We start from the raw sequence: 57,671 nt of genomic DNA, 5'->3' as shown, positions 1-57,671 counted from the left end.
GAGGAGAGCCGCCTGTGTAGAGAGTATCCTGACTTGACAGGAACTGACAGTTGAGGAACTCCGCATAGCCTGTATCAACTGAGAGAGCAGCCGCACGCTCGGTATAAGCCTTTGACTTTACGTCAACGCCGTTGTAGCGCTGTACCTTTAATGTCTCGTTTGTACACTCAACGCCGTCTGCAAGCTCCTCCTGTGTGAGGTAGCGGTTGAATGAGTTCTCGAAAACGATGTTCTTAGCCTTGAAGTTTGTAGCCTTTGGCCATAGCTGAACTGTAGCGCCCCAGCGATAGTTTGAAACGTTCTTGCCGCTTTTGGAGTTAGCAAGATTAGCGTCGTAATAGCCCTTGGAGTTTGCGCTGTAGTACTTATAGCCGATTCCGTAGTACCATGTGAGAATTGCGCTGCCCTTCTGGGGCTCGTCGTTTATGAATGTGATGTAAGGCGTCTGGACGATGACCTGCTGACGGTATGTACCGGGAGCTATGTGTATCGTCACGCGGTTTGCCTCTGATGAGGGATTGAGGCTTGCAGCCTTGTCAACAGCCGCCTGCACTGTTGAGAAGTTGTTGTTTCTGCCTGAGTAGCCCACGTACAGGTCAGTGCCTGCCGCATGAACGCTGACAGGCGGAACTGCCGCGAACGCTGCCAGCAACATGACAATGGATACTGCAAAGGCAAAAAGCTGCAAAGCCAGCTTTCTTGATTTTGTAGCCATAGTTTTTACTCCTTTTCTAACGATGACCTCCGCTGCCTAAAGCGGAAATGTCACAAATGCGGTGATATCGGGAGCTGAGCACAGGGAAAGCAGAGCTTCGGAATATACACCTATATATCATAATTATAACACAAGCAGTAAGAGTTGTAAATAAAATCATAAAAAGTTAAATCAGCTTTGTCTATTTATACAATATCTTCTTCCGCTATTTGGCAGTTTTAACGTATAAACGGCTGTAATTCGGGAGATATAAGAAAAAAGGACTCTATCGAGTCCTTTTTTGATTCATAATTAATATTTCCGCTAACGCAGACGTATTTTGTAGGGGCGGCGTTCCGCCGCCCCTACAATCTTAGTTCTTAGTTCTTAGCTCTTAGTTCTCAATCGAAAGGCTTATCTACGATAAGAATCTCCTCTTTTTCAACAAGCTTCATGCCATCAAAGCCAAGCCTGATTATATATGGCATATAGTTGATGATACGCAGAAAGCCCTCAACGCCGAAGGTGCTGTCATAGTAATTGAGTATGGTACTCAGGGCTGTTCCGTGAGTTCCCACCATGATATTCTCCCCCTCATGAGCACGGAGCATATCGTGGACAGCCGCCATATTGCGCTCGGTCACCGAGCCAAGGCTCTCGCCGCCCTCCTCGCAGAAGCTGAAATCGCTCCAGCGCCTTTGGAACATCTCGCGGTTGTTGCCGTTTTCGCCGCTGATACGCTCGTGGAGGCGGTCGTCAAGCTCTATTTTCAGCCCATGGTCGTCAGCCGCCGCCTTTATGGTGTCATAGCTGCGCTTATAGGGACTGGATACTGCATAGTCAAGGTGTATATCCTTCATTGCGCGGACTACCTCGGCGGTATCCCTCATGCCCTCATCAGTGAGCGGTCTCAGCGCCGCGTCCCTGCATGAATAATCGGGCAGTGCATGGCGCACAAAGTAAATATTCGTCATCACAGTCTCTCCTTGAAGTCGTCGTAGCCGAAGCTGCGCAGAGTCTCGAAGCTGCCGTCCTTTTTCAGAAGCAGGATATGCGGCAGGGGCATACCGTTGAAGGTATTGTTCTTGACCATTGAGTATATTGCCATATCGCCGAATACAAGCCTGTCGCCTATCTTCAGCGGCTCGTCGAAGGAGTACTCCCCGATGACGTCACCTGCAAGGCAGGTCTGAGAGCCAAGGCGATAGCTGTACTTTTTCTCGCCCTTTTCTCCCGAACCCACAAGAGGCGGACGGTAGGGCATTTCCAGTACATCGGGCATATGGCAGGCAGCCGAGGTGTCAAGGATAGCGATTGGCATATCGTTCTCCGTAAGGTCGAGGACCTCCGTCACCAGCCAGCCTGCATTGAGAGCGATAGCTTCACCTGGTTCGAGAAAGACCTCAAGTCCGTACTTCTCCTGCATACGGCGTATGCAGCGCTCCAGACGCGGTATGTCGTAGTCCTCACGGGTGATGTGGTGACCGCCGCCGAAGTTTATCCACTCCATTTTGTGCAGTATGTCCCCGAACTTTTCCTCAATTGCGTCTAAAGTAGTCTCAAGATCGTCGGAATTCTGCTCGCAGAGAGTATGGAAGTGCAGTCCCGTTACGCCGCGGAGGTCATCATCACGGAAGTTCCTGCGTGTAATGCCGAGCCTTGACTTAGGCGAGCAGGGATCGTATATCTCGTGTCCCTCCTGTGTGGAATGCTCGGGATTTATGCGCAGTCCTATCTTCTTGCCTGCCGCAAGAACGCGGTCACGGTATCTGTCGAGCTGCGTGAACGAATTGAATATGATATGTCCGCAGTATGAGATTATCTCGTCTATCTCGCTTTCGCGGTAGGCTGCGGAAAAAACGTGATTTTCCTTACCCATTTCCTCATAGCCCAGCTTTGCCTCGAAAAGTCCGCTGCAAGCCGTGCCTGCAAGGTACTCCCCTATCATTGGATAGAGATGGTAACAGGAAAATGCCTTCTGTGCAAGGAGTATCTTCGCGCCTGTTCTCTCGGAAACACCGCGGAGTATCTCCAGATTACGGATAAGCGCCGACTCGTCTGCTATATAGCAGGGAGTCGGCACTTTATTTACATCGAAATTATACTTCATCATTTCTGGATAAAGTCGTTCATGGTTATCATTACTCTCGGAGCGCCGTTCTCATCGGGAGCTATCATCTCTACCTTCTCCATTTTTATAGGAGTTTTCGGTGAAGCCATTTCGCCCATAGAGTTAAGATCGCGCTCAACCTTCATGAAGTCGTCAACGACCTCCATGCCCTCGGTAACGTTTGCGAAAGCAGCGTACTGACCGTCCAGAGACGAAGCATAATTGCCTGTATAGCAGATGAAGAACTGGCTTGAAGCGCTGTCGTAATCCATGCTGCGAGCCATTGAAACGACTCCGCGCTGATGTGAAAGCGGATTATTAACGCCGTTTGCAGCAAATTCGCCCTTGATAGTATCAGAGCTGCCGCCTGTGCCGTCGCCCTTGGGATCGCCGCCCTGAGCCATGAACTCGTCAACTACACGGTGGAAGGTAAGTCCGTTGTAGAAGCCCTCGTTTACCAGCTTTTCAAAGTTTTCGCAGGTAATAGGCGCTGCGTCGGGGTGAAGTGTAAGAACGATAATGTTTCCCGACTGATTTGAATTAGTTGTGGGAGGCGTATCGTTTACGTCAGAGGTGGAAATGCTCTTTCCGCAGCCTGTGAGCATGAGCATAGTTGTTGCTGCGGCAACAGCCATTATCTTCTTGAAATTTCTGAAATGTGACATTTCTATTCTCCTTTTTTTAAGCTGACGTCGATAAACATCAGTCTTTTCACTATATTGAGCCTTGTAAAGCCAAAGCCCATGACTGCGCCTGTGAGATTCAGTATAAAGTCGTCGATATCGCAGGCGCCGCACATTGCAATGAACTGTATTGTCTCCACGCCGATTATCACCGCCGAAGCCGTCAGCAGAAAGCTAACGAAGCGGCGCTGTTTTTTCCATATTGCAGGGAAGAAAAAGCCTATAGGCATAAGCGCAATGACATTACCTAAGATATTCTCAAAAGAGATATCCCCGTACACCGTGTCGTCATCGCGGATATAGCCTGCAAACTCAATGACCGTGCGGAACGGTACGAAGTTTGTGTTCTCTCGGAAGTATTCCCCATAGGAGCACCTCCCCAGCAGGCTTTCCCTCATAAAGAACAGCATATATACTGCACATATGATATATACTGCAAAAAGCGTAAAGACGATGATCCTTTTTATTCTCAAATCAGTCAACAAGAGTAGGATTGAAGTCCTCTTCCCATGGGAGTCCCCACTTGTTGAGAGCCTCCATGAACGGATCGGGATCAAATTCCTCGATGTTGTAAACGCCAGCCTTCTTCCATGTGCCTGTCATTATCATCATAGCACCTATCATAGCAGGAACGCCTGTTGTATAGGAAATAGCCTGTGAGCCCACTTCCTTGTAGCACTCCTGATGATCGCAGATATTGTAGAGGTAGTAATTCTTGTCCTTGCCGTCCTTTTTGCCGCGGAAGATACAGCCGATATTAGTCTTGCCCACTGTTCTCGGACCGAGTGACGCAGGATCGGGCAGTACAGCCTTGAGGAACTGGAGAGGTACTATCTCCTTGCCCTCGTACATGATAGGCTCGATAGATGTCATACCTACGTTTTCGAGACACTTGAGGTGTGTGAGGTAGCTCTGACCGAATGTCATGAAGAAGCGGATACGCTTGATGCCCTTGATATTGAGAGCAAGTGACTCAAGCTCCTCGTGGTGGAGAAGATACATATCCTTTTCGCCCACGCCCTTGAAGTTGTAAACTCTCTTTATCTCCATAGGCTCTGTCTCTACCCACTTGCCGTCCTCGATGTAGCTTCCCTTAGCGGAAACCTCGCGGATATTTATCTCGGGGTTGAAGTTTGTAGCGAAGGGATAGCCGTGGTCGCCGCCGTTGCAGTCGAGAATGTCGATGTAGTTTATCTCGTCAAACTCATGCTTCATAGCGTAAGCGGAGAATACTCCTGTAACGCCGGGATCGAAGCCGCTTCCGAGGAGGGCTGTGATACCGGCCTTTTCAAATCTCTCGCGGTAAGCCCACTGCCACTTGTACTCAAATTTAGCAGTATCAAGAGGCTCATAGTTTGCAGTATCAACGTAATGAGTCTTTGTAGCGAGACAAGCGTCCATGATAGTGAGATCCTGATAAGGGAGAGCAAGGTTAAGCACTACGTCAGGCTTGTAGCTGTTGATAAGAGCAACAAGCTCGTCAACGTTATCAGCGTTTACCTGTGCGGTCTCGATAACAGTCTTTGTTGTAGGCTGGAGCTTTTCCTTCAGCGCGTCGCACTTTGACTTGGTACGGCTTGCTATCATAATGCCCTCAAAAACCTCGCTGTTCTGGCAGCACTTGTGGATAGCTACGGACGCAACACCGCCGCAGCCGATTATCATACATTTTCCCATTTTTAATACTCCTTTGCGTTTATTATCTTATTTTCAGCTTCATATTTGTAAAGCCTGTGTTTTCTACCTCAAAGCCCATTTGCTTGTAAAGCTTGAAGCCGTCCTCAGAAGCTTTAAGCTCGATATAGTCAAGCTCCATTACCTTTGCGTCTGATATGAGGAGCTCCATGAGAGCCGTAGCTATACCCTGTCGCCTGTGGCTCGCCTCGGTAAATACGTTCAGCACCGTTCCCACACGTCCGTTGGGGAAATTTGGATTGGGCGGAAGCTCCCTTACCGTAAGGAAAGCCGAACCCACTATCTTTCCGCCCTCCTCTGCAAGATATGCAAAGAGGTCGCAGTTGAGGTGGTCTGAGTAATACCGCGGCAGCTTAGCCTTTATCTGGGCCGCCTGCGCAGTGGTCATATCAGGGAAATCCTCGCGGAGATACTTCATGCGTATCTCGGCAAGTCCCGAAACATTCTTTGCTCTGAAAATGTTCATGTCATATCCTGCCTTTCTTATTGCGTTTATCCTCTGTAGTCGTCATTGGGATCATAATCGTTTTCTTCGTCATTATTTGCCTTGTTCTTCTTTGAAGCACGGAGAATTATTATGATAACAAAAGCCGTCAGCACCGCCAGTATTATTATCGGTACAACAAGTATAAGAATAAACGTACCCGATATCTTGTGCCCGAAGTCGTCTATTATCTTGGTGGGATTATACTCGGGATCGTACATTTTACCCGGGTTAGCGTCCGAGATAAGAACGTCCACCTTTTGTCCCACCTCGTATTTCTTCTCACTTGAAGCTACACTGCCTGCCACGCTGTAGGTCTTGCCCCTGTACTCGTACTCATAAACGGGAGTATAGACCTTGCCCGTTTTGGTGTCGGCAATGCTGTTGCCGCCGTCCGCTTCTCTGACGCGGTTTTCGGTGATCACCGCGGTAATAGGGACATTATACTGAGTAGTGTCCTTTCTTATTGCGTCGCCTACAAGATTTTTTGCCATTATGAACGGTATTATACCGCCTACAGCCACAAGAAAAATCACAACTGCGGCAGCAATTATTATGATCCCAGCAGGATTTTTGCTGCTTTTTTGTTCGTTATAAGAATTATTATCCATATTTTCCTCGATATCATTCATCTTACGGCTTACAGCGCCTTGCTTTTTTCGTTCTCCCAGTATCTTTCGACGCTTCTGTAATCATTGATAGAGTACACAACAGGTCCTACTGACAGAATCAGTCCGATAATGATAAAAACGATAGGGGCACTTTTCTTTGCCTTGTAAGCAGGCACATAAACATGATCGGGCTTGTCGGGATCGACGTAAACGTCTACCTCCTGTCCCACATAAAGCCTGCCCTTGTCGGAGTAGGTATCACCCTCATAGAAAAGCTCCTCGCCGTTGTACTCATAGCTGAACACAGGCGCATAGGACGGCGACGAATCCTCGTCAGACATAGAAGTGCTGACATCGAATGAGTACACCCTGCCCTTTACAAGAACTGTGCATTCGTGCTTAGACTTGATAAGCAGACCTACCTGAACCATTCCCAGTATGAAGAACGCCAGACCGCCAAGTATAAAAAGAAAACAAATACGTATGCGGAGCTTCATAAAAGCTTTATTTGCTTTAAGGCTTTCCTGTGCTCTGGTTTCCAGATCATTCTTTTCGCGGAACTTATCCACCATGGCTTCACGTTTTAGTGTGAAGTCGTCCCTGTTATCATTATTAAAATTATAGTCCATATCATTCCCCCATACAGACTTTTTATGAAAGAGCCAGAAGCATTTCCCTGATTATCTTGCAGGCAACTGCTGTGGAAACGCCGCTCTGATCGTAAACGGGACTGAGCTCGTTTACGTCGCAGCCTACGATGTTGAGCCTGCTGCAAACCAGCGTCACAGCCTTTCTAAGTTCCTCGAAGGTCACGCCCCCTGCCTCGGGAGTACCCGTGCCCGGGAATATGGACGGATCAAGCACGTCAAGGTCAAGGGTGAAGTAAACGTTCTTTCCCTTGAGCTTCTCAACGACCTCTTCAAGCCCGTCGAAATTGAATTTATGCATTTCCGTATGCTCGTCCGCAAAGTAAAACTCCTCGCGGTCGCCGCTGCGGATACCGAACTGGAAGATATGACCGTCACCAACAAGCTCGTGGCAGCGTCTCAGCACACAGGCATGGGACATCTGCTGGCCGAGATAGTCGTCGCGGAGGTCGGCGTGTGCGTCAAAGTGAACGATATAAAGGTCGTCGTACTTGTCATTGACCGCCTTGACCGAGCCGAGAGTAACAAGGTGCTCGCCGCCTATCATAAATGGCAGCTTGCCGTCGGAAAGTATCTCCTCTGAGCGTGCTGTGATATCGGCAACCGCCTGCTTTGTACTGCCGAATGGGAGCTCTAAGTCTCCGCTGTCGAAGTAGCTGTAGTCGGTCATGTCCTTATTCTGGTAAGGACTGTAGGTCTCGATACCGAAGCTCTCATTGCGGATAGCCGAGGGGGCGAACCTCGTACCGGGACGAAAGCTTGTAGTACCGTCGAAGCCTGCTCCGAAGAGGACTATCTTAGCGTCCTCATATTCGCTGTCGCAGGCGATAAAGGTCTGTATATTCTTATTCAACATCTCTGAGAAGCTCCTCTACATAGCATGGGAGAGCAAAAGCTCCCGTATGAAGTCTTGGATTGTAATAACGCGTCTTTATGCCGAGCATACTCCATTTTGTGCCGTTATAGTCGTTAGTGGGGTGATATTTCTTTGAAGCAAATCCGAAAAGCCAGTGTCCCGAGGGATAGGTCGGGATATGAGCCTGATATACCTTGCTTATGGGGAAACTCTCCACTATGCGCTTGTGCGAGCGCTGCATAGCGGCTGCGTCCTCGTCGTAAAACGGGCTCTCATGCTGATTTACCATGATACCGTCATCGCGGAGCGCCTTGAAGCAGCTTCCGTAGAACTCCTTGGTGAAGAGTCCCTCGCCAGGACCGAAAGGATCGGTGGAATCCACGATTATAACGTCATACTGGTCTGTACAGCGGCGGATAAACTTCACGCCGTCCTCGTAGTATACGTGAACTCTCGGATCGTCGAAACGGCAGGCTGTAGTGGGCAGGTACTTCTTGCACACCTCCACAACAAGCTCGTCTATCTCCACAAGGTCTATGCTCTCAACAGAGGCATAGCGTGTAAGCTCGCGGACAACGCCGCCGTCGCCTGCGCCGATGACAAGTATATTCTTGGGATTCGGGTGTACAGCCATAGGCACATGAGTTATCATCTCATGGTAGATGAACTCGTCCTTCTCCGTCAGCATCATGTAGCCGTCAAGAGTGAGGAACCGCCCGAACTCCTTAGAGTCGAAAACGTCGATACGCTGGAACTCGCTGTTGCCGCTGTAGAGCTGATGATCGACCTTTATTGAAAATTTAACGTTAGGAGTATGTCTCTCCGTGAACCATAATTCCATACAATACCTCCGTTCGGTGATAATCATTTTGCTTTGCAAAATGGGTATCACTCCCAAATGTAGGGGGCGATGCCCACATCGCCCCGCTTAATTGCGGAATATAGTCGGGCTGATGTGGGCATCAGCCCCTACAAGCTAACATCAAAAAAACAGTTAGCTCCGCAAATTATTTTTTATCAGCAGGCGGACCTCCTGCGGGATTAACGCCTGCAAGCTTCAATGAAAGCTTCAGGAATATCGGTGTTACGATAAGAATGATGATATACGCAACTGCCAGACTGAGTATAAAAGACTTTATGAACATTGTCGCAAAGGATGGGAGCACTGCGTGTCCGTGGCTCATCTTCATGACCATTTTGCGTACTATGATTATCATTGATAATGTGAGTATAGGAGTGTAGATGATATCCGAGATAAATGCAGACACAAGCTTTGCAGGAACACTGTTCTCTCTCAGCTTCATGGCTTTGCAGGCTCCGTCCTCAACTTTTTTCATAGGCACTATCAAGCCTATTATCAGGCTGAGCACCGCACTTGCACCGAAGCTTATGAGGAACTGCGTCATATCGAATTTGTCCGCTGACACAATAGAGTTCGTAAGCGAAAGGCAGAAGCTCATGGTAACTCCCATAAGCACACTCATGATGATACCTACTTTTTTCATATACATTTCCCCCTAAAAAAAAATAACAAAAATGTCGCCTTTATTATGCCGACTTATATATCAAGGACGTTAAGTCTCTCGATATTTATATCCTCTGTGCCTGTCATCTGACAGCCCTTTTCCTTGGCGTACCTGATATACTCGATTATCTCGGGAGTTATAAGCTCTCCCGGAGCAAGTATTGGTATGCCCGGCGGATAGCACATTACGAACTCGCTGCAAATGTGACCTGCCGCTTCTTCAAGAGGCAGTGAACGCTTGGGCGCATAGAACGCCTTTCGCGGAGTTTCCGTAACTACAGGACTTATATACTCCTGAGTGAGCATATGTGCGCTGCTCTTTCCGAAGCGGCGCTTTATCTCGGCAAGAGCACTGATAAGGCGCTCGATATCACGCTTTCTGTCGCCTACCGAAATGTAAGCGAGAACATTGCCGATATCGCCGAATTCTATCTGTATGTCGTACTCGTCGCGGAGAAGGTCATAGACCTCGATACCTGCAAGACCTATGGGCAGAGTATAGATACTCAGCTTTGACACGTCAAAGTCATAGATACTGTCGCCGTTGATGAGCTCTCTTGAATAGGCGTAATATCCGCCTATCTCGTTTATCTCCGAGCGGGCGTATTCTGCCATTTCAACAGTCTGTGCAAAAATCTCACGCCCCCCGAGAGCAAGTCTCTTTCGTGAGATATCCAGACTTGACAGAAGCAGATACGAAGCGCTGGTAGTCTGAGTTAAATTTATCACCTGACGCATATAGTCGGCGTTGATGTTCTTTCCCATGAGCAGGAATGAGCTCTGGGTAAGACTTCCGCCCGACTTGTGCATACTTACGGAAGCACAGTCTGCCCCTGCCGCCATAGCGGTTATGGGGAAGTTCTCTCCGAAGTAGAAATGAGTGCCGTGAGCCTCGTCAACAAGCACCAGCATACCGTGCTCATGGGCAAGGTCGGTTATTCTCTGCAAATCGGAGCAAATACCGTAGTATGTGGGATTGTTTATCATTATAGCCTTGGCGTCAGGATTGTCGCGGATAGCCTGCTCCACCTGTGAAACAGACATACCCAGCGCGATGCCAAGCTGATGATTGACGTCGGGATTTACGTAAACAGGCACAGCGCCTGTGAGTATCATCGCATTTATAGCGCTTCTGTGGACATTTCGGGGCATGATTATCTTGTCGCCCTCCTTGCAGGCGTACATTATCATGCTCTGGACCGCAGAAGTAGTTCCGCCCACCATGAAAAAGGCGTTAGCCGCGCCGAAAGCCTCAGCCGCCAGCATTTCCGCGTCCTTGATGACGGATACGGGGTGACAGAGGTTATCAAGGGGCTTCATGGAGTTGACGTCAACGTTCATGCAGTCCTCGCCGAGGAACTCGGTAAGCTCCATATTTCCTCTGCCGCGCTTATGTCCGGGGACATCAAAGGGCACTACTCTCATGCGGCGGAATTTTCTCAGCGCCTCATATATCGGCGCATTTGTCTGGGAAAGCTCAGCCATTTCCGAACACGTTCCTTCCGCTGAAAATTTCTATCATCTCCCGCTTCAGCGCGTCTGTTATCTCAAGTCTGCGCCTTGGCGGAAGCTCGTTCACATCTGTATTGAACAGGTAATTCTGCAAATCAAGCTCCTTTATGAGCATTTTTGTGTGGAACATATTCGCCTGATATACGTTTATGTCCACAGCGTCGTATTTATCGAGTATCTTTGAGTCAATATAGTCCTGTATGGAAGTGATATTGTGGTCGATAAAAAGCTTTTCGCCGTCCAGATTACGGGTAAAGCCTCTTACCCTGTAGTCCATGGTGATGATATCCGAATCGAAGCTTCCGATAAGGTAATCGAGAGCTGTCAGCGGAGTTATCTTGCCGCAGGTAGCAACGTCGATATCCACGCGGAAAGTAGCGATAGAGGTATCGGGGTGGAACTCGGGGTAGGTATGAACGGTAACATGGCTCTTGTCGAGGTGAGCTACAGTTTCAGTGCCCCCTGCGGGTATCATAGTATCGTCGGCGATAAGGAAGGTAGCAGAAGCGCCCTGAGGATCGTAGTCCTGACGGGAAACGCTGAGCACCTGCGCTCCTATCATCTCGGTAAGATGAGTCATGATATCTGTTATACGCTCGGAGTTGTACTGCTCGTCAACATAGGCGATGTACTCCTGCTGAGAGCGTGCCGTCTTGGCATAACAGACGTCATATATATTGAAGCTCAAAGACTTCGTAAGGTTATTGAATCCGTAAAGTTTCAGTTTATTCTCCATAATACCACACCTTTAAACAAAAAATGCACACAAAAGACCTTATCAGCCATTGTGTGCATGAAATATTATGCGGAAAACGCAGAAACTTCATATACGGTTTCAGAGTCTATACAAGCAAGTACTACCTTTTACTACTCTTATTGACCTTTCACAAGCTGATGAGAACTTATAAAAACTTTATCGACGCACAGTCGAATCAATAAGGCAACAGAAAGTTGCCAGCCGATAATTCGGCATTCGGCATTTGACCCGGCTGTCCGTATGGCCTCGACTCCGAAAGGAGTGGTCAATAGTCTTGCGCTGAAACCGAAGCTTCTTTTGCAATTCAGTTTATTTTATCATATTTCAGCCTTTTTGTCAATAGCAATACATATTTTATATCAAGGCAAAACGCACAAAAAAAGCTGCCGTGTTCCCACAGCAGCCTCAGTCCTCTCGGAGCTTTTTGCGCTTTACCTTATTTTCATACATTCGGGTATCTGCTATCTTGATATACTTGTCAAGGGGCTCGTTCTCGTCGGGCACCTCGCAGAAGCAGCCGAGACTAACTCCAACGGTATAGCCTTTTTTCGCAGAAGCGTTGTACCTTGTAAGATAGTCGTAGATATACCTGTAATGCTCCTGTATCTTATCGGGGCTGTAGTTTCCGCAGCCTATGATAGCGAACTCGTCGCCGCCTGTACGGGCGCAGACCTCGTTCAGCTCACAGGAGGTATTAAGTGCATTCGCCACAGCCGTGATAGCTGTGTCTCCTTCTATATGACCGTAATTGTCGTTTATCATCTTGAGCCTGTCAAGATCGGCGATGATAATGAAGAGCTGTTTTTTCTCCTGACAAGCCTTGCGGAATATTCCCTCCGCCATACGGTTAAAGCCGTGGCGGTTGTAGATACCCGTAAGGGTATCACGGATAGAGCTCATGAAAATACGCTGATTTATGCTGAGCAGCTTTGTGCGGACGCGGAGGAACTCCAGCGCAACGCTGATATTTCTGTTCCACATGGCAAAGACATTGCTTGCCGCACAGCGTATATCGCTGAACCTGAATACCGAGTATCCGAAGCACCTGTCCATGAAGTGAACGGGCAGCAGGAAATAGGTAGACGGCTCGCTGCAATACTCGTCGATAAAATGGGGCAGGATATCGTTTGAACGGAAGCTCCTGCTGGTAAATTCAGTCTTTTTTCTGGTATAGACCATTCTTGCTTCCATTAAGGCAGCATAGCCCTCGCGGACGTAGTCACCCTCGTCGCCCTCAATGTTGTCCCAGTTTTTATTGAGGCAGAGCATATAGGTATCCAAACCGTTTATAGCGTAAACAAAGCCGTTTAGCTTATGCAGGAGCCCGTCAAGGTTCTCCTCCTCCATAAGACTTTCCAGCATACCGCTCTTCTTGAAGTAATTCTCGTATCTTACAACACGGTTATGGTACTCCTCACGGGTAGAAACGCTGTGATATGTAGCGCTGCCGCAGCCGCAGGAACGTGCAAACAGCAGTCTTCCGTGAGCAAGAGTCTCCACAGGCTCAACATTCATGCCGCTTATCTTCTTGTGGAGTATGCATACCGCTCTTGCGCCCATGCGCTCGTTTTCGGGGAGCACCGTTGAAATGGACGGGATATTCAGTATAGCGTCATTGCTGCCGTCATAGCCTGATATCCTTATATCCTCGGGGATATTTTTGCCGCCCTTGACCAGTGCGCTGGCAAGATACCTTGCCATAGTATCATTGGCGCATATAACAGCTTCGGGCATCTCTCTTTTGCCCTCTATGAACTCCTTGGCAAGTCTCTGTGAGACTATCTTCCAGAAATCGCCGTAGATTATGTCTCCCTCGCCGATCTCCAGACCGTGCTTTTCCATAGAGTTTTTATAGCCTGCAAGTCTTGTCTCCGCAGGCTTGCTGCCCTCGGGACCTGTAAGACACATTATCCTGCTGCAGCCGTGTACCTCGATGAAATGGTCGGTCATCTGCTCGAAAAGCTTTGTATCGTCGGCGTAAATGCTGTCGCAGAAATCGAAGTCGTGGTCAAGAGCCACAACAGGTATGCCCCAGTGAGAGAACACCTTCACGAACTTGTCGATAAGGTTCTGGCTGGCGAGATTACCTGCCATGAGCACAACGCCGTCTATGATATTCTTTTTAACAAGAGTGAAGATATTCTCCTCGCCCTGCTGAATGAGATTGCCGCTGTCAAGATTGAAAGCCATGAGGAAGGTCAGAACATCGTAGCCCAGCTCTTTGCACTGCTCAGAAATACCCACAAAAATGCGGTTCATGTAGTCGTTGAATACATCAGCAGCAATAACAGCTATAGTTTTTCTTTTTTTCACAGTGCACACCTCCCCCTAAAAGCATATAATCAGACATAATAATTATACATCAAAAAGTATAATAATGCAACAGCTTTTTTATTATTTGCGCTAAAGGATATAAAAAAATATACCATGTAAGCAAAAAAGGCCGTTTCAGAGAAGCGACCTGTAGAAATCCAGCGTCCCGAAGCTGCGCTCCAGATGAGTCAGCGCATAGGACTCCGCCAGCGCTGAAAGTCTCTGCTGAGTGCCCTCAGACACGCGAAAATTGAAAAGCCTGCCCATATCTGCAAGGACTATATGCCGCACAGCACTGAGTACAGGCAGTTTTATCTTCATGAAATCGTCGGAAGTCTCGTTCTCGAAGCAGTCTGCGCAGAAAAATCCCCCGTCGCGGATACAAAAAAAGAGCTCCTCGGGCTCAAAAACGCCGCAGCCCCTGCAAGCCACGATATCGGGCATATAGCCTGTCTCGGACATCAGTCGGAGCTCGAACACGGCTTTGAGGAAGGCTTCGTCACGCTCGCCGTTTTCAAGGTAGTGGAGACAGTTCAGCATGAGCCGCAGTATATCCCCGTTCTGAGTCTCAGGTCTTATGCAGAAGCGAAGCACCTCCGCAAAATAAGAGGCAAGGGATATCTTGGTAAGAGACTCGCGAAGCCCGTAAAAAATATGTATCGGCTCTGCACTGTTGAGGTACAGATAGCTGCCCCTCTTGTCTATGCAGAACCGTGAATACGCCAGAAGCTGAGTAGAGCTGCCCGATTTTCCGTTTATCTTTCTTGCGCCTTTCACGGAAACCTCGATAACTCCGCTCTCATTGGTGAGTATATCGATAAATTTGTCCTGTTCTCCCACAGAACGCTCTTTAAGGACGATGCCTTCAACAGTAGTCATGTTTATCTTCCCTGCAAGCCGAATACCGCAGATAGTCCTCTATCCTGCCTGTTTCGGCAAACTTATCCCATAATATATCTTCATTCATAAAAAGCCTCCGCAGATAAGATACGAGCCATAGCTCTGAAAATATCATCTGCGGAAAGCCTGTTATTATTTGCGGTAATTATTTCTCGGAAAGTCCGAAGCTCCTGATGAGATTCTCCCTGTTGCGCCAATCCTCCTTGACCTTTACCCAGCACTTGAGGTTGACCTTTATCTGGAAGAAGTCCTCCAGCTCTATCCTTGCGGCTGTGGAAGCCTTTTTCAGCATAGCTCCGCCCTTGCCGATGATGATGCCCTTGTGGGACTCCTTCTCGCAGTAGATAACAGCGGATATATCGAGGATATCCTTGTCCTCGCGCTCAGTCATCTGCTCAACGCCTACAGCTATGCCGTGAGGCACCTCGTCGCTGAGAAGCATAAGGAGCTTTTCGCGTATCATCTCTGCTGCCAGCACCTTTTCGGGCTGGTCTGTTATCATATCCTCGGGGAAGAAGTGTACGGACTCCTCCGAAAGAGCGATTATCTCGTCGATAACTATGTCAACGCCGCTGTTCTCCGTAACGCTTACGGGGACTACCGCCTGAAACTTTATCTTCGAGGTCAGGTCAGCGATAACGGGAGCAAGCTCGTCCTTGTTTTTAAGGAGGTCGATCTTGTTCAGCACAAGGATTACGGGCATTTTCGAGTCGTTCATAGACCTGAGGAGGTTCAGTTCCTGCTCGTTTATCTTCTTGGTGCAGTCCATGACGAACACTACCGCGTCGATGTCGCTGACGGACTCCTTGACGGTATTGAGCATATGCTCGCTGAGCTTGTTCACGGGCTTATGTAATCCGGGGGTATCGAAGAATACCAGCTGAACGTCGTCTATATTGCGTATGCCCGTGATACGGGTACGTGTAGTCTGTGGCTTATTGCTGACAGAAGCTATCTTCTCGCCCACGATAGCGTTAAGGAGCGAGGATTTTCCTGCATTTGTACGTCCTGCGATAGTAACGAAAGCCGTTCTTGACATCAGTTGTTTTCTCCGTTCATAATGAATGTTGCGTCTCTTGAGATACCAAGCTTTTCAAGGACAGACTCTTCCTTTTCGCGCATGATACGCTGGTCGAGCTGACTTGTCTCGTGGTCGTAGCCCAGCAGGTGGAGCATTGAATGAACAGTAAGGAAGCCCACCTCTCTCTCCAGTGAGTGACCGAAGTTCTGAGCCTGCTTTACTGCTGTCTCCAGTGAGATAACAACGTCGCCAAGCTGAACTGCACCTGTCTCGGGATTTATCTCAACAGTGCCGTCCTCGCTTGTGAGCGGGAACGAAAGAACGTCTGTTACAGCGTCCTTGTTTCTGTATATCTTATTGAGATTCTTTATCTCATTGTTGCTTACGAATGAAACGCTTACCTCTGCGTCCTTTCCGAAATTCTCCGTAGTGAGTACTGCCTGACAGCATCTTCTGATAAGGAGTCTGATACCTACAGGTACCTTCACCTCTGTCTGATTGTTCTTTACATAAACTTTTAACTTAGCCATGATAATTCTTTCTCCCTTCATTGTATTTTTCATAAGCCTTGATGATATCCTGTACTAATCTGTGTCGTACAACGTCTTTCTCGGTAAAGCGGTGTATCTCGATATCATCTATACCCTTGAGCACCTTAATGGCTTCCACAAGTCCCGATTTCTTGGTATCGGGCAGGTCTATCTGCGTGATATCGCCTGTGATGACCATTCTGCTCTCGTTTCCCAGTCTTGTGAGAAACATCTTGATCTGCTCGGAGGTGGTATTCTGAGCCTCGTCGAGTATAATAAAAGCTTCGTCGAGAGTACGTCCGCGCATATAAGCCAGCGGAGCCACCTCGATTATCCCCTTTTCCATGTAACGGGCAAAGCTCTCTGCTCCGAACATATCGAAAAGCGCGTCGTAGAGCGGACGGAGATAAGGATCCACCTTATCCTGCAAGTCGCCCGGGAGGAATCCCAGCTTCTCTCCTGCTTCAACGGCAGGACGGGTAAGGATTATCTTTTTTATCTTGTGCTCGCGGAACGCCTTTACAGCCATAGCAACTGCAAGATAGGTCTTGCCAGTACCCGCAGGACCTATTCCCAGAACTATGGTATTATTTTTTATAGCGTCGGTATAGCGTTTCTGACCGACGGTTCGCGGACGGAGTATCTTTCCCGAGGCGGTCATGCATATGCCGTCGCCTCCGAGCTCCTGAAGCTCCTGCTCGACTCCGTCAGCCACCATAGATGTGACGTAGCGGACGGTCTGCTCGTTGACAGAATTGCCGCTGCTCGCCATTTTCATAAGAGCCTTCAGAGCCTTTTCAGCGCCCTCGGTATCGCCGTCGCCGATTATTTTAATGCCCCCGTCCCTGCTTACGACGGTGACATTGAAATCCTTCTGGATACCGCTGATATTGCCGTCAAGCTGTCCGAATAATGCAGAGAGCTGCTCGGGGCTGTCAGCGGGTACAAATTTTTCCGACATTGAATCTATTCTCCAATCTGCTGTTCGGGAAAAGCTCCTGCTGCTGCAAGAGCCGCATTGGAGTAGCGCGGATCATCGGATACTTCCTTTATCACTCTGACCTTGTCGGGGAAATCGATAGCCTGCTCGGGAGAGCTGAGCTCCAGCTCCATGATAGCCAGCTTATCCGAAAAGGGATATTTATCCATTTCAAAGAGCTGCCCCTCATAGTCGAAGCAGTAGCGCACCTTTTCCACAGGCGGACAGTCGCCGCGGCGCTCAGCAAGGAGCTGATGATACATTTCGCCGCTTATCTCGGATTCGTTTTCCTCTCTTGTCACATGAGTAAGAAATATCTTTTCCGTGTAGGTATATTTAACACTGCCGTTCTCGTCCACGGACCTTACTCTGCGCTGTGAGCCGTTGCTGCCGCTTTTGAGATAGGTCTGGACTATAGCTATCCTTCGCTTTATATCCAGCAGTGAAACATCAGGGAATTCAACGAGGAACTTCCTCTCAATCTCATAATTCTTTCCCATAAAAGCACTCCAAAACGATGAATTTTTCGCTGAGATCTTTCAACATTTTTATTATACAACTTTTTTTGAATAATGTCAACAAAATTTTCAGATTATTCTGTCAATATTGCTTAGTTTTACGAAATTGTCACAATCCTGTCACACTGAGCTTCACATATTGCCGAGCATAACGCCGAAGGGATCGAAGCTGTCCCTCTCGGGCTCTGCCGATGCCGCCTCTGCCACAGCCATGCTATTGCCGTCACTAAGCGGAATTTCCACTGTCAGCACATTGTCCGAGAGCTCTGCGCAGGCGCCTATGCGCTCAGCAAAGCCCATGCATACTTCACGATAACGGGAATCAAAAATGTCGGTCTGTCCCACATGGGCTTCGTCCACAAATGTCCCCAAAGCCCTGACAGAAATGTTTAAAGTTTTCAACTTCTCCCCGCAGGACACCTCAAAGGCGTTTTTTCCGCCCTCGCCGCCTGCGGTGAGCCTTCTCACAAAGCTCAGCAGCAGGAACCGAAGAACCTCCCTGTCAGTCCTGATATAAGATAGCGAGGTCTCACCCACTGTTACAGTGCATCTGCCCCTTGAAGCCTCCTCGCAGCCTGCCGCGAAGTCCCTGAGAAAGGCGTCCGCCCTGACCGTACACATATCATCGTCGGTCAGCCTTTCAGCCGTAAGCGCCTTGCTGAGCTGAGCACTGCGCATAAGGTCGCAGCACATCTCCATAATACCGTTGATAAGCTGTATATCCTGCTTTGAGCGCTTTTTGCCTGCCGACTCGCGCAGGCTCTCGCAGGAAGCCGCTATCCCCGAAACAGAGCGTCTTATCACATTTTCCGTGCTGCTTATGAGCTCCGCAGCAAAGGGACTGCCGAAAAATTCACCGAAGTCATTGTTTTTATCCATAATATCTCCAGTCTCTCCGCAAAAGTGCAGAGACATATTATATGTATATATTATACACCATTTGAGTAAAAAAAGAAATAGTTACAGAGTCGTTTTGACACAGTAAAATGCTGACAAAATTTTTCGTTTCAACAGCGCTCGTTTTATACAATCTGTGCTTTTATAGAAAATTCTGTTATTTTTTTATCGAACCACTTGAAAAAATTTCCGAGTTGGGGTATAATTAATTCATACAAATTTTTAGGAGGTATATCCAATGTCAGTTAAAGTTGCTATTAATGGTTTCGGCCGTATCGGTCGTCTTGCATTCAGACAGATGTTTGATGCTCCAGGTTATGAGGTAGTTGCAATCAACGACCTTACAAAGCCTTCAATGCTCGCTCAGCTTCTCAAGTATGATACAGCTCAGGGCGGTTACTGCGGAAAGATCGGTGAGAATCTTCACACTGTTTCAGCAGACGATGAGAAGGGCACAATCACTGTAGACGGCAAGACTCTTACAATCTACGCTAAGGCTAACGCTGCAGAGCTCCCATGGGGCGAGATCGGCGTTGACGTTGTTCTCGAGTGCACAGGTTTCTACTGCTCAAAGGACAAGTCACAGGCTCATATCGACGCTGGCGCTAAGAAGGTTGTTATCTCAGCTCCTGCTGGTAACGATCTTCCTACAATCGTTTACAGCGTAAACGAGAAGACTCTTACAAAGGATGACAAGATCATCTCAGCTGCTTCATGCACAACAAACTGCCTCGCTCCTATGGCTAAGGCTCTTAACGATTATGCTCCTATCCAGAGCGGTATCATGAGCACAATCCACGCTTACACAGGCGATCAGATGATCCTCGACGGTCCTCACAGAAAGGGCGACTTCAGAAGAGCAAGAGCTGGTGCTGCAAACATCGTTCCTAACAGCACAGGTGCTGCTAAGGCAATCGGTCTTGTAATCCCAGAGCTCAACGGCAAGCTCATCGGCTCTGCACAGAGAGTTCCTGTTCCAACAGGTTCTACAACAATCCTCACAGCTGTTGTTAAGGGCAGCAACGTAACTAAGGAAGGCATCAACGCTGCTATGAAGGCTGCTGCTTCCGAGTCATTCGGTTACAACGAGGATCAGATCGTTTCTTCTGACGTTATCGGCATGAGATTCGGTTCACTCTTCGATGCTACACAGACAATGGTTGCTGAGATCGGTGACGGCCTCTACGAGGTACAGGTTGTTTCATGGTACGACAACGAGAATTCTTACACATCACAGATGGTAAGAACAATCAAGTACTTTGCAGAGCTCGGCTAATAGCTGAAACTAATGCAATATCAAAGGGCGTTCATCACGAACGCCCTTTTTAATTTGTAATTCATAATTCATAATGCATAATTATTGCATGAACGCGAACACAATGTAGGGGGCGATGCCTACATCGCCCCGTAAGTATTGTATAGATAAAACGGGCTGATGTGGGCATCAGCCCCTACAGACACAATTTTGTTTGCAACGTAATTAACGGGCGCCGAAACGGCGCCCCTACTTAGTTCTTAGCTCTTAGCTCTTAGTTCTTAGCTCTTAGCTCTACAAAATAGTAAACATCTGCTCCATATCACGGGGATCAAAGGGCACAAGCCCGTTTTTTCTGCGAGAGAGCACAAGTCCGTTGGTATTTCCCACAGGTGCGAGAGTAAAACGCCCCTCAAAACGGTGAGCGGCGCGGAAAGCGCTGCCGAAACGGGTATTGACGGGAACGCCCTCAAATTCAAAAGTGATACCATGCTCGGTAAGCCTTATTTCAAGGGTTGGGAAGTCCGCAAAGGGACGGCAGGTCATACCGTCGGCGACATAGTGACCGTGGATAGCGTCTACACTTGTATCGCGGTAGAATCGGTACAGAAGTGCCGCAACTGCTGCCTCCGTATCGTAAAGGCGGTGCTTTATCTCTGCCTCTGGAGCTGTAAATATCTCAGGTATCTCGCCGCATATGGCAGCTGTATTTTTGTTCAGAGCCGCGGTGAAGCTGCTTCTCTTGGCAAAGCGGCGGAGCTGTTCGTATTTGATGTGCTGCTCGGGAATAAACTCGGGATACATGGCACGGGCGAGGTTCTCATAGCTCATGTGGATACTGCGCTTGCTGGAAAAATAGGTCATTTTCGCCGCATGGGGCAGACAGCACATATCAGCCAGCATATGGACGGCACGGGCAAGATAGACTGCGCCATGCTTCACGAAGCCGCCGCAGTGCATTGTCAGCGCCATGGTGTAGTCCTCCTCGAACATGGTTCGGGCGCTCTTTGCGAAAAGGTCTTTTCCGTTTTTATAATAGCCGCGAACAGTCTTCTGCGGTTTGCCGTTGGTAGCGCAGCCGCAGTAATAATGCCTGCCTGCGCCGTTTTCACGGTCGCCCTTAACATCGGCAATTATGGTATAGGGCAGCATTATCCTTAAATTCGGGCGTATCAGCGCTTCTGCCTGTGGGGAGACCTCCCCGAGAAGCTTCAATGCGCGAATTAGTATCTCCTGATGTATTTCACTTGGCGGCAGAATTTTTTCTGCCGAGTAGCTGTCGGCGAGCCGTTGAAGCTCCGCGGCGGCTTGTTTCCATTTATTCTGCATATATCGCTCCTTTCAGTCTCTTAGCTGACAGCTCATAACTCCTCCATACTGACCGAGGAGTTACTCTGCCTTTCCTCCATTTTACGGGCGTAAGGATCCTTTATGTCTCGCTGTACTCTGTCCATGTCGTACTCTTTCAGCTTAGGCTCAAACTGCGGAAAACCGTCCTGCTGTTCGAGCCACCTGTATTTCTTTATATTCATGAAGTTTCTGGCAGCGAACCACCCGAATACGCCTATCTCCAAAATTCCCAAGAGCGAAATACCATCAGAAAAGAACAGAGCTGATATCTCCGCAAAGAGAAGCACTCCTGCCGCTATAGCAAGACCTGAGTCCTTCCTGTATGCGCTGAGAAAACCAACTGCCGAAGCAGCCAGCCCAAGAACTGCGGTCAGGAGCGCCGCCTTGTTAAACGTTAGTACAAATGCCACCAGCATCCACAGCGACATAGCTACATTCGCCGCAAATACTATAAGTATCATGGTGTCTTCTTTTTTTATTTTTTTCATCTGCGTCCTGTTCTGTTTGTATTCTTCTTCAAAATCCATGATATGTGCCTCCAATTATGCTTTATCAAGAAAATTCTATCATTTTTCCGCAGATATGTCAATACACATTAAAAATCACAACGCCAGCAAACAACAGGACGCCGAGTACGGCGTCCCCTGCAGCTTAGTTCTTGTTTTTCAGTTCTAAGTTCTGCAACGGAATTTCACGAAAACTCTTGACTATTTCAGCGTTTTAGTTTATTATAATAGAGTATGACTTTTTTGCTCCGTTCCCTTTCGGGAGCGCCGCTATGGAAGGTGTTGCCCGTATATGAAGACCTTAAAACGTAATATCCTTTGTACCCTGCTGGGCTCAGTTTTTATGACAGCCGCAGCGGCAGGCGCTATGCTGTTTTCCACAGCTAAGGTAAACAAGGCTAAATATCCCGTTTTCGGCGTTGACGTATCAAACTATCAGGGCAATATCAACTGGCAGGAGCTCGAATCACAGAACGTTTCCTTCGCCTTTATAAAGGCTACCGAGGGCAGCGGTCACACTGACGAGTCCGTAAGGCGCAACCTCGACCGTGCCGCAGGCACAGGCATAAAGGTTTCGGCGTATCACTTTTTCAGCTTTGACAGCGCAGGCGATACTCAGGCTGACAACTTCATCTCCGCTGTCGGCAGAGATGAGATAGATATGCCCCCCGTTGTGGATATCGAATACTACGGCGACAAGCGCAAAAACAAGCCCTCACAGGCAGAAGCAGAAAGCATACTGAAGCCTCTTCTCAGCAGGCTTGAAGCCTATTACGGCGTAAAGCCCATAATATACACTACTCTCCCCGTTTATTTCCGATACGTAAGGGAAAACTTCTCCGACTATCCCATGTGGATAAGAAGCGTGGGCTTCGAGCCCGACCTTATGGACTGGAAATTCTGGCAGTACAGCGACAAGGGCACTCTCACAGGCTATAACGGCGACGAGGAGCATATCGATTTCAATGTGTACAACGGCTCTGAGGAGGACTTCAAGAGAGAATTTGCAAAAACCACTAAAAAAGCGGATAATCCCGCGGTTTCCACAAGAAAGGCAGCAACGTGAGACCATTTTTTCTGAAAGCACCTATCAAGGATTATATATGGGGCGGTACAAAGCTCCGCACTGTTTTCGGCAAGGAAAGCGATACTGAACGCCTCGCCGAGAGCTGGGAGCTCAGCTGTCACCCCGACGGCGAGTGCACCATAAGCGGCGGCGACTTCGACGGCATGAAGCTCAGCAGCTTCATAAGCGAACACCCCGAGGCTGTAGGCAGCAGCTTTAAAAGCGGCGACAGCTTTCCCGTGCTGGTAAAGCTCATCGACGCAGAAAAAGACCTGTCCGTTCAGGTACACCCCGACAACGACTACGCACGCAAGCACGAAAACGACAGCGGCAAGACCGAGATGTGGTACGTTATCTCCGCTGACATCGGTTCGGAGCTGATATACGGCTTCAAGGAGGAGCTCACCAAAGAGGAGTTCCGACAGGCTATCGAGGACAACACCCTCATGGACAAGGTGAACCGCGTTCCTGTCCGTCAGGGCGACGTTTTCTTCATAAAGCCGGGGACGCTCCATGCTATCGGCAAGGGCATTCTCATTGCCGAGATACAGCAGAGTTCCAACGTCACCTACCGAGTTTACGACTACGGCAGGCTGGGCGCTGACGGCAAGCCCCGCAAGCTCCACATCGAAAAGGCACTGGACGTTACCAATACAGTCCCTGCCGAGCCGAAAAGCCCTGTTTACGGCATGGAGCTTGACGGCGTTGTCACTCAGCTTCTCGCAGACTGCGAGTACTTCAATGTAAACCGCCACAGGATAATCAAGGAGCTGGAGCTCTATGCAGATAAAAACTCCTTTGCTCACGTTCTGATGATAGGCGGCAGCGGCGGCGAGCTAATCGCTGATAATTACACATTACCGCTTACTATGGGCTCAAGCGTTTTTGTTCCCGCAGGAACAGGCGCATTTGCTATAAAAGGAAATTGTGATATAATAGTCACAACTATCCAATAAGGAGGATATAAACATGAAATATTACGTAGGTATCGACCTCGGCGGCACAAACATCGTTGCAGGTGTAGTTGACGAGGAATACAACATCATCGCAAAGGCAAGCACCAAGACAAACTGCCCTCGTCCCGAAAAGGAGATCGCAGACGATATGGCAAGAATGGCTCTTGAGGCTGTCAAGAACGCAAACCTCACTATCGACCAGATAGAGTGGATAGGCGTTGGTACACCGGGTATCGCAAACAGCGAGACAGGTATCATCGAGTATTCAAACAACCTCGGCTTCAAGAACACTCCTATGGTAAAGTACATACAGGAGACTATCGACAAGCCCGTATTCATCGAGAACGACGCTAACGCAGCAGCTTACGGCGAGTTCGTAGCAGGTGCTGCAAAGGGCGCTAAGAACGCAGTATGTATCACTCTCGGCACAGGCGTCGGCGGCGGTATCATCATCGACGGCAAGATATACTCAGGCTCTAACTTTGCAGGCGCTGAGATAGGCCACACTGTTATCGAAGTTGACGGTGCTCAGTGCTCATGCGGCAGAAAGGGCTGTTTCGAGGCTTATTCCTCAGCTACAGGTCTTATCCGCATGACAAAGGAAGCTATCGCAGAGCACCCTGACTGCATTATGGCTCAGTCCGAAAAGGAAAAGGGCAAGGTAACAGCACGCACATCATTCGACTGCATGAGAGCAGGCGACAAGTACGCAAAGGCTGTTGTTGACAAGTACATCAAGTACCTCGCAGCAGGTATCACAAATACTATCAATATCTTCCAGCCCGATATACTCTGTATCGGCGGCGGTGTCTGCAACGAGGGAGATCCGCTTCTCCTGCCTATGAAGGAGCTTGTTGCAAAGGAAGTTTACACACGCAACTCACCTAAGAATACCGAGATAGTTATTGCAAAGCTTGGCAACGACGCAGGTATTATAGGTGCAGCATTCCTCGGACGCGCAAACGGCTGATTTTCTGTAGGGGCTGATGCCTACATCAGCCCGTTAAATAATGAAAAAAAGCCACAGCATTTTCCGTGCAGTGGCTTTTTTGTTGACATATCCACGTTTTCAGGTTATAATTTCAGTATAAAACCCCGGAACCAAGGAGAAAAACACATGAAAAAACTTAATATAGCCGCAAAAACAGGCATAGCTATTGAAATTGCCGCCTTGATCATCATGCTGACGTTTTTAATTTCAGGCATTCCTGTTCCGAAATGGACAATATTGTTATTATTTGCAGGGGCAATAGTATGTTTTGTTTCAGGAATACTCCCCAAGAAACACGATAAATCCTGATATGCACTCAAAAGCACCCCGAAAGCAATTGCTTTCGGGGGTCTGTTTTTATTGTTTGATATTCACGCCGCCTATACAAAAAGTGCTGTAAGCGATGTACGATTATCGTTTTTGATGATCGTGAGCGAGTTTACGAGCGGCAACGTGGAAGCGGTCGAGCTGGCTCAGCTCGCAACGTGGAAGCGGTCGAGCTGGCTCAGCTTGCAGCGTGGCAAGGGTGCAGCGTCACGCTGCCTACTTCGCCATATTACGGTATTGGTTCGGCGTTACGCCAACTGTTGCAAGGAACTGTCTCAGGAAATACTTGCTGTCCACATAGCCGCACTGCTCAGCAATTTCCGCCATACTCAGCGGTGTTACCGTCAGGCAGTAGGTCGCCTTTGCCATACGTGCGTTTATGCAGTCCTTATGTATGCTTACGCCGAAGCACTTCTTGTATACCTCGCGGAGATGTCCTGCGCTGTAGGGATAGAGCTTCTGGAGCTTCTCCGACTCAAAGCTGTCCTGCGGATTGCTGTAGATATAGCTTCTGATATGGAGCATATCCTCGTAGTGTGGACGCATACGCATCTCCATTTTCTCGCGCTGGCGCTCCGCAAGAATATCGGAGCAGATACCTGTGATACGTGTATAGGACTTCTCTGTGCACTTCACAGCCGCGCAGACGAAGGAATCCAGTCCATACTGGTCGATATAAACTCCGTGCTGGAGCATTATTGAATTGAGCCTGTTTTCAAGGAGCTCTATATCGTTCTCGCCGCTGATTATGCAGGCGAATGTATTATCGTTGACTCTGCCGCAGATATCGTTGCTTCCGCAGAACTGCTTGACAGCCTCGGCGGCGTCCATGATAGCAGGTATCTTGCCGCTGAGCTCATAGAAGCCTGCATTGGATATGCCTATCCTCATCATAACAAGGCAGTGCTCCTGATTCTCAAAGTCTATGGTGTGGTATGCCTTTCTCATTCCTGTCTCGTTGTACATACCCGTGAGAGTATCGCGCAGGTCTGAGAGGTTCTGGCACTGCGTCAGATACTGGATATCGTTCTTCATACGGAGGAATTCCAGACCGTTTGAAACGGATTTCAGCCAGTTTCTGTAGATATCGTCGTAGGTATCGGGATCGTGGAATTTGAGCACCAGATGACCGAATAGGCGGTCATTGAAGAAAAGCGGATTGAAATAGTATATTGCAGGCTCATAATTCTGGGCAAGAAGCGCCGAGAAGTTGTACTTCTGCATATCAAAGGGCGTCTTGTCGTCCCAGTTGACCATGCTCTGACAGGAGAGTATATCACTGAGCTCTGCGTCGCTGTCGTACCAGTTCTTGTAAAGGCACAGGTAAAAGCTCTGTATACCTCTGACCTGCCAGTGGAACTGACCGCAGATATCAACGAACTCGTTGAGAGTACGGCACTCTGTCAGCTTCTGGTCGAGAGGATTGAACAGGTTCCAGTTGTCGTATTCTTTTTTCTGCCTTGCGTTTTTCAGCTCGGTAGTGTATATCCTGCGGTCAACTCCGCAGGTACAGCTTGTTCCGCAGATTATCTCACCCTGAGGCGGAGCAAAGAGGAACTCCCTCTTCTTTATGCGGCTGTAGACCATATTTGCGGCGTCCTCGCCTATGGTCTCGCGGTTTCGCTTATAGGTCGTCAGCAGAGGGGTGTGCATGAAGCGGTCGCCTATGTACTCATAGCCCACTACCGTAACGTCCTCGGGTATTTTTATTCCCAGCTCGTCGAACTTGTCGATAAGTCCGTAAGCCATGTAGTCGTTTGCGCAGATTATAGCCTGAGGGAGCTTCAGCTCGCCGCTGTGATAGCGCTCGGCAAGCTCCTCGCCTGAATTCATCCAGTAGTTTCCGTAGTGAACGCGGCTCTCGTCAAATTCTATGCCGTGCTTTTCAAGGGACTTTCTGTAGCCGTTTACGCGGAGACTGGAGGCTTTTATAAAGTCATAGCCTGTGAGGATATCTATTTCCGTAAAGCCGTGAACGTCCATAAGATGGTCTGTGATATCCTCCATGTCGTTCTCGTCGCTGGTATTTATAAAGGTACAGTTAGGAAGGTCAAGCTCCGCGATATAAGTACCCACAACTACGATAGGAATATTTTTGCGCGATATAAGGTCGGCAATAAGCTTTTTCAGATCCTCATTGACAAAAGATTCTGAGAGCAGTATCAAGCCGTCAAGCTCGTCGGAGAGTATCAGGTCGTATATCCTGTTTTCGCAGAAAAGCTCCTTTTCCTTGACGTTAGGATTGTAATTGTTTGAAAAAACGACAGTGTCTACTCCGATACACTGGTCAAAACGGGCAATGCCCTTTATGACCTGTCTCTGTTCGATGCTGTTGGCTTCTGCTGCAACAACGCCGAAAATCATTCTCTTTTTTCTTACCATGTTCCCACCCCGTTATTGATTTTCAGGGACGCACATATCCGCTCGCTCGGTTTTTGTGCGGAAATCCTTTACTTTCACAGTGTTTTAATGTATAATTTCAGATATGGAGCAATAGAAGTTACATATATTATACATTATTTATTAAGAAATGTCAATGAAGTTTCCTGCGTTTTTTCCACCAAAAGCGCATTTTTGTGGGTTGAATATTTATATATCGTTATAATGCATAATGAAAAGGCATTCTTTTTGTGCAAAGAGCAGAATTTCAAGCTTCTTTGCAGCAATTTTTACCTTTCTCGACACTTATGTTATGAATTCGGATTCAAAGGAGGGATTCGCATGAACGACTTTTCTAATGACGTCGATCTCGCCCGACAGGGCAACACCGAAGCTTTCGCAAGACTCTACGCTACAGTATACGAGGACCTTTACCATATAGCCCTATACAGTCTGCGAAGCTCCCATGACGCTGCCGACGCGGTAAGCGATACTGTTCTGGACGCTTTTTGCTCCATAAAAAAATTACGCAGTCCTGAAAGCTTCAAAAGCTGGATCATGTCTATCCTCGCTGCTAAAATAAAACGTAAACAGCGCTCGTATTTCGAGCCTGCCGACGAGCTCAGCGACGACTCTCCCCTTTCGGAGGGCTTCAGCTTCGAGTCGGTGGAGCTCCGCGAAGCTGTGGACAAGCTGGACGACGAATCAAGGCTGCTGCTTTCAATGTCAGTGCTGGGCGGCTATACAAGCGACGAGATATCGCGTATGTGCGGTATCAGGTCGGGTACGGTACGCTCAAAGCTGTCGCGCATAAAGCAGAGACTGCGCCTTGAACTGACTCCCGAATTATGATCGTGAAAGGAGAATCAACATGAATAACGATGATAAGCTCAGAGAGCAGATGAAGTCAGAGCCCGTTCCCGACAGGCTCAAGCCCGAAAATATAAAGATAATGCTTGATAATGAAGCACCAAAGAAAAAGAGAAGCGGTATTTCCATGGCAGGAAGAATAGCAGCTGCTGCGGCTGCCTGCACTGTTATCGGAGGAACTGCCGTATATTCACTGAACAACGGAAAGTTTAATAATAAGAATGCCACCGTCTCGGAAGCTCCTGTACAGCAGGACAGCAGCGAGACAGGCACAAAGCCTGCCGAAAAAGACACAGAGATAAAGAAGCAGGCAAGCTATATGAGCGGCGCCAAGAACTACGACCAGATATATACCATGTTCAAGGAAGCAAAGCTCAAAAGCGAAAAAGAACAAAACAAATACAAAAGCGATGACTTCGTAATGGAAGAGGCTGATGAAGAGACTGTATCATCTGCCGAAGCGCCAATGACCAACGGCGGCGAATATACAGGCTCCACTGACGCCAAGGGCGGCGGTCTCGGCGCAGGCGGCGACACTGAACCCGAAGTGCCTCTCGTTGAAGGAGAGCTCCCCACAGAGCCAAAGACCGAGCCTGTTATCGAAACGACAACCGAGCCTTCTACAGAGCCCACCACTGAGACAACAACAGAAGCCCCCACAGAGGAGCCCACTACAGAGGCTGATCCCGAGCACTCCGATACCTACTATCAGGAGCAGGACGTCCTCGAAGCCGATATCGTCAAGACTGACGGCAAGCGTATCTACTACATCGGCTCAGCTCCCAACAAAGATCAGGTATTCAGTAACTTTCTCCGCGTTGCTGATGTAAAGGACGGCAAGTTCACAGGTCATACCTCCATCGAGCTCAACAGTGACTTCGGAGATAACGAGAATATCAATATCACAGATATGTATATCTACAATGATATGATAGCTATACTGGGCACTGACAGCTATTGCGATGAGTCAGATAACTACTACTATACACATACCTTCGTTTCGTTCTACACAACAGGCGATGAGCCAAAGCTCATTGATACCTACAAGCAGGACGGCTATTACAACGACGTAAGGATATCCCCCGACGGATATATGTTCCTTATCTCAGAATATAGCACTTGCAGCTTTGAGGAGATCGGCGGCAGCGACAATATCAGAAAGTATATCCCCTGCTACGGTATGTCAAAGACCTTCGGAGCTGTCGAAGCTGAGGATATACTGCTCCCGAGCGAGTTTGATTCGGCATTTTGGCTGAACTACAGCATTATCGGCAGCATAGACCTCAACAAGTCAGGCGCTCCCAAGGTCAAGGACATAAAGACTCTGGCAGATCACAGCGGTTGTATATACTGCTCGGCAGATAATCTCTACTCTGCGGCAGGACGCTGGGAAAACGGAAACACTACCGACATCACACGTATCTCCATAAAGGACGGAAATATCGAGCCCCAGGCAGGCTGTACCATAGACGGCTATGTAAAAGATCAGTTCTCGATGAGCGAGTACAACGGCTACTTCCGCGTTGCCGCAAGCTATACCGAGATGAAGGAGACCTTCCACAGATACTCGGACGACGAAGGGTTCATCGACGGCTTATGGGACAGGATAAAGGGCGAAAACAACGGCTATTACACCTATGAGACAGTAAAACAGGACAACAGAGTCTATGTTCTCGATATGGATATGAACATGGTTGGCATGGTAGACGGTCTCGGTATCAACGAGCAGGTCAAGTCCGCAAGCTTCAGCGGAAATATGGCTTATATCGTTACATTCCGCCAGACTGATCCCCTGTACGCTATAGACCTCAGCGATCCTGCAAATCCTGTAGTTCTCAGCGAGCTGAAAATAAACGGATTCAGCTCATATATGCAGTCATGGAACGACGGACTTCTTCTCGGCTTCGGCAATGACGCCGACGACGACGGCAGAATAACAGGTATCAAGCTGACTATGTTTGACAACTCCGATCCGAACAATGTAAAGGCAGTTGACACAGTTACATGGAAAAACGATATGCTTTACGACTATGACTGGGACGACCTTGACGGCAAGACCGAGAAATACTACAGCTCATCTGCTCAGTGGGACAGAAAGGCTCTGCTCATAGCTCCCGAAAAGAACCTCATCGGCGTACCTGTCGAGCTCGATGAATATACCTACCACAACGACGGTTACAGCAGCGATCAGAAGTATACCTCATCGTATATATTCTTCAGCTTTGAGGACGGCAAATTCGTACAAAAGGGCGATGTCACATCGGTAAGTGAAAACAATGATGCATATATTTATTATGTTTCATTCTACAACCGTGCAGTATATATAGGCGACTACGTCTACACCCTTGCTGCAAACAAGTTCGTAGCTTCCGATATCCACACACTTGACATCACAGACGAACTCGTATTCTGATCTGAGCTGTCAGCGATCTGAAAACTATAAAAAGCTCCCGTGTTCAGACACGGGAGCTTTGCTCATTTCATGTGGAAAAACGGCAGCATAAACATCATTGGGAACATGAATGTTCCGCAGAACAAAAGGAAAAACGATACCGCACCGAGTATCAGGTAAAGCCTTCCGCTCTTGGGGTGTCCCCCTGAGATATTCACAGCTCCGATTATGAAGCCGAAAAGCGGTATCAAAAGGGAAATAACGATAAATATCGGCTGCGGTTCGTCAGGTCCCTGAACGCGGAAAGCCTGCCTGTTCTGCATAGGCGCACCGTTATTATAGCTGTTATTTGCCGTGCCATGGTCTATGTAGCTGTCGCAGTATGGACATTTTACGTCATGCTCGGATATGGAAGCTCCGCAGTGTTTACAGGTCATTATCTTTCCCCCTTATTCTTCATGATATCAACAATACGCTGAAAACCACGTACATTATTACGATCAATACTCTTACGCCGAAGCTTATTCCTGCCGCCAGCAGATAAGCCCTTCCTGCACGTTTTTCGTGCCTGCTGAGACTTGCTATGCCTGCGATAAGTCCTATTATCGGCTCAATTGCAGAAAAGACCAGAAGAGGCGTTTCCGCAGGCTCGTTCTCGGGATTCACATTATAGGGCGAATAAGGCGATACGTCGCGGTAGAATTGCGGCGGACCGTAATTATAAGGTCCGTACTGAGGCGGCGGAACGTTCTGACGGTAATTCGGATTCGGAGTCGAACAAAACGGACAGAAAGCCTGTCTGTCGTCCATTATCGAGCCGCAATTTGAGCAATACATATTCCTCTCCCCTTTATCTCACAAAAATATAAGCAGTGTAGCCTGCATAAACCGCCAGCATTACTGCACCGTGCCAGAGCACAAGTTTCTTTTTAGGTGCGCACAGAAGAAGCACCAGCAGGCTCATAGCAATGAGAACTGCCGTATCTATGGCATTTTCAATGGTATATGCCATAGGTGAGATAACAGCAGCTATTCCAAGCACAAACAGGATATTGAACACATTCGAGCCCACAACATTTCCCAGTGCCATGTCCACCTCGCCCTTTCGAGCCGCAACGATTGAAGTAACAAGCTCGGGCAGGCTTGTTCCCAAAGCAACTATAGTCATGCCGATAAGGTTGTCCGACATACCGAAAGTTCTTGCGATATCGGAAGCGCCCTCGACTACCATTTTTCCGCCCACAGCTATGGCAGCTCCGCCGCCTATGATACACAGCAGGCATTTCCATACGGGCATTATCTTATACTCGTCCTCGTCGGTCTGTTCTCCCGAAGCACGGGCTTTTTTCGCAGAGCTTATCATCATGTACAGGAAGAACACAAACAACGCAAGGAGTACAGCTCCGCCCCAGCGCATAACCGTTCCCGTGAATGTGCCAAGTCCCAGAAGAACTCCTGCAACTATTATGGAAAAGGGCAGGTCTTTTTTCAAGGTCTCCCTGCCGACTGCCATAGGACACAGCAGTGAACAGACTCCGCAGACCACCATGAGGTTGAATATGTTCGAGCCCACGGCGTTGCTTATGGCGAGGTCGTTCTTTCCCAGCACCGAGGCGCTTACGCTGACCGAGGTCTCGGGCAGGCTCGTACCCATGGCAACTATGGTCATTCCGATGATAAGTGACGGCACCTTGAGCCGTTTGGCTACCGCAGAGCTTCCGTCAACGAAGAAGTCCGCGCCCTTGATAAGAAGCACAAATCCGCCTACGAGCAAAATATACTTTAGCATTTATCCATTCTCTCCCATGCAGCGCCTATTATAAGTTCCGTTGAACCTGTTACAAGCTCAGAAGTCTTTTGGCTGCATATCTTATTATACCACATCTTCTGACTATTTGCAATACCCACGGCGAAAAAATATCCTGCGGATATTTTTCAGTTGAGAGTTGAGAATTGAGAGTTAAGAGTTATGGTGTCTCCTGCGGAGACATTATTATAATTTGTGAGCGAAGCGAACACATAAACTCTCAACTCTGCACTCTCAACTCTCAACTAAAACCGCCCCTGCCTTGACAGTCTGACTAAAAATAATCGCATTTTTCGTCAATTTCCAACAGCCTGTCCAAAATTTGATTTCTGCCGAAAAAAAACAATATTTGTATTGAATTGCTCCTCCATTTGTGCTATAATTCGGATTGGTATATTTTTTCCTATTTAATAGGAAGAACAATTATGCGGTAGTTCACCGCGAACATGGAGGTTTATATGACAGCAGCACAGATCTTCGCCGTTATCATCTTCGTGGGAATGTTCATCATGATAGTTCTCGACAAGATAGAGCGGCACTACGTCACACTCGGCAGCGGTATCCTCACCCTTGTCGTTGTATTCGGTATCTGTATGCGCAGCGGCAGCGCTGTTATGGATACTCTCGCCATTAAAAGCTTTGCTACAAAGGACTTCTGGTATCAGGTCACGGAAAGTGAAAGCAAGGGCATAAACTGGGCGACTATCATCTTCATCGCAGGTATGATGGTAATGGTAGAGGGCATGGCTAAGGCAGGCTTCTTCCGCTGGCTCTGCATGAAGATAGCCTATCTCGTAAAATGCAAGACAGTCCCCATTTTCATCACTTTCATGATAATGTCGGCAGTTCTCTCGATGTTCATCGACAGTATCACCGTTATCATGTTCCTTGCGGCAGTTACTATCGAGCTTTCTTCTCTGCTCAAATTCAATCCCGTACCTATGATACTTTCCGAGATATTCTGCGCGAACTTAGGCGGTTCGGCAACAATGTGCGGAGATCCTCCGAACATCATCATCGGTACTTCACTGGGCTTCTCATTCTTCGACTTCCTTACAAACACAGGTCTCTGCGCAGCTATCTCGCTGACAGTATCCGTTCTGTTCCTGTTCTTTGCTTTCCGCAAGGAGATAGCAGGCAGCGGCAAGGAAAAGGTTGATATGAGCAAGTTCCCTAAGCCCTCAGAGGCTATCACCAATAAAAAGGACTTCATTATCAGCAGTATAATCTTCGCACTGGCAGTTATCCTGCTCATCACTCACGCAACAACTCACCTCACCGTAGCAACTATCGGACTTTTCATAGCTGCTATCACACTTATCGCCTTTGGTAAGCACGCACTGGAGCTTATCAAGAAAGTCGACTACAAAACTCTCATCTTCTTCATCGGTCTGTTCATCGTGGTAAGCGGACTTGAAGAAACAGGCATACTCAAGCTTATAGCAAACTTCATCGGCGACATCAGCGGCGGCAACGTAATGCTCATGCTGGCTATCATACTCTGGGTATCGGCTATCGCAAGCGCATTTGTGGACAATATCCCGTTTGCGGCTACAATGGTGCCTATCATTCAGAGCCTTGCAGAGACCTCGGGAGTTCCTATCTCAACTCTGGCATGGGGACTTGCAATGGGTACTGATATCGGCGGCAGCGCTACTCCTATCGGAGCTTCCGCAAACGTTGTTGGAACCTCCGTTGCACAGAAAAACGGCTATCCTATCGGCTGGGGCAGATACTGCAAGAAGCTCGCTCCTGCCACAGTCATAGTACTCGCAATATCAACTGTTTATTTATTTGTTCGTTATTTATAATTCAATAAGGGGGAATATATATGTCACAGGTAATCATTTCAGTAGGTCGAGAGTTCGGAAGCGGCGGCAAGGCTATTGCCGAGCAGCTTGCCAAGCGCTTCAATATCCCGATATACGACCGTCATCTCATCACCGAGATCGCAGACAAAACTGGTCTTACGCCCGATGAGATTGAGAAGTACAACGAAAAGCCAAAGAATCATCTGCTTTCACGCAGAGTCAACGGCTACAGCAACTCTATCGAGGACAATATCGCAGAAATGCAGTTCACATTCCTGAGAGAAAAGGCTGCAAGCGGCGAATCCTTCGTTGTAGTTGGACGCTGCTCCGAGACAAAGCTCCGCGATTTCAAGTGCCTTGTTTCGCTGTTCATACTGGGAGATATGAGTGAAAAGATCAAGCGCGTCATGAACGTTTACAACCTCACAGAGGACAAAGCAAAGGCGTTCATCGACAAGAAAGACCGCAAGAGAAAGCGCTATCACAACTATCACTGCGACGGTCACTGGGGCGATTCACGTCTTTACGACCTGAGCATAAACAGCTCCCGTCTCGGACTTGACAGGACAGTAGACCTGCTTGAGGAATACATCAAGTCAAGAATGGGCGAGGAATAAATCATCAGAACTAAGTATTAAGAAAAAAGCCATAAAGAAGCTTTCGCTCCTTTATGGCTTTTGTTATGCTTTATTTTGCAGTGGGATCAAGTTTTGCCACCTTTTTAAGGAGATACTCCTGTATGCGGAGTGCGTCATTAGCTGTTACGCCCTCGCTTGAAGTATCAACGTCAGCCCATCTCCATCCCATTTCTGTGATATGGGTCTTTTCTGTGCCCTCAAGTCCGTACTTGTTCGGATTTGCAAGAGCCTGCATTATGAGTACAACATCGCTCATATCTACTGTATTATCGCAGTTAGCGTCACCCCATACGGCTTCAAGTGCTCCGCCCATGAGGTAATTCACCTTGCAGCTGTCAATAGTGTAAGGCTGGTCGATAGCCTTTTCTGTAGCAGCATTCCATACATTTGACCACCATACCTGCACCTCGCAGCTCTTGAAGGTATCAGGCATTTCCTTGAGGTCAACATTTACTGTGAGCTTGCCGTCCTTATCGGCATTGCCCTTCCACTCGATGTTCTGCCAGTCGTCGGCAGTTGTTCCGAAGCCGATAGCACCGCCGATAGAAGCATTAGGTGCGCCTGAGATAGTGATATTCATCTGCTTCCCAACTGCAAGGGCAGGCTTCTCGGGGATAGTAACGGTCTTCTTCTGGATAGCGAACTTATAAGCAGTTGTAGTTGTTGTCGCATTGGGATCTGCTGTAGTAGTCGCTGTGGTCGTGGAAGTTGTTGTCTTTGAAGGATCGGGAGGAGTTACGCCATCCTTCTTGTAGAGGGTAGCAGGAAGCTCGTCAAGAGTTATGCAGTACTCGCTCTGATACATTGCGATAGTGTCTTCCTTGGTGTTGAATGTCGGGTTGGACAGGAAGTTGTTATTGTCCGAACCGCCGTCGTACCATGTACAGAAGTAAAGCCAGCCGGCCTTTTCCTCCTGAAGCTTATCGGGTGTTGAGAAGCTGTCGTTCTCGGCAAGAGATATCATCTTTGCGCTGTCGTATTTCTCCATGATACCATAGAATGTAGAGGAGAACGGGCTGTCGTTGTGGTAGTATCTTGCGCTGCCTGTTGACCAGTCTGTGCAGCTGTACTTATCGTAGCCGATGATGTCAACATAGTTGTCGCCGGGGTACCAGTCCTTTGATGTTGCGAAGTTATAGCTGTTCCACTCCCAGATAAGGTTGTGGCAGTTAAGGTCGTTTGTGAGAGTATTGTAGGTGTACTGCCAGAGCTTCTTATAGGCTGCCGAGCCTTCTCTGCCCCACCAGAACCATGAGCCGTTCTCACCGCCGCCGCCCTCGGCTTCGTGGAGAGGTCTCCAGATAACGGGGATTCCCTCAGCTTCAAGCTTGTTGAACTCCTTAGCGAGAGTTTTCAGAGTTGAGAGGTAGTACTCGTTTTCCTTTGTGCCTGCCGTAGCAGCCTTTGATGGTGAAAAATCAGTGTCCTTAGCTGTATAGGTGGACTGTGCCCAGTCCATTTTTGTGCCTATGGTGTAGCTTGCGAAGTCCTTCGGCACATTGAGGTGATATGAAGCGGTAGCGATACCGCCCTTGTTCTTTACCCAGTCGATAACGCGGTCTGTTGAGCCGTCGTCGCTGCCGTAGAGAGGACAGCAGAAGTTACCGTAGTCAAAGCCGCGGATAGCAGGATAGTGACCTGTAGTGTCCTTGAGGTACTCGAACTCGGTCTCAAGGCCGTGAGGACCGCCGCTGTATATCTCCTGCTGACCTGAGATTATATGCTTGCCATAATTGTCTGCGAGATAAGCCATGAGGCTCTGTGTCTCAACAGTTGCAAGCTGGTCGCAGGGAGTTATCTGCTTAGCTTCTATCTTGGCGCCTGACATTGGCTCAGCTGTGAGGTAGTCGAACTGTGACCAGCCCCATGATTTCTCGATAACGATAGTATTCTCGCCTGCTTTGAGAGGAATAGCAGTGAGCTCCACAGGCTGATACTCAGTACCCTGCGGAATGCCGATAGCGCCCTGCGAGGAGCCGTTTACGCTGAGATTCTGCTGCTTGTCGGTGCCTATACCAAAAGCGTAAAATGTGAGCTTATAGGGACCGCCCTCCTCAACAGTGAGCTTCACTGTGATAGTGCCGTCCTCGGTCATTTTGAGGACAGAGCCGCCGCTTGCGTTTGAATCCTTTTCAACCGAGATAGTGCCTGTAATCTCAGCGTTCTCGAACTCAAACTTGATAGGCTCGTCAGCCGCAGTTACTGCTGCGGTGCTGTAGAGGGCTGTATTCAGCAGCAATGCTGCCGACATTACTGCCGCGCCTGCCTTCTTGAAAATTTTTGTTCTCATGTTTAATATCCTCCTGTTTAGATATAGTTTTGCAACTTAATTATATCATTATTTCAGTAAAAATCAATAATCACAGAAAAATGTTTAAATACCCGTAAAAATTTTCGTATATCCGCACAATCAGAGTTATTTTTATTTGTACGATAGCTCAAATTTAACTTAAATAATACTTAAATCATACTTTGGTTAAATAAGAGGATTTTTTCTTGCCGTTCCCATTAATTCTGTTGACATTTTTGCTAAAAAGGTGTATAATTTTAGTAGAGTTTCATTAACTTTGTCTATGGGGAGAGTGAGAAAATGACCGAATATCTTACAAATTATATGAAATACATTCAGGAGCGCCTTGAAAAGTGCCAAAGCTCCGAGGAACTGGACGAAATAATGGCTGAGCACAAGGACAAGATAGCCTTTATGCAGCATGAGCGTATCGTCCATTTTCTGGTGACTATGCTCTTTGCGTTCATTCTGATAGTGTTCTTCGCAGTGCTGATATTCAAAGTGAATCTTGCAGTCCTCGCTCTTGTGACCATAGTTCTCGTACTGCTGATGTTCTACATCAAGCACTACTATTTCCTCGAAAATACGGTGCAGAAGATGTACAAGGTATACGACAGTATACTCGAAAAGCAGAAAAAGCTGAAGGAGTCCGCTAAATGACGAAAAAAGAGATAGCAAAACTGGCTGTAGAGGAGCTGGAAAAGCTCTATCCCGACGCCGCCTGCACGCTGAACTACACAAAGCCCTATGAGCTGATGTTCGCGGCGCGGCTTGCCGCTCAGTGCACCGACGCCCGTGTAAATATAGTCACGGAGACGCTTTTCAAGAAATATCCGTCTCTTGAAGCCTTTGCAAATGCCGATATTGCGGAGCTCGAACAGGACGTAAAGCCCTGCGGCTTCTATAAAAACAAGGCAAAGAGCCTGAAAGAAATGGCGAATCAGCTTATCAACGACTTCGGCGGCGAGGTGCCCGACACTATGGAGGAGCTTCTCACGCTGTCGGGTATCGGCAGAAAGACCGCAAACTTAATGCTTGGGGACGTTTTCGGAAAGCCTGCCATGGTCACAGATACACACTGCATACGCATTACAGGGAGATTGGGACTTACGAAAAACAAAGAGCCTGCCAAGGTGGAAAAAGACCTTGTGAAACTCATACCGCCCGAGGTGTCCTCGGACTTCTGCCACAGAACAGTGGAGTTCGGACGGGATATATGCAGCGCACGAAAACCACGGTGCGAGGAATGTCCGCTGAATTATTTCTGCCAGTTTTATAGAACTAAGAACTAAGAGCTAAGTATGAAGTGACGTTTTTTCTTGCCGAGCCCATGAACGGGATTCCAAAGGGACTGTGTTCCTTTGGCAGAGTCCAGAGACAGAGTCTCTGGTGGGGAGTGGGGCAAAGCCCCACAGTTACGAAGGCGCTCCTAACAGGAGCGAGTACCCTCTGTCAGCTACGCTGACATCTCCCTTTACTACAGGGAGTCACCGCAAGGGTGAATTCCGAAAACAATCCAGTGAATTGTTTTCGGGAGAGGGTGACTCCCCACAGTGTGGGGAGATGTCGCAACGCGACAGAGGGGACGGACCCGATTAGGGGGCCCTGCAAGTGAGGGCGTCCCTAAATGGGCTGTCGAGGACGCCAGCCCCTACAATAGTTTATTTCAAAACCGAAAGGAGTTATAATATGCTTTTCAACTTTAAACTAAGTACCCCTGCTGAGGGACTTGTCGATATCACACGCGAGGTAACAGAAGCCGTTAAGGAAAGCGGCGTTCTTGAGGGTATCTGCATTATCTACTGCCCTCACACAACTGCCGCTATCACCATTAACGAAAACGCAGACCCCGACGTTCAGACCGATTTCATCAAGGGTATGGACAAGTTCTTCCCCGATTTACAGTCGTTCAAGCACGCCGAGGGCAACTCCGACGCGCATATCAAGTCCTCTTCCGTAGGCGCAAGCGAGACTGTCATCATCACAGGCGGAAAGCTTCTTCTCGGCACATGGCAGGATATCTACTTCTGCGAGTTTGACGGTCCAAGAACACGCAAATTCTTCGTCAAGGTCATGGGGGACTAAGCTATGGACAATATCGAAAAACTCGCCGAGATAGTCCGCGAGTCAAATAACATCGTATTCTTCGGCGGCGCAGGAGTCTCCACGGAAAGCGGCATACCCGACTTCCGAAGCGTTGACGGTCTCTACAGTCAACAGTGGGACTATCCGCCCGAGACTATCCTCAGCCACACATTCTTCATGAAAAAGACCGAGGAGTTCTACCGCTTTTACAGAGCAAAAATGCTCTGTCTCGACGCAAAGCCAAATGCTGCCCATATAAAGCTTGCAGAGCTGGAAAAGCAGGGCAAGCTCACCGCTGTCGTTACCCAGAACATCGACGGACTTCATCAGGCGGCAGGCAGCAAGCAGGTCTATGAACTCCACGGCAGCGTCCTGCGCAATTACTGCACAAAATGCGGCAAATTCCACGACGTTCACTATATCATAAACTCCGAGGGAGTTCCAAAATGCGAATGCGGCGGCGTTGTAAAGCCCGACGTAGTGCTCTATGAGGAATCTCTCGACGACAATACCGTGAACGGAGCAGTCCGCGCTATCAGCAATGCCGATACCCTTATTATCGGCGGAACTTCGCTGAACGTATACCCTGCCGCAGGACTTATCCGATACTTCCGAGGAAAGAACCTCGTCATAATCAATATGGCTCCCACCCAGATGGACAGCAATGCAGACCTGCTCATCTGCGACAAAATAGGAGGAGTCTTCTCCCGTATTTAGGAGGATATCCCATGAAACGACTTACAGCCGCCGCTTTATCAGCGATACTAATGGCAGGCTGCGGTTCGGGAAAGCCAAGCAGTGCCGATACACGGTCTGCTATTCCGCCTATGCCCCAACCTGCAGAACTGACCACTTCACGAAGCAGCGCCGAAATAAGCTCCGCCGAAAGCCGTATCATTTATCGTGAAAGACTATACAATACCAATTCCTACACTAAATCCGACCTTATTATCCAATCAGACGGAGCTGTCTGGTGTGGCTTCTATATGCACAACGAGGGCACTATCGACCGCTTCAACAGACTTTGGACAAGCGAAGAGGAATACACCGAGCACTATCAGCTTGACGACGACCGCTGGCTGGCTTCTGTTCTGACTGAGGACACCGACGACGATTTCATGCTTTTCGGTGACTACAGCAAGCTTGGAGACCTCAGCAGCGAAGACACACAGCGGCTCTGTTCTCTTGCAGCCGAAGCCGATCCCGTCAGCGCCTGCAATGTCAGCGTTGCTTCTCCCGACGAAGCCGCTCCTGCCGAATTGGAGACAGAATACAACTTCGTCGACCTTATCGTAAATAACGCTCCATACCGCGTTTACGCCTATACACAGAGCTATGAGAGCAAGGTTCAGGACACTGCCGCCATAGAAGCAATGGATCTGGTGCAGGGCTCCGAGCTGTACTCTCAGTGGCGTGAAAAATGTATAACGGAGCTTGTCCCCTTTGAATAAGCAAAAATCCCGAAAGCATAACCATGATACTCATATAGAAGTTTTATAATTATTATTGAGAGAACCCCTTTTGAAAAAGGGGCTTCTCTCAAACTCTCTCCCTAAAACTTTAGTTTTGTTTTTTCACAGATAGGGCGCACCTGCATTTTTGCAGGTCTTTTTTATTTCAGAAGCGCCCTATCTGCGAAAAAACCAGATAAAAGTCTTTGGAAAGGGGTATGGGGAAGAACCTTTCCTCAGAAAGGTTTTCCCCATAATTAACTATAAGTTTCTATGTAAGTGCCACGGTTATGCTTTCGGAATTTTTTATCTGTAGGGAACGGCGCCCTCGCCGTTCCGTGGGTTACAAAGCAACATCAAATTTCCGCCTGTAGGGGCTGGCGTCCCCGACAGCCCACAAAAGACAAACAATGCACACGGGTGAGCGGAACTCTACCCTACACCCTCAATTAAACCAACGGCTTATAAAAGTCCGTTCTCCTTCTTGAAGTCGATGAACTCCTCGTATGTTCCCTGTCTGTCAAGGCAGCCGTCAGGAGTTATCTCGATTATGCGGTTAGCAGTGGTCTGCATTATCTCGTGGTCGTGAGAAGCAAGAAGCACTACGCCCTTGAAGTTAATAAGGCTGTTGTTTACAGCGGTAATGCTCTCAAGGTCAAGGTGGTTGGTAGGACGGTCAAGCACCAGCACGTTAGAGCCGAAAAGCATCATGCGCGAGAACATACATCTCACCTTTTCGCCTCCCGAAAGCACGTTTACAGGCTTGTACACGTCGTCGCCCGAGAAAAGCATACGTCCTAAGAAGCCGCGGAGATATGTCTCTGTTTCGTCCTTTACGGAGTACTGACGAATCCAGTCGAGTATGGAAAGCTCGCAGCCGTTGAAGTATTCCGAGTTATCCACAGGCATATAAGATGTGGTGACGGAAACGCCCCACTTGAAGCTGCCGCTGTCAGGCTGCTCCTCCTCCATAAGTATCTTGAACAGCATGGTGATAGCCTGCTCGCTCTCACCCACGAAAGCTACCTTATCAGTTCTGCCGAGGGTGAAGCTTACATTATTGAGCAGCTTCACGCCGTCAACGGTCTTGGTAAGTCCCTCCACCTGCAAAATATCCTTGCCAAGCTCTCTGTCCATATCGAAGCCGATAAACGGGTATCTTCTGCTTGATGCAGGGAGCTCCTCAACGGTGAGCTTCTCGATGAGCTTGCGGCGTGAGGTCGCCTGATTGGACTTTGATTTATTAGCGGAGAAACGTGCGATGAAGTCCTTTAATTCCTTTATCTTCTCCTCGTTCTTCTTGTTCTGCTGCTTTATCATGCGCTGAATGAGCTGGCTGGACTCGTACCAGAACTCATAGTTGCCCACGTACATCTTTATCTTGTTGTAGTCGATATCAACGATGTGAGTGCAGACGTTATTGAGGAAGTGACGGTCATGGGATACGACGATAACTGTACCGAAGTACTCTGAGAGGAACTCCTCCAGCCAGCGTACAGCGTCGATATCAAGGTGGTTGGTAGGCTCGTCAAGGAGAATGATATCAGGATTGCCGAAAAGCGCCTGTGCAAGGAGCACCTTTACCTTTTCGTTACCCGAAAGTCCTGCCATCTGCGAATAGAGGATATCCTCGGAAAGACCAAGTCCCTGTATGAGCTTTGAAGCATCGGACTCTGCCTCCCAGCCGTTAAGCTCAGCAAACTCGCCCTCCAGCTCTGAAGCCTTGACGCCGTCCTCCTCGGAGAAGTCCTCCTTGGCGTAGAGGGCGTCCTTTTCCTGCATTATCTCGTAAAGACGGGCATTACCCATAATTACGGTGTCGAGAACTGTGTACTCGTCGTATGCGAAGTGGTCCTGCTTGAGAACGCTGAGACGCTCCTCCTTTGGCATAGTGACCTCGCCAGAAGCAGGCTCCAGCTCGCCGCAGAGCACACGGAGGAATGTAGACTTGCCTGCTCCGTTAGCGCCGATAACGCCGTAGCAGTTGCCGTTTGTGAATTTAAGGTTTACATTTTTGAAAAGTGTTGAGCCGCCAAACTGCACGCTCACATTGCTTACTGTTATCATATCTGATCCTTTCTCAAATCAATTATAACTTTATAATAATTGATTCAGTTTAGAGTTGAGAGTGGAGAGTTCAGAGTTAATGTGTTCGCTTCGCTCACATTATTTAAATAATACCGCCGCAGGCGGCACCATAACTCTCAACTCTAAACTCTCAATTCTCAACTATGTGTTTATAAGCTTGTCTTAATGCACAACAAAAATTATTATACCATATTTCCAAGGTCTTGTAAAGACAAAAAAATCCCGACACCGAAGAACACTGAAACTTCGGTATCGGTTCAATGAGGATGATTTTCAAAAGCCCTCGCAGGCTTACAGATAGGCATTTCTGCTATCTGCATGAGAATTGGAACTTCAAGGACCATTCTCTGTGTATTATATTACCATGGATAGTATACATTGACAACTCATTTTTCGCAGATTAAGTGGACAAAACGACGTTCTTTATACATATCCGTTAAAATCCGCACGTTTTTTTGTCTGACTTTACTTAAACGCTTATTCGTCAAAAAAGCACCGCAAGAGACTTCTCCTCACGGTGCTTCTGATTTATTTCACTTTCTTTGATTCTATCTCTTTCTCTATAGCCTCTGCCCTCGCCAGAGCTGTATCAATATGGTCGCAGAAGTTCTGCTCGCCTACCCTCTCAACAAAGCCTGCCTTTCTCATTACCTTCATAGGCTGCTCGTTTACGTGTGAGAATACCACCTTTACGTTGTGGCGCTCACAGCGCTTTACGATACGCATGAGAGCTTCAACGCCTGTAGCGTCGATAGCGGGAACGTTTCTCATTCTGATACAGAGAACGTCTATCTCCTTATCGCTGAGCACGTACTTGTACTTATCTGTAGCCGCAAAGAACATAGGTCCGTTTATCTCGAATACACGGGTATTCTTCGGTATCTTCTTCAGGAGAATATTATCGGGATCGGTGTCCTCGTCGTCCACATCTACCCATGCATGAGCCTCGGTAACGTCTGCCATACGCTTCATGAAGAGAAGTGCAGCCATTACCATTCCGACGCCGATAGCAACAACAAGGTCGAATACTACCGTAAGTATCAGTGTTACGAAAAGTACTGCTATATCGCTCTTCGGAGCGGTCTTTACTGTGTTTCTGATGTTTCTCCAGCCGCACATATTATAAGCTACGATAAAGAGTATAGCTGCGATAGTGGGCATTGGTATCAGTGAAGCATAGGGCATGAGAACTACCAGTATTACCACAAGGACTACCGAGTGTACCATGCCTGCGATAGGTGTACGTCCGCCGTTCTTTACGTTTGCGGCTGTACGTGCGATAGCGCCTGTAGCAGGGATACCGCCGAAGAATGCAGAACCGATGTTAGCTGCGCCCTGTGCCACAAGCTCCATGTTTGAGCGGTGCTTTGAGCCTATCATACCGTCTGCAACAACACAGGACAGAAGCGACTCAACAGCTGCAAGGACTGCGATAGTGAAAGCATTGGGGATAAGAGCTCTTACTCTGCCGAATGTTACCTCGGGCACAGTGAGCTTCGGAAGTGAATTTGATATCTTGTAGAGGTCGCCAATGGTATTTACATTGATATCGCTGAGCTTTACGATAGCGGAACAGACAATTACCGCAATGAGTGAAGCAGGTATCTTCTCCAGCTTTTTCGGCCAGAGGATAAGTATTGCCAGCGAGATAACGCCGATAAGAAGCGCCTGCCAGTTGATAGTATCCATAAACAGACCTATCGCCTTTACCTTTTCAACTGTCTCGATAGGCGACTCAAAGCCAAGCTTTTCCTGCATGAGAGCCTTATCATAGGTAAGTCCGAGGAAGTCCTTGACCTGTCCAAGGAGGATAGTCACGGCGATACCAAAGGTAAAGCCTGTGGTGATAGTGCCGGGTATGTACTTGATGAGAGCTCCGAAGCGGCAGAATCCCATGATTATGAGGATAACACCTGCCATTATTGCCGATATGGCAAGTCCGTCCATGCCCTCAACAGCTACGATTCCTGCAACAGTTGTGGCAAATGCCGCCGTAGGACCTGCTATCTGAACACGGCTTCCGCCTAAGAACGAAACGATAAAGCCTGCGATGATAGCGGTGTAAAGTCCCTGCTCAGGTCCTACTCCCGAAGCGAGAGCAAGCGCGATAGACAGGGGCAGCGCTATGATAGCGACGATTATTCCCGAGATAACGTCCTTTACGAACTGCTCCTTGGTGTAGGTCTTCATTACCGAGAAAAGCTTTGGTTTGAGCTTTTCTTCTGTGGGTTTCAATGCTTTTTCAGCCATATTTCTAACCTCTTTTTCCGTTATTTTCTGATAAAAAACACGCAACGTTTAATATTATACTACTAAAAATAGCCATTTTCAAGAGATTTCAAACAGGGGGAAAAATTTTGTCGGTTTATATATATTCCCGTCAATCGTGGAAAAAATCTATAGCATTTTAGCCGTTTGTAGGAAGAAGACGGAACGCCGCCACTGCTAATCACTATGCACTATTCACTAACAACTCAAAAAAAGCCATAAGGCTTAACCTTATGGCTTTTTCGTCTATATAAGCTTACTTCTGTTCTCTTGTTACCGCCTTGCTGCCGAGGAAGGTCAGCAGGAAGTATCCGCCGTATATCAGCACGACCAATGCTGCGGTGAATAATACAGGCTTTATATAATCTCCCGTTATAAGGAGTTCAAGTCCGAATTTGCCGAATCTCATGCCCACGTATGCGTGGAGACAAGCCAGCAGCAGCGGCAGCAGGAAGAATATTCCCGACTGTCTGAATATGGACTTGGATATATCCTTCTCGTCTACGCCAAGCTTGCGGAGCATGGTGTATCTCGGCAGGCTGTCTGCGCTCTCTGAGAGCTCCTTCAGTGCGAGGATAGCTCCGCAGGAAACGAGGAAGATGAATCCGATGTAAAGTCCGAGGAATGTAACGATAGCACCTATTCCTATAGCGCTGTTGACAGTCTCTATCCTTGTGGACATAATGTAGTTAGTTCCGCCCTTTGCATCGCTCATATACCAGTGTGCCGCGTTTTCCCATTTTGCACGGGCAGTTTTCTCGGCTTCTTCAACGCCCTTTTTATCTGTAGCATTGTAGTTGCCCACAAAATTATCAAAGCACTGACCATTCTCTGATACTGCATTGTCGGGAACTATAAAAACACCTGCATTATTTGCCTGCATTCCGGGGTAGATAGACGTCTCGATACATTTTGTGAACTTAGGCTTGAGAGATTTGCCGTATATTACTGCCTCAGGCTTATCTTTAAGGAACTCTGTATAAATATCTGTAAAGCCAAGAGCATTTGCGCATACTGCGTATTCATCGTCGGCAAGCTCTATCTGCTCCCTGCCGTAAAGCTTCATAAGAGCGTTGTAATCGCTGAGCTTTATGATAGTTTCGGTGAAGTTGAAACGTGAGTAAATTTCATTATTATTCTCCAAGAACTCATCTCTCTTGTCTCCCATGAAGTCATAGAAGGTGAAATCATCGTCGATATAGTCATGGAAATGGAGATATTCGCTGAACTCGTCATAAATGCTTTCGTTCTGCTGTGCGTATACATCGTCGATATTGCCGCCCTTATAAAGCCACGGCTTCTCAGGATCGTCTGCGCTCTCTGCAAATTGAACATAGAAATCCACGGGATAATTCTCCTCAACGCCCTGATTCATAGAATTTCTGATAGTAAATGCAGTGGAAAGGGTGCAGATAGTAACGAAAAGCATGAGACAGATAACTGTCATAGAAGCAACTGTGGTGTTTACCTTGCTGCTGAGCTGACGGAATGTAAAGCTGTTGAGTCCGTGGTGGTAAATACCCTTTGCGGACATCATAACTCTCAGGAGCATTCCTGCTACTGACCAGAATATGAAGAATGTAGCAACACAACCTACAATAATAGCCAGGCCGAACTTTCTTAAACTGAGGTGTTCTGCGTTCCAGCCTACCGAGTAATATGCCCAGCCAAGAGCTGCTGCGGAGATAAGGAATACTATCACGCATACCCACAGGTTCTTCATGGTTATCTTCTCGGAGCGTCTGCCCGAGTTCATAAGTGTGATAAGACGGCACTTGCTGATAACAAAGCCGCTTCTCAGCATTACTACAGCGTACATAATGCCGAAATAGATGATAGTTTTTGTGATAGCCGAGCCCGAAACAGTAAATTTATAGGCGTTCATGTCGGCTTCAAAGAGATTTGCGACTACGGCGCTCATGACCTGTGAAAGTCCCACGCCGATGAGAAGTCCCACAAAAAGCGAACCGATACCGATGATAACTGTCTCACAGAGGAGAAGTGCGGATATGCGCCATTTGCTCATGCCAAGCATCATGTACAGGGCAAATTCCTTGTTCCTGCGCTTCATGAGAAATCTGCTGGCGTATACGATGAGAAGTCCGAGGACTACCGCTATGAATACGCTGACCGCCGAGATAGAAGTGGTAAGAACCTTTATCATCTCACGCTGGTCTTCATTAACCTTCAGGAATGAGGTCTGTGTTTCGATTGCGTTGAATACGTAGAATACCGCAACTCCGAGGACAAGGGTAAAGAAATATATAGCGTAGTCCTTCAGGCTTTTGCGGATATTGCTGAGGGATATCTTAAAGAGCATCGCTGACGTCACCTCCCAGCAGGGTAACTACGTTGATTATCTTGTCAAAGAACTGCTTGCGGCTGTCGCCGCCGCGGTTTATCTCGTTAAAAACCTTGCCGTCCTTGATGAAAAGAACTCTCGAAGCATAGCTTGCGGTAAATGAGTCGTGAGTTACCATTATAATAGTAGCTCCGCACTCATGGTTGAGATAGTTGAAGCGCTCCAGAAGCATTTTCGAGGACTTTGAGTCCAGTGCGCCTGTAGGCTCGTCGGCAAGGACAAGCTTAGGAGAAGTAACGATAGCTCTTGCGGAGGCTACTCTCTGCTTCTGTCCGCCTGACATCTCATAGGGGTATTTGTTAAGCACCTCTGTTATGCCGAGCTGCTCGGCAACGGTCTTTACTGCCTTGTCTATCTCCTTTGCAGGACGCTTCTGAATGGAAAGTGCAAGAGCGATATTCTCATAGGCTGTCAGGGTGTCCATAAGGTTGAAGTCCTGAAAGATGAAGCCAAGCTTATCTCTGCGGAACTTGTTCAGTTCCTTGCCCTTGAGCTTTGTGATGTCCGTATCCTCAAGCATGATGTGTCCTGCGGTAACTCGGTCGATAGTGGATATGCAGTTGAGGAGCGTGGTCTTGCCGCTGCCCGAAGCTCCCATTATTGCGGTGAACTCGCCCTTCTCCACATTGAAGGAGATATCGTCAACTGCCTTTGTAAGGCTTGATCTGCTTCCATAGTATTTTTCAACGTTCTGTAATCTGAGTAATGACATAATTTTATCTCCTTATAATGTGTCAATTGTGTTCTTGTGTTTTCTTACATACCAGTTGCAGAGGTGGAAAACTGCAAATGTGCTCCAGAAAAGAGCTTCTACAACGCTTCTGCGCGGATCATAGGCTGCTCTTACAACAAATATCTCATATAATTCCGCAGTGCCGAATACGACCATTAAAATGCTGCTGATATGGTAGAGAATCCTGATAATTTTTGAAGTATGCTTTTTCATAAGATCATTTCCTTTCGGTCATTCTTTTGGGAGCTGTTCTCCCTTTCCATGATCTTATTATACATCACGCAATAGCTTATGTCGTATTTTTAACATTACGCAACCTTACAGTTTTGTAATGTTAGCGAATAATTATCAGTGATTAGTTGTTAGTGCTTAGTGATTAGTAGGGGCGCACATCGTGCGCCCGAATCAACATATCCTAAAACAACATCTGTAGGGGCTTGCGTCCACGACAGCCCGATAAAGGGACGCCCTCTCTTACAGGGCGTCCCTCTCCCGAAAACAATTCACTGGATTGTTTTCGGGATTCACCCTTGCGGAGCGCTTCGTAACTGTGGGGCGCTGCCCCACTCCCCGCAAGGGCTGTCAGCCCTTGACCTGACCAAAGGAACACAGTCCCTTTGGAATCCCGTTCATATGCTCATAACAGCTAACGGCTGTTAAGGTACTCGCTGGCAAGATACAGCGAACCGCATATCACCGCAACTCCGTTGTTCTCACGGGCAAGCGCCTTTGCCTTTTCCGCGCAATCCGCAAGAGTTCCGAACTCAGCTTCTGTACGGAATGAAGCTATATCCGCGATAGTCTCGGCGGATACTGCATTGGGCGCAAAGCCGTCAACTGCGAAAAGCTTGTCCGAAAGTCCCGATATAGTCTTTACGCAGTCCACATAGTCCTTGGAATCAACCATGCCCATGACCGTGTATATCTTCTTCCCTCTCGTGCTGAGATACATCAGCATAAGGGACAGCATATTCACTCCCGAGGGGTTGTGACCGCCGTCCACAATAACAGGAGGCTCGCCGTCTATGTACTGCACACGCGCCTTGACCTGTGTGGTCTCCACAGCCTCTATTATGGCGCCGTCGCTTACCTCGAAGCCCTTGCTTCTCAGGTAAAGGCAGGCTGTTATGGCAGTCTGGGCGTTGTACTTCTGGTGTATGCCTGCCATTGCAGGAGTAAGCTTTACTCCCCTGTAGATAAATGGCGAGAAAAGTCCGCCGTCTGCCGCAGGAATAACAGGTTCAAGAGGTATGATCTCCGCTCCAACTCTCTCGGCAGTTTCACGGACAAGCTCCCTGACGCTGTCGGGATTGTCATCGGAGAGTATGACCGCCGAGCCGCTCTTGATTATGCCTGCCTTGTGGGAGGCTATCTCCTCAACAGTATCACCGAGGAGTGCCGTATGGTCGAGAGAGATCGAGGTTATCACCGAAAGCAGCGGCGGCGGTATCACGTTTGTGGAGTCGAGAGTTCCGCCTATGCCCGTTTCAAGCACAACGACATCGCAGTCCTCACGCTCGAACCACAGCATGGCTATCGCCATTGTTATCTCAAACTGTGAGTAAGCCTTGTCGTCCACGCGCTCCTTTACGAACTCCGCTATATCGCAGAGGGACTTCTCGTCTATCTCGTCGTCGTTTATTCGTATCCTGTCGGTATAGCGCAGAACAAAGGGCGAGGTGAATTTACCCGTCTTATAGCCTGCAAGCTGTAATGCTCTGCCGATATATTCAAGGGTAGAACCCTTGCCGTTGGTGCCTGCGATATGAACGAATTTAAGGCGCTCCTGCGGATCGCCCACACGCTTCATAAGCTCCCTTGCACGGGAGAGGTCGGTTATCCTGCCCCCTGATTTGGTGTAGGAATTTATGAAGCTCATACATTCTTCGATGTTCATGGTTACTCCTTATGTTATTATATCAGAATATTGCACGGGCGCACACTGTGCGCCCCTACATTCTCAATTAATACACCCCTGCCTGCTTTTCAGCCTTGGCAACAGCGTCCTCAAGAGTCATGCCCGTAAACTCCTGTGCCGAGAAGATACGTCCGCACTTCTTGTCGTCGATGAAAGCTCCCACAAGTACGCCTGGTAGAGCGCTCTCGGGAGAATTAGGCGCATTTGGTCCGCCAAGGTCTGTCCTGCACCAGCCCGGATCCGTAAGGCTGAGAGTAACGTCTGTGCCCTCGTAGTTCTTGCCGAGGTCCCGTGTTATCTTGTTGAGAGCCGCCTTTGCTGCGGAGTAGCCTGCCTGCTCGGGTTCAAGGTCGATACCGCTTGTTGTATTGACGATACGTCCGAAGCCGCGCTCCTTCATCTGGGGAAGGAAATGATAGCATATCATCATGGGAGCGGTGGTGTTTATCCTGAAGCTTATGTCGTAATCCGAAGCAGGAGTTGCGAGATAGTCCGTTCTGTAGGCTATCTGAAGTCCTGCGTTGTTGAGAATAATGTCAAGCTTTGTGCCCTTTTCGTCGATAGTGCGGCACATTTTTTCTACCTGTTCCATGTCGGAGAGCTCTGCTGTCACAATGTAAGCGTCAACGCCCAGCGCCTTTACCTCGCTGAGGACCTTTGCGCAGTGCTCCTCTGTTCTGCTGTGGAGAACGAGATTGCAGCCCTGCTTAGCCATGAAAATCGCGGAAAGATATCCGATTCCACGGCTCGCGCCCGTAATGAGCGCCCATTTGCCTTTTACGTTTACCATGTTTTCTTCCTCCCATAGGGTATATATATGATATCCCCGTGCTGCGTGCCACGGGGAATGTCATCTCAATATTCGTAGTCGATACAAGCTCTGTCAGTCTTTACGCTGCCTATGAATTTGCCGAATTCAAGGTGAGCCGGGTGAACCTGATAAGCGTTCAGGTCAGCAATAGAATCGAAATCGCAGAGAAGAGAGATAGTATAGTTGCTCTCGGGAGCGTCCTTTGAGTTGATGACTACCTCGCCTTTTTTCAGCTCCTTGACATTGGCGATAACGTTGTCGAAGCGCTTTTTAGCTTCAAGTGCGTTTTCGTATTCGCTTCTGCCGTCAGCTTCCTTTAATTTGAACATAACGATGTGTTTTATCATTATAATTACCTGCTTTCGTAAATTTTTGCTTTGAAGGTTTTAAGTCCGTCGTAGCTTGTGTATTCTCCGAAGCCCTTGAACACAAGTCCGCACTTCTCAATAACATGGGCGGAGGCTGTATTCTCAGCCGCACATTCAGCTCTCAGAGGAACATCACCAAACTTGCTGCGAACGTGGTCTATCATAGCCTTTGAAGCTTCTGTAGCATAGCCCATTCCCCAGCAGTCAAAACGGAAATTATAGCCGAACTCTCAGAAACCGTCCTCCAGAAGTCTTATACCGCCTGAGCCGATTAGCTTACCGTCGCTTCTGCGGACAAAGCCAAACTCGAACTGTGTATCCGTAGACTTTACAGTTCTGAGCCATTCCTTTGTGGTCTCCACGCTTTCGTGGGTGGAGTATATCATGTATCTTGCCACTCTCTCGTCGCCTGTCCATTCAAAAGCCGCTTCTGCGTCATCGAGAGTCAGCTGACGTAGGATAAGGCGTTCAGTCGTTATCGTCAGACTCATCTTCGTCTTCCTCGTCATCGGTGTCGGGAGGAGTCACCACTCTTTCAAGGGGCTCCTTGCGCTCAAACAGGATAAGGGGTATCAGCGCCATTGCCGCTGCATAGGCGATAGTTCTGAAAAAAACAAGCCCCGTCCCGAACTGCACAGTGCTCTGAAGATAATCAAGAAATCCCGAATCACTTTCTATAGGATTGATAATATTATTGAGCTTATAATCAAAGAAAATATCGGCAGCCGCTCCGAAAAAGACGCCTATCCAGCCGATGACCGCTTTTACATCGGTCTTTTCCTGAGTTTCATGCATGAATATCATCATCAGAAGCATTGTCATTAAAATTACCGACCTCTGACGCGAAACAAGCGCCGACATTACGGCAAGTCCTGCCAATATGTAAAGGCAGATGAACATCGTTTTCCTGTCCTTCCACTTTATGACGCCGAACATCATAAGAAGAACCACTATTGCTGCGGCAACGCTCAGCAAGAACAGCGTCATTGCTCCCATATTTGATGCAAAAATGCCGATACCGTAGCGGATATTCTGCACATACAAGCCAAAATTAGTCACATAGCGCAGTCCGTCGCTTGTAAATATATTCGCCGCAAGGGAAACTCCCATAAGCAGCTTTGACCATGCACGGTCATATTTCCGCGATATTATGAGTATCGCAGGCGGAACTGTGACTAAAAGCGCATATAAAGCCGTCTCAAGGAGCAGTCTTCTGTTATAATCATTATCAACGGAATAAAAGCTTAAAAAGGTCAGCAGTGTAGGTCTTACAAGCAGTAATGCGATGATAATTTCAAGTATCCTGCTGCGTTTTGCAGTATTATGTGTCATTTTAGTGTATCCTCATCTTTCGTCAATGCTTTTTGCGTATCGTAGGGAAATTGCTTGTCCAGCAGAAAAAGCGGGAACAAAAGTATCATTATCAGAAGTATAGCAGCTCCCGCTGCCATGATGACAGTGCCTGTTATACCTGCTGTTGCCGCCCATTTCTCCGCATTTTCCATTTCTGAATCAAAACTGAATACAGGTATCATTACTCCTATACCAAAAAGAACTGCGGCTGCAACAGCGGCTATGGGAAAGAACGTGATACTGAGCCTGCCTGCCTTGCCCAGCTTTGTTTCGGGACTGCGGTTTTCGTTCACAAAGCACAGGGAAAGCAGTATCGTCAGATCCATTACTATATCGCCGACATTGTAACTGGACAGTATACAGACGGCTATGAACACATAAAGGAATATCATCATAGTCCTGCGGCGCATAATGCCGATCATGCCCATGTATAAAAGAGCTCGCATTATTGCGGCGGCAAAGGTAAAGGCTGAATGCACCATGCCCGATACCGCCGACCGCAGAAAAAATTCCATTTCGTCTGGCTTTAAGTCCAGCAGAAGCGTCAGGTCGCTGTAGAATCCATATGCCTGTGATACGGCGATAATTGAAAACGCCGCTCCCATAAGATAGCTCATGGAGCTGTCGCGGTGTCTGCCAATAAGGAACATTATCGCCGCACAAAGAAGCGCCGCCATTTTTATGGAGAACCACAGCTCCTGCCTGAGCAGCGAACCTATGACAACACCCAGACCTAAGACTATAGTCAGCGCAAGTCCCGAAAAGAACTCCGTTCTTCTTATCTTTTTGTTCAGTTCCCTGTTCACTTGCCTATTTTCTCGACCTTCATAAGGTTGGTAGTACCCGACACGCCCAGAGGTACGCCTGCGGTGATAGCCACAAGGTCGCCGTCCTCAACAAGTCGGTGTGACTCGGCAGCTTCTACTGCTGCGGCAAAGAGGTCGTCGGTGTTGGTCTTTTCGTCTATTATAAATGGTATAACGCCCCAGCTCATATTCATCTGGCGGCAAACCACCTCGCTCATAGTGCAGCCGATTATCGGACAGCTGGGACGGTACTTGGAAATAAGTCTCGCAGTCTGTCCCCCGAGAGATACGGTGATGATAGCCCTTGCGTTAAGGTCGTGGGCGGTAGTTACTGTTGCGTGGGCTATAGCCTCGGCAACACTTCCGTTCTGCTCGGAGCTTCTTGATGCGAAACGTGCTTTATAGTTGATATTGTTCTCGGTAGTCTCGGCAATGAGAGCCATAGTCTTTACTGCTTCAACAGGATAAGCGCCTGCGGCGGTCTCGCCTGACAGCATGATAGCGCTGGTGCCGTCGTAAAGAGCGTTGGCAACGTCGGTTATCTCCGCACGGGTAGGACGGGGATTGGTTATCATGGACTCCAGCATCTGTGTAGCTGTGATTACCTGCTTTCCTGCGTTGTAGCCCTTCTTGATAAGGGACTTCTGGATAGCAGGTATCTGCTCGAATGGTATCTCAACGCCCATGTCGCCTCTTGCGACCATTATGCCGTCTGCGGCTTCGAGTATCTCGTCGATGTTCTCAACGCCGTCGGTGTTCTCTATTTTAGCGATTATCCTCACATCGAACCAGCCGAGGCTCTGTGTGAACTTTCTCAGGTAGTTGATATCAGCTGCGGTGCGTACAAAGCTTGCGGCAATGAAATCAAAGCCCATTTTCGAGCCGAATTCAAGGTCGTCCATGTCTCTTTCGCTTAGATAGGGCATGGAAAGCTTTACTCCGGGGACGTTTATTCCCTTGTTGTTGGAGAGCGTACCGCCGTGGACTACTCTACATATTATCTCGTTTGTTGTTACCTTTTCGGCTAAAAGCTCGATAACGCCGTCATTTATGAGTATCCTTGTGCCCATGCTGACGTCACGGGGCAGCTTCTTGAAGCTGATACTGCCTATCTTGTCGTCGCAGAGCACGTCCTCTGTTGTAAGAGTGTATGTATCGCCGTCGTGTATCTCAACGGGCTTGTCGTCAACGAATTTGCCCAGTCTTATCTCGGGACCTTTCGTATCAAGGATAGTGGCAACAGGCAGGTCAAGCTCCTTTCTGAGTCTTTCGATAACGCGGAAACGCTTTTCGTGAGTCTCATAGTCTCCGTGAGAGAAGTTGAAGCGTGCTACATTCATGCCTGCCAGCATGAGCTCACGCATTATGTTTTCGTCGTCAGTTGCAGGACCTATGGTACATACTATCTTAGTCTTTCTCATTGTATTTTCCTCTTTCCGTAAGGAGCTTATCAGAGCTTTTTAAGCTTTGCATAGTTTGCCATTATCTTCTTTGTGCCTACCTTGTCAAAGGCTATTTCCAGCATGGAATCATTAGCCATCGGCTTTACGGAGACTATAACGCCCTCGCCGAATATGCTGTGGGAAACCTTTTCCCCTGCTGCATATGCAACAGTCTCCTTCGGAGCGCCGCCTGCGGTCTTTTTGCTTCTTGCAAGCTGCTGCTGGAGAGTTGCGGAGCGTACCTCGGTAACGGACTTGTCCTCAGCCTCAAGCTGCTGCTTCATGGCTGCGGCGTTGTCGTGCTTTTCCACGAGCTCGCTGCCTATTTCCTTCATAAAGCGCGATGTTACGTTGTGCTGAGTCTGTCCGAAGAGCATACGCTGTCTTGCATTGGTGAGGTAAAGGTGCTTCTTTGCACGGGTTATAGCAACATATGCAAGTCGTCTTTCCTCCTCCATGTCGTCCTCGCTGTCAAATGAACGGGCACTTGGGAAGATACCGTCGTCCATGCCGATAACGAAGATATTCTCGTATTCAAGTCCCTTTGCGGAGTGCACCGTCATAAGAGTTACCTTGTCTCCGCTGCCGTCATCGCGGTCAGCCTCGGTGTAGAGGGCAACTTCTTCAAGGAATCCGCTGAGTGAGGGCTCGTCTGCCTGCTCCATGTACTGTACCATAGAGGTGCGGAGCTCCTGTACGTTTTCTATCTTGGTATCTGCGTTTTCCAGTGCTTTAAGGCTGTCAAGGTAGCCTGTCTTGTCAAGGAGTACGTCGAGGAATTCGTCCAATGGGAGCTCCTCTGACTTCTCGGTGAGAAATTCAAACATCTGATATGCATTTTTCAGCGCTGTTACCTTCTTGGAAAGGGGCGCGTACTCCTCGCAGTTTTTCAGCACATCAAAGGGCGATAATTTAAGGTCGCGGCTGATATCCTCGATAATGGTGAGGGTAGAATCGCCGATACCGCGCTTGGGCTCGTTGATTATCCTGCGGAATCTGAGCATATCATTGTGGTTGTTTATGAAGCTGAGATAGGAGGTAACGTCCTTTATCTCCTTGCGGTCATAGAATCGCATACCGCCGTAAACTCTGTATGGTATGCCGCACTTTACCAGCATACGCTCGATAGAGTTTGACTGTGCGTTCATTCGGTAGAGAACGGCGCAGTCGGAGTAACGTCCTGTCTCCTTGTATTTATCAAGTATGGTATCGGCTACGAATTTAGCCTCGTCGGTCTCGTCCACAGCCTTGTACCAGTACACCTTGTCGCCCTTTTCGCCCGATGTCCAGAGAGTCTTGGGCTTGCGGCTGTTGTTGTGGCTGATAACGGAGTTTGCCGCGTCGAGGATAGTCTGTGTAGAGCGGTAATTCTGCTCCAGTCTTATTACCTTTGCGCCCTCGAACTGCTCCTCGAAGCCGAGGATATTCTCGATATTGGCGCCGCGGAACTTATATATGCTCTGGTCGTCATCACCCACTACGCAGAGGTTCTTGTGTCCCTCGGAAAGGAGCGATACCAGTCTGAACTGTACGTGGTTTGTATCCTGATACTCGTCAACCATAATGTACTTGAAGCGGCTGCGGTACTTCTCCAGCACCTCGGGGAACTGCTCGAAAAGCTCCACTGTGAGCACCAGTATATCGTCGAAGTCAAGAGCATTAGCAGTCTTCATGCGCTCCTGATAGAGAGCGTAGAGTTTAGCAACCATTTTCTTGCGGTAGTCCTGACCTGCGTCTGCGCGGAGCTCCGCAGGGCTTATCATCTTGTCCTTTGCAAAGCTGATATCACTGAGGACAGCCTTAGGCGCAAGCTGCTTCTCGGAAACGTCCATCTCGCCCATTACATTCTTTATCATTCTCTGGCTGTCGTCGGAATCGTATATGGTAAAATCCCTGCCATAGCCGAGAGCTTCAATTTCGCTTCTGAGTATCCTTACGCAGGCTGAGTGGAATGTAGAGGCGTGAATGTTCATAGCCTCATCGCCCAGCATAGCCGCAAGTCTCTCCTTGAGCTCTCCTGCCGCCTTGTTTGTAAAGGTTATAGCCAGTATGTTCCACGGACGGATAGGCTCAACAGCAACGATATCCCTGAGAGTATCGAAGTCGTCGGTCTTTCCCTCGGCGTAGTCCCTGAGAAAGGCTATATCCTCGGCACTTCCCTCACGGGTGGTGTCAAAATAGGCGTTACCGAAATTTATCATGTTAGCAATGCGGTTTACGATAACGGTGGTCTTTCCGCTGCCTGCACCAGCCAGCACAAGAACAGGACCGTTTACAGTGAATACAGCCTCCTGCTGCATTTCGTTCATACGGCTGAAATATCTTTTAAGCGCCGCCTGCTTTGCCGAATTGTAATTTTTAATATCCATAACAAGATCTCCATTTATGCTATTTTAAAAAGGTATATTTATGATATACCCTATATGTTCAAAGGTTTGCATATGTTAATATGTATATTATAGCACATAAGCAAAGCGTTGTGCTATAATTGCCCGATTGCAGGGAGCAAATCTCTGATTTGCGTATCTGCAAGGGCTTTTTAATACTTATAATAAATGCTCTGCATTTATTATAGCACATAAGCAAAGCGTTGTGCTATAATTGCCCGATTGCAGG

Annotated in this window: 54 protein-coding genes and 1 pseudogene (1 of these 55 running past the window's edge); 14 read left to right on the top strand and 41 right to left on the bottom strand. The window is 48.2% G+C overall.

All coding sequences use genetic code 11. The annotated features are described in order from the left end of the window. The 21 genes from BT105_RS03110 to BT105_RS03010 all read right to left on the bottom strand — a co-directional run. Positions 1–715: the 5' end (the start) of a pectinesterase family protein gene (locus BT105_RS03110; protein ID WP_072299376.1), read on the bottom strand. Its footprint begins 2,720 nt before the window's first position; 715 of the gene's 3,435 nt are visible here — the first part of the coding sequence; it begins with the start codon at positions 713–715; its stop codon lies beyond the left edge, outside the window. 380 nt (positions 716–1,095) lie between these two features. Then, on the bottom strand, positions 1,096–1,668 hold the full coding sequence (locus tag BT105_RS03105) for a histidine phosphatase family protein (protein WP_072299375.1): 573 nt from the start codon (positions 1,666–1,668) through the stop codon (positions 1,096–1,098). Next, positions 1,668–2,804 (bottom strand): carboxynorspermidine decarboxylase, encoded by a 1,137-nt coding sequence (gene nspC / locus BT105_RS03100; protein ID WP_072299719.1) that lies wholly within the window; start codon positions 2,802–2,804, stop codon positions 1,668–1,670. The genes BT105_RS03105 and nspC overlap by 1 nt, the downstream gene beginning before the upstream one ends. Beyond that, the gene (locus BT105_RS03095) at positions 2,804–3,439 is read right to left on the bottom strand and encodes a peptidylprolyl isomerase (protein WP_347496853.1); all 636 of its coding nucleotides are present in this window, start codon (positions 3,437–3,439) and stop codon (positions 2,804–2,806) included. The genes nspC and BT105_RS03095 overlap by 1 nt, the downstream gene beginning before the upstream one ends. Positions 3,440–3,471: 32 nt before the next feature. Next, positions 3,472–3,960: a VanZ family protein gene (locus BT105_RS03090; RefSeq protein ID WP_072299373.1), complete on the bottom strand. Its 489-nt coding sequence runs from the start codon at positions 3,958–3,960 to the stop codon at positions 3,472–3,474. A gap of 1 nt (position 3,961) precedes the next feature. Further along, the gene (locus tag BT105_RS03085) at positions 3,962–5,164 is read right to left on the bottom strand and encodes a saccharopine dehydrogenase family protein (RefSeq protein WP_072299372.1); all 1,203 of its coding nucleotides are present in this window, start codon (positions 5,162–5,164) and stop codon (positions 3,962–3,964) included. 22 nt (positions 5,165–5,186) lie between these two features. Further along, a complete protein-coding gene (locus BT105_RS03080; protein WP_072299371.1) occupies positions 5,187–5,648 on the bottom strand; it encodes a GNAT family N-acetyltransferase in 462 nt (153 codons plus the stop codon). 26 nt (positions 5,649–5,674) lie between these two features. Then, on the bottom strand, positions 5,675–6,277 hold the full coding sequence (locus BT105_RS03075) for a DUF3592 domain-containing protein (protein WP_177243916.1): 603 nt from the start codon (positions 6,275–6,277) through the stop codon (positions 5,675–5,677). A gap of 29 nt (positions 6,278–6,306) precedes the next feature. After that, positions 6,307–6,906, bottom strand: a complete 600-nt coding sequence (locus BT105_RS03070) for a DUF3592 domain-containing protein (RefSeq protein ID WP_072299369.1) — start codon at positions 6,904–6,906, stop codon at positions 6,307–6,309. A gap of 22 nt (positions 6,907–6,928) precedes the next feature. Next, positions 6,929–7,780 (bottom strand): agmatinase, encoded by an 852-nt coding sequence (gene speB, locus BT105_RS03065; RefSeq protein WP_072299368.1) that lies wholly within the window; start codon positions 7,778–7,780, stop codon positions 6,929–6,931. Then, entirely contained in the window at positions 7,770–8,621 is an 852-nt protein-coding gene (gene speE / locus BT105_RS03060; RefSeq protein WP_024862200.1) for a polyamine aminopropyltransferase, read from the bottom strand. The genes speB and speE overlap by 11 nt, the downstream gene beginning before the upstream one ends. A gap of 166 nt (positions 8,622–8,787) precedes the next feature. Then, a complete protein-coding gene (locus BT105_RS03055; protein ID WP_081367777.1) occupies positions 8,788–9,285 on the bottom strand; it encodes a hypothetical protein in 498 nt (165 codons plus the stop codon). Positions 9,286–9,338: 53 nt separating this feature from the next. Continuing rightward, positions 9,339–10,790, bottom strand: coding sequence for an aminotransferase class I/II-fold pyridoxal phosphate-dependent enzyme (locus BT105_RS03050; RefSeq protein WP_072299366.1), 1,452 nt, complete (start codon positions 10,788–10,790; stop codon positions 9,339–9,341). After that, positions 10,783–11,553, bottom strand: coding sequence for an adenosylmethionine decarboxylase (gene speD, locus BT105_RS03045; RefSeq protein ID WP_028516187.1), 771 nt, complete (start codon positions 11,551–11,553; stop codon positions 10,783–10,785). Before speD ends, BT105_RS03050 begins: the two co-directional genes overlap by 8 nt. Before the next feature lie 426 nt (positions 11,554–11,979). Then, positions 11,980–13,887 (bottom strand): substrate-binding and GGDEF domain-containing protein, encoded by a 1,908-nt coding sequence (locus BT105_RS03040; protein WP_072299365.1) that lies wholly within the window; start codon positions 13,885–13,887, stop codon positions 11,980–11,982. A gap of 135 nt (positions 13,888–14,022) precedes the next feature. Continuing rightward, entirely contained in the window at positions 14,023–14,766 is a 744-nt protein-coding gene (gene recO / locus BT105_RS03035) for a DNA repair protein RecO (RefSeq protein WP_072299364.1), read from the bottom strand. 166 nt (positions 14,767–14,932) lie between these two features. After that, a complete protein-coding gene (era, locus tag BT105_RS03030) occupies positions 14,933–15,826 on the bottom strand; it encodes a GTPase Era (protein WP_072299363.1) in 894 nt (297 codons plus the stop codon). Beyond that, entirely contained in the window at positions 15,826–16,338 is a 513-nt protein-coding gene (gene ybeY, locus BT105_RS03025; RefSeq protein WP_072299362.1) for an rRNA maturation RNase YbeY, read from the bottom strand. Before ybeY ends, era begins: the two co-directional genes overlap by 1 nt. After that, positions 16,331–17,299: a PhoH family protein gene (locus tag BT105_RS03020; protein WP_028516182.1), complete on the bottom strand. Its 969-nt coding sequence runs from the start codon at positions 17,297–17,299 to the stop codon at positions 16,331–16,333. Before BT105_RS03020 ends, ybeY begins: the two co-directional genes overlap by 8 nt. 5 nt (positions 17,300–17,304) lie before the next feature. Further along, a complete protein-coding gene (locus BT105_RS03015) occupies positions 17,305–17,817 on the bottom strand; it encodes a CYTH domain-containing protein (protein ID WP_072299361.1) in 513 nt (170 codons plus the stop codon). Between the two features lie 150 nt (positions 17,818–17,967). Next, complete coding sequence (locus BT105_RS03010; protein ID WP_072299360.1) at positions 17,968–18,714, bottom strand: hypothetical protein; 747 nt, start codon at positions 18,712–18,714, stop codon at positions 17,968–17,970. 256 nt (positions 18,715–18,970) lie between these two features. Between BT105_RS03010 and gap the strand changes: the two genes are divergently transcribed. Beyond that, positions 18,971–20,008, top strand: coding sequence for a type I glyceraldehyde-3-phosphate dehydrogenase (gene gap / locus BT105_RS03005; RefSeq protein ID WP_024861751.1), 1,038 nt, complete (start codon positions 18,971–18,973; stop codon positions 20,006–20,008). Between the two features lie 273 nt (positions 20,009–20,281). Here the strand turns inward: gap and BT105_RS03000 are convergent, their stop codons facing one another. Both BT105_RS03000 and BT105_RS02995 read right to left on the bottom strand, forming a co-directional pair. Continuing rightward, positions 20,282–21,316 (bottom strand): zinc dependent phospholipase C family protein, encoded by a 1,035-nt coding sequence (locus tag BT105_RS03000; protein WP_143186535.1) that lies wholly within the window; start codon positions 21,314–21,316, stop codon positions 20,282–20,284. A gap of 32 nt (positions 21,317–21,348) precedes the next feature. Then, positions 21,349–21,864, bottom strand: coding sequence for a hypothetical protein (locus BT105_RS02995; RefSeq protein WP_072299358.1), 516 nt, complete (start codon positions 21,862–21,864; stop codon positions 21,349–21,351). A 271-nt stretch (positions 21,865–22,135) separates the two neighbouring features. Between BT105_RS02995 and BT105_RS02990 the strand changes: the two genes are divergently transcribed. From BT105_RS02990 to BT105_RS02975, 4 genes are all read left to right on the top strand, one after another. After that, positions 22,136–22,909, top strand: coding sequence for a GH25 family lysozyme (locus BT105_RS02990; RefSeq protein WP_072299357.1), 774 nt, complete (start codon positions 22,136–22,138; stop codon positions 22,907–22,909). Further along, on the top strand, positions 22,906–23,865 hold the full coding sequence (locus BT105_RS02985; protein WP_072299356.1) for a type I phosphomannose isomerase catalytic subunit: 960 nt from the start codon (positions 22,906–22,908) through the stop codon (positions 23,863–23,865). Before BT105_RS02990 ends, BT105_RS02985 begins: the two co-directional genes overlap by 4 nt. A 13-nt stretch (positions 23,866–23,878) precedes the next feature. Beyond that, positions 23,879–24,835, top strand: a complete 957-nt coding sequence (locus BT105_RS02980; RefSeq protein ID WP_072299355.1) for an ROK family protein — start codon at positions 23,879–23,881, stop codon at positions 24,833–24,835. 147 nt (positions 24,836–24,982) lie between these two features. Beyond that, positions 24,983–25,165, top strand: coding sequence for a hypothetical protein (locus BT105_RS02975; protein ID WP_072299354.1), 183 nt, complete (start codon positions 24,983–24,985; stop codon positions 25,163–25,165). Positions 25,166–25,399: 234 nt separating this feature from the next. Here the strand turns inward: BT105_RS02975 and BT105_RS02970 are convergent, their stop codons facing one another. Then, on the bottom strand, positions 25,400–27,565 hold the full coding sequence (locus BT105_RS02970; RefSeq protein ID WP_072299353.1) for a substrate-binding domain-containing protein: 2,166 nt from the start codon (positions 27,563–27,565) through the stop codon (positions 25,400–25,402). Positions 27,566–27,904: 339 nt separating this feature from the next. Here BT105_RS02970 and BT105_RS02965 point away from each other — a divergent pair, with 339 nt between their 5' ends. Together BT105_RS02965 and BT105_RS02960 are read left to right on the top strand one after the other, a co-directional pair. Beyond that, positions 27,905–28,414, top strand: a complete 510-nt coding sequence (locus BT105_RS02965; protein ID WP_072299352.1) for an RNA polymerase sigma factor — start codon at positions 27,905–27,907, stop codon at positions 28,412–28,414. Positions 28,415–28,433: 19 nt separating this feature from the next. Next, positions 28,434–30,845, top strand: coding sequence for a beta-propeller domain-containing protein (locus BT105_RS02960; RefSeq protein WP_072299351.1), 2,412 nt, complete (start codon positions 28,434–28,436; stop codon positions 30,843–30,845). A gap of 62 nt (positions 30,846–30,907) precedes the next feature. Here BT105_RS02960 and BT105_RS02955 read toward each other — a convergent pair whose 3' ends face one another. The 3 genes from BT105_RS02955 to BT105_RS02945 are packed head-to-tail and all read right to left on the bottom strand — an operon-like array spanning position 30,908 to position 32,613. After that, positions 30,908–31,261 (bottom strand): hypothetical protein, encoded by a 354-nt coding sequence (locus tag BT105_RS02955; protein WP_028516170.1) that lies wholly within the window; start codon positions 31,259–31,261, stop codon positions 30,908–30,910. 19 nt (positions 31,262–31,280) lie between these two features. Continuing rightward, positions 31,281–31,661 carry a zinc ribbon domain-containing protein gene (locus BT105_RS02950; RefSeq protein WP_072299350.1) on the bottom strand — a complete coding sequence of 127 codons (381 nt, stop codon included), beginning with the start codon at positions 31,659–31,661 and terminating at the stop codon, positions 31,281–31,283. Between the two features lie 13 nt (positions 31,662–31,674). Continuing rightward, entirely contained in the window at positions 31,675–32,613 is a 939-nt protein-coding gene (locus tag BT105_RS02945) for a calcium/sodium antiporter (RefSeq protein ID WP_072299349.1), read from the bottom strand. 476 nt (positions 32,614–33,089) lie between these two features. On the opposite strand from BT105_RS02945, the gene BT105_RS02940 reads away from it, so the two are divergent. Both BT105_RS02940 and BT105_RS02935 read left to right on the top strand, forming a co-directional pair. After that, positions 33,090–34,442 (top strand): ArsB/NhaD family transporter, encoded by a 1,353-nt coding sequence (locus BT105_RS02940; protein ID WP_072299348.1) that lies wholly within the window; start codon positions 33,090–33,092, stop codon positions 34,440–34,442. A gap of 20 nt (positions 34,443–34,462) precedes the next feature. Continuing rightward, the gene (locus tag BT105_RS02935; protein WP_072299347.1) at positions 34,463–35,059 is read left to right on the top strand and encodes a cytidylate kinase-like family protein; all 597 of its coding nucleotides are present in this window, start codon (positions 34,463–34,465) and stop codon (positions 35,057–35,059) included. Positions 35,060–35,129: 70 nt separating this feature from the next. Here BT105_RS02935 and BT105_RS02930 read toward each other — a convergent pair whose 3' ends face one another. After that, positions 35,130–37,370 (bottom strand): glycosyl hydrolase, encoded by a 2,241-nt coding sequence (locus BT105_RS02930; protein WP_072299346.1) that lies wholly within the window; start codon positions 37,368–37,370, stop codon positions 35,130–35,132. Between the two features lie 300 nt (positions 37,371–37,670). Here BT105_RS02930 and BT105_RS02925 point away from each other — a divergent pair, with 300 nt between their 5' ends. The 5 genes from BT105_RS02925 to BT105_RS02905 all read left to right on the top strand — a co-directional run bounded on the left by BT105_RS02925 (position 37,671) and on the right by BT105_RS02905 (position 40,906). After that, positions 37,671–38,030 (top strand): 6TM ABC transporter family protein, encoded by a 360-nt coding sequence (locus tag BT105_RS02925; protein WP_072299345.1) that lies wholly within the window; start codon positions 37,671–37,673, stop codon positions 38,028–38,030. Further along, positions 38,027–38,662, top strand: coding sequence for an endonuclease III (gene nth, locus BT105_RS02920; protein WP_072299344.1), 636 nt, complete (start codon positions 38,027–38,029; stop codon positions 38,660–38,662). The genes BT105_RS02925 and nth overlap by 4 nt, the downstream gene beginning before the upstream one ends. Positions 38,663–39,059: 397 nt before the next feature. Next, the gene (locus BT105_RS02915) at positions 39,060–39,455 is read left to right on the top strand and encodes a secondary thiamine-phosphate synthase enzyme YjbQ (protein ID WP_072299343.1); all 396 of its coding nucleotides are present in this window, start codon (positions 39,060–39,062) and stop codon (positions 39,453–39,455) included. 3 nt (positions 39,456–39,458) lie between these two features. Beyond that, positions 39,459–40,172, top strand: a complete 714-nt coding sequence (locus BT105_RS02910; RefSeq protein WP_072299342.1) for an NAD-dependent protein deacylase — start codon at positions 39,459–39,461, stop codon at positions 40,170–40,172. Between the two features lie 11 nt (positions 40,173–40,183). Continuing rightward, on the top strand, positions 40,184–40,906 hold the full coding sequence (locus BT105_RS02905; protein WP_072299341.1) for a hypothetical protein: 723 nt from the start codon (positions 40,184–40,186) through the stop codon (positions 40,904–40,906). 462 nt (positions 40,907–41,368) lie between these two features. Here BT105_RS02905 and BT105_RS02900 read toward each other — a convergent pair whose 3' ends face one another. The 13 genes and pseudogenes from BT105_RS02900 to BT105_RS02835 all read right to left on the bottom strand — a co-directional run bounded on the left by BT105_RS02900 (position 41,369) and on the right by BT105_RS02835 (position 57,424). Further along, positions 41,369–42,973 (bottom strand): ABC-F family ATP-binding cassette domain-containing protein, encoded by a 1,605-nt coding sequence (locus BT105_RS02900; RefSeq protein WP_024861732.1) that lies wholly within the window; start codon positions 42,971–42,973, stop codon positions 41,369–41,371. 549 nt (positions 42,974–43,522) lie between these two features. Then, entirely contained in the window at positions 43,523–45,244 is a 1,722-nt protein-coding gene (locus tag BT105_RS02895; protein ID WP_072299340.1) for a SulP family inorganic anion transporter, read from the bottom strand. Positions 45,245–45,518: 274 nt separating this feature from the next. Next, positions 45,519–47,582 carry an FtsX-like permease family protein gene (locus BT105_RS02890; protein WP_072299339.1) on the bottom strand — a complete coding sequence of 688 codons (2,064 nt, stop codon included), beginning with the start codon at positions 47,580–47,582 and terminating at the stop codon, positions 45,519–45,521. Then, entirely contained in the window at positions 47,572–48,336 is a 765-nt protein-coding gene (locus BT105_RS02885; RefSeq protein WP_177243915.1) for an ABC transporter ATP-binding protein, read from the bottom strand. Before BT105_RS02885 ends, BT105_RS02890 begins: the two co-directional genes overlap by 11 nt. Before the next feature lie 12 nt (positions 48,337–48,348). After that, a complete protein-coding gene (locus BT105_RS02880) occupies positions 48,349–48,570 on the bottom strand; it encodes a hypothetical protein (protein WP_024861728.1) in 222 nt (73 codons plus the stop codon). Positions 48,571–49,003: 433 nt separating this feature from the next. Further along, entirely contained in the window at positions 49,004–50,254 is a 1,251-nt protein-coding gene (locus BT105_RS02875; protein ID WP_072299337.1) for a bifunctional folylpolyglutamate synthase/dihydrofolate synthase, read from the bottom strand. A gap of 67 nt (positions 50,255–50,321) precedes the next feature. Continuing rightward, positions 50,322–51,065: an SDR family NAD(P)-dependent oxidoreductase gene (locus tag BT105_RS02870; RefSeq protein ID WP_072299336.1), complete on the bottom strand. Its 744-nt coding sequence runs from the start codon at positions 51,063–51,065 to the stop codon at positions 50,322–50,324. A gap of 65 nt (positions 51,066–51,130) precedes the next feature. Beyond that, positions 51,131–51,433: a Dabb family protein gene (locus BT105_RS02865; RefSeq protein ID WP_072299335.1), complete on the bottom strand. Its 303-nt coding sequence runs from the start codon at positions 51,431–51,433 to the stop codon at positions 51,131–51,133. Positions 51,434–51,438: 5 nt separating this feature from the next. Then, positions 51,439–51,945: pseudogene (locus BT105_RS15245) on the bottom strand (GNAT family N-acetyltransferase). Beyond that, positions 51,923–52,786 (bottom strand): hypothetical protein, encoded by an 864-nt coding sequence (locus tag BT105_RS02850; protein ID WP_072299332.1) that lies wholly within the window; start codon positions 52,784–52,786, stop codon positions 51,923–51,925. The pseudogene BT105_RS15245 and the gene BT105_RS02850 overlap by 23 nt, the downstream one beginning before the upstream one ends. Then, entirely contained in the window at positions 52,783–53,613 is an 831-nt protein-coding gene (locus BT105_RS02845; RefSeq protein ID WP_072299331.1) for a hypothetical protein, read from the bottom strand. Before BT105_RS02845 ends, BT105_RS02850 begins: the two co-directional genes overlap by 4 nt. Next, on the bottom strand, positions 53,610–55,034 hold the full coding sequence (pyk, locus tag BT105_RS02840; RefSeq protein ID WP_072299330.1) for a pyruvate kinase: 1,425 nt from the start codon (positions 55,032–55,034) through the stop codon (positions 53,610–53,612). Before pyk ends, BT105_RS02845 begins: the two co-directional genes overlap by 4 nt. A gap of 29 nt (positions 55,035–55,063) precedes the next feature. After that, on the bottom strand, positions 55,064–57,424 hold the full coding sequence (locus tag BT105_RS02835) for an ATP-dependent helicase (protein WP_072299329.1): 2,361 nt from the start codon (positions 57,422–57,424) through the stop codon (positions 55,064–55,066). Positions 57,425–57,671: the final 247 nt, after the last annotated feature.

It is taken from the genome of Ruminococcus flavefaciens (genome assembly GCF_900119075.1).
Taxonomy (GTDB): domain Bacteria; phylum Bacillota; class Clostridia; order Oscillospirales; family Ruminococcaceae; genus Ruminococcus; species Ruminococcus flavefaciens_Q.
This window is presented reverse-complemented; position numbering and strand designations above follow the sequence as displayed.

Excerpts from the sequence above, each read along its gene's own strand:
- BT105_RS02990 (WP_072299357.1), top strand. The coding sequence starts at position 22,136 with ATGAAGACCTTAAAACGTAATATCCTTTGTACCCTGCTGGGCTCAGTT.
- BT105_RS03015 (WP_072299361.1), bottom strand. The coding sequence starts at position 17,817 with ATGGGAAAGAATTATGAGATTGAGAGGAAGTTCCTCGTTGAATTCCCT.
- BT105_RS02900 (WP_024861732.1), bottom strand. The coding sequence starts at position 42,973 with ATGATAACAGTAAGCAATGTGAGCGTGCAGTTTGGCGGCTCAACACTT.
- BT105_RS03020 (WP_028516182.1), bottom strand. The coding sequence starts at position 17,299 with ATGTCGGAAAAATTTGTACCCGCTGACAGCCCCGAGCAGCTCTCTGCA.
- gap (WP_024861751.1), top strand. The coding sequence starts at position 18,971 with ATGTCAGTTAAAGTTGCTATTAATGGTTTCGGCCGTATCGGTCGTCTT.
- BT105_RS02910 (WP_072299342.1), top strand. The coding sequence starts at position 39,459 with ATGGACAATATCGAAAAACTCGCCGAGATAGTCCGCGAGTCAAATAAC.
- BT105_RS02905 (WP_072299341.1), top strand. The coding sequence starts at position 40,184 with ATGAAACGACTTACAGCCGCCGCTTTATCAGCGATACTAATGGCAGGC.
- BT105_RS02980 (WP_072299355.1), top strand. The coding sequence starts at position 23,879 with ATGAAATATTACGTAGGTATCGACCTCGGCGGCACAAACATCGTTGCA.
- BT105_RS03095 (WP_347496853.1), bottom strand. The coding sequence starts at position 3,439 with ATGGCTGTTGCCGCAGCAACAACTATGCTCATGCTCACAGGCTGCGGA.
- BT105_RS02870 (WP_072299336.1), bottom strand. The coding sequence starts at position 51,065 with ATGGTAAACGTAAAAGGCAAATGGGCGCTCATTACGGGCGCGAGCCGT.
- BT105_RS02960 (WP_072299351.1), top strand. The coding sequence starts at position 28,434 with ATGAATAACGATGATAAGCTCAGAGAGCAGATGAAGTCAGAGCCCGTT.
- BT105_RS02955 (WP_028516170.1), bottom strand. The coding sequence starts at position 31,261 with ATGACCTGTAAACACTGCGGAGCTTCCATATCCGAGCATGACGTAAAA.
- BT105_RS02880 (WP_024861728.1), bottom strand. The coding sequence starts at position 48,570 with ATGAAAAAGCATACTTCAAAAATTATCAGGATTCTCTACCATATCAGC.
- BT105_RS02895 (WP_072299340.1), bottom strand. The coding sequence starts at position 45,244 with ATGGCTGAAAAAGCATTGAAACCCACAGAAGAAAAGCTCAAACCAAAG.
- BT105_RS03105 (WP_072299375.1), bottom strand. The coding sequence starts at position 1,668 with ATGACGAATATTTACTTTGTGCGCCATGCACTGCCCGATTATTCATGC.
- BT105_RS03080 (WP_072299371.1), bottom strand. The coding sequence starts at position 5,648 with ATGAACATTTTCAGAGCAAAGAATGTTTCGGGACTTGCCGAGATACGC.
- BT105_RS02890 (WP_072299339.1), bottom strand. The coding sequence starts at position 47,582 with ATGCTCTTTAAGATATCCCTCAGCAATATCCGCAAAAGCCTGAAGGAC.
- BT105_RS02945 (WP_072299349.1), bottom strand. The coding sequence starts at position 32,613 with ATGCTAAAGTATATTTTGCTCGTAGGCGGATTTGTGCTTCTTATCAAG.
- BT105_RS02965 (WP_072299352.1), top strand. The coding sequence starts at position 27,905 with ATGAACGACTTTTCTAATGACGTCGATCTCGCCCGACAGGGCAACACC.
- BT105_RS02995 (WP_072299358.1), bottom strand. The coding sequence starts at position 21,864 with ATGGATTTTGAAGAAGAATACAAACAGAACAGGACGCAGATGAAAAAA.
- nspC (WP_072299719.1), bottom strand. The coding sequence starts at position 2,804 with ATGAAGTATAATTTCGATGTAAATAAAGTGCCGACTCCCTGCTATATA.
- recO (WP_072299364.1), bottom strand. The coding sequence starts at position 14,766 with ATGACTACTGTTGAAGGCATCGTCCTTAAAGAGCGTTCTGTGGGAGAA.
- BT105_RS02950 (WP_072299350.1), bottom strand. The coding sequence starts at position 31,661 with ATGTATTGCTCAAATTGCGGCTCGATAATGGACGACAGACAGGCTTTC.
- ybeY (WP_072299362.1), bottom strand. The coding sequence starts at position 16,338 with ATGGCTAAGTTAAAAGTTTATGTAAAGAACAATCAGACAGAGGTGAAG.
- BT105_RS03050 (WP_072299366.1), bottom strand. The coding sequence starts at position 10,790 with ATGGCTGAGCTTTCCCAGACAAATGCGCCGATATATGAGGCGCTGAGA.
- BT105_RS02970 (WP_072299353.1), bottom strand. The coding sequence starts at position 27,565 with ATGGTAAGAAAAAAGAGAATGATTTTCGGCGTTGTTGCAGCAGAAGCC.
- BT105_RS02930 (WP_072299346.1), bottom strand. The coding sequence starts at position 37,370 with ATGAGAACAAAAATTTTCAAGAAGGCAGGCGCGGCAGTAATGTCGGCA.
- pyk (WP_072299330.1), bottom strand. The coding sequence starts at position 55,034 with ATGAGAAAGACTAAGATAGTATGTACCATAGGTCCTGCAACTGACGAC.
- nth (WP_072299344.1), top strand. The coding sequence starts at position 38,027 with ATGACGAAAAAAGAGATAGCAAAACTGGCTGTAGAGGAGCTGGAAAAG.
- BT105_RS02875 (WP_072299337.1), bottom strand. The coding sequence starts at position 50,254 with ATGAACATCGAAGAATGTATGAGCTTCATAAATTCCTACACCAAATCA.
- BT105_RS02915 (WP_072299343.1), top strand. The coding sequence starts at position 39,060 with ATGCTTTTCAACTTTAAACTAAGTACCCCTGCTGAGGGACTTGTCGAT.
- era (WP_072299363.1), bottom strand. The coding sequence starts at position 15,826 with ATGTCAAGAACGGCTTTCGTTACTATCGCAGGACGTACAAATGCAGGA.
- speB (WP_072299368.1), bottom strand. The coding sequence starts at position 7,780 with ATGTTGAATAAGAATATACAGACCTTTATCGCCTGCGACAGCGAATAT.
- BT105_RS02835 (WP_072299329.1), bottom strand. The coding sequence starts at position 57,424 with ATGGATATTAAAAATTACAATTCGGCAAAGCAGGCGGCGCTTAAAAGA.
- BT105_RS03010 (WP_072299360.1), bottom strand. The coding sequence starts at position 18,714 with ATGGATAAAAACAATGACTTCGGTGAATTTTTCGGCAGTCCCTTTGCT.
- speD (WP_028516187.1), bottom strand. The coding sequence starts at position 11,553 with ATGGAGAATAAACTGAAACTTTACGGATTCAATAACCTTACGAAGTCT.
- BT105_RS03000 (WP_143186535.1), bottom strand. The coding sequence starts at position 21,316 with ATGCAGAATAAATGGAAACAAGCCGCCGCGGAGCTTCAACGGCTCGCC.
- BT105_RS03085 (WP_072299372.1), bottom strand. The coding sequence starts at position 5,164 with ATGGGAAAATGTATGATAATCGGCTGCGGCGGTGTTGCGTCCGTAGCT.
- BT105_RS03075 (WP_177243916.1), bottom strand. The coding sequence starts at position 6,277 with ATGGATAATAATTCTTATAACGAACAAAAAAGCAGCAAAAATCCTGCT.
- speE (WP_024862200.1), bottom strand. The coding sequence starts at position 8,621 with ATGGAATTATGGTTCACGGAGAGACATACTCCTAACGTTAAATTTTCA.
- BT105_RS02935 (WP_072299347.1), top strand. The coding sequence starts at position 34,463 with ATGTCACAGGTAATCATTTCAGTAGGTCGAGAGTTCGGAAGCGGCGGC.
- BT105_RS02885 (WP_177243915.1), bottom strand. The coding sequence starts at position 48,336 with ATGTCATTACTCAGATTACAGAACGTTGAAAAATACTATGGAAGCAGA.
- BT105_RS02975 (WP_072299354.1), top strand. The coding sequence starts at position 24,983 with ATGAAAAAACTTAATATAGCCGCAAAAACAGGCATAGCTATTGAAATT.
- BT105_RS02940 (WP_072299348.1), top strand. The coding sequence starts at position 33,090 with ATGACAGCAGCACAGATCTTCGCCGTTATCATCTTCGTGGGAATGTTC.
- BT105_RS03070 (WP_072299369.1), bottom strand. The coding sequence starts at position 6,906 with ATGGACTATAATTTTAATAATGATAACAGGGACGACTTCACACTAAAA.
- BT105_RS02850 (WP_072299332.1), bottom strand. The coding sequence starts at position 52,786 with ATGACACATAATACTGCAAAACGCAGCAGGATACTTGAAATTATCATC.
- BT105_RS03055 (WP_081367777.1), bottom strand. The coding sequence starts at position 9,285 with ATGAAAAAAGTAGGTATCATCATGAGTGTGCTTATGGGAGTTACCATG.
- BT105_RS02865 (WP_072299335.1), bottom strand. The coding sequence starts at position 51,433 with ATGATAAAACACATCGTTATGTTCAAATTAAAGGAAGCTGACGGCAGA.
- BT105_RS02925 (WP_072299345.1), top strand. The coding sequence starts at position 37,671 with ATGACCGAATATCTTACAAATTATATGAAATACATTCAGGAGCGCCTT.